At 74.7% G+C, this 56,814-nt stretch carries 55 protein-coding genes and 1 pseudogene (1 of these 56 only partly in view); 9 read left to right on the top strand and 47 right to left on the bottom strand.

What is annotated here, in order from left to right; all coding sequences use genetic code 11:
• Window positions 1-635, top strand: the 3' portion of a protein-coding gene (locus V6U77_RS17705; protein ID WP_334607451.1) for a GNAT family N-acetyltransferase. Its footprint begins 202 nt before the window's first position; the window shows 635 of its 837 coding nt (coding positions 203-837); its start codon lies off the left edge, out of view; its stop codon occupies window positions 633-635.
• Between the two features lie 218 nt (window positions 636-853).
• Here V6U77_RS17705 and V6U77_RS17700 read toward each other — a convergent pair whose 3' ends face one another.
• From V6U77_RS17700 to trpC, 5 genes are all read right to left on the bottom strand, one after another.
• A complete protein-coding gene (locus tag V6U77_RS17700; RefSeq protein WP_334607438.1) occupies window positions 854-2,041 on the bottom strand; it encodes an FAD-dependent oxidoreductase in 1,188 nt (395 codons plus the stop codon).
• A 13-nt stretch (window positions 2,042-2,054) separates the two neighbouring features.
• On the bottom strand, window positions 2,055-3,236 hold the full coding sequence (lgt, locus tag V6U77_RS17695) for a prolipoprotein diacylglyceryl transferase (protein ID WP_334607437.1): 1,182 nt from the start codon (window positions 3,234-3,236) through the stop codon (window positions 2,055-2,057).
• A gap of 76 nt (window positions 3,237-3,312) precedes the next feature.
• Window positions 3,313-4,116: a tryptophan synthase subunit alpha gene (gene trpA, locus V6U77_RS17690; protein WP_334607436.1), complete on the bottom strand. Its 804-nt coding sequence runs from the start codon at window positions 4,114-4,116 to the stop codon at window positions 3,313-3,315.
• Between the two features lie 4 nt (window positions 4,117-4,120).
• A complete protein-coding gene (gene trpB / locus V6U77_RS17685; protein ID WP_334607435.1) occupies window positions 4,121-5,359 on the bottom strand; it encodes a tryptophan synthase subunit beta in 1,239 nt (412 codons plus the stop codon).
• A gap of 141 nt (window positions 5,360-5,500) precedes the next feature.
• Complete coding sequence (gene trpC, locus V6U77_RS17680; protein ID WP_334607450.1) at window positions 5,501-6,304, bottom strand: indole-3-glycerol phosphate synthase TrpC; 804 nt, start codon at window positions 6,302-6,304, stop codon at window positions 5,501-5,503.
• A 491-nt stretch (window positions 6,305-6,795) separates the two neighbouring features.
• On the opposite strand from trpC, the gene V6U77_RS17675 reads away from it, so the two are divergent.
• Window positions 6,796-7,053, top strand: coding sequence for a hypothetical protein (locus V6U77_RS17675; protein ID WP_334607434.1), 258 nt, complete (start codon window positions 6,796-6,798; stop codon window positions 7,051-7,053).
• On the opposite strand, the gene V6U77_RS17670 is transcribed toward V6U77_RS17675, so the two are convergent.
• From V6U77_RS17670 to V6U77_RS17650, 5 genes and pseudogenes are all read right to left on the bottom strand, one after another.
• Window positions 7,046-7,675: a Trp biosynthesis-associated membrane protein gene (locus V6U77_RS17670; protein ID WP_442934454.1), complete on the bottom strand. Its 630-nt coding sequence runs from the start codon at window positions 7,673-7,675 to the stop codon at window positions 7,046-7,048. The two genes, V6U77_RS17675 and V6U77_RS17670, sit on opposite strands and share 8 nt — an antisense overlap.
• Window positions 7,672-9,258 (bottom strand): anthranilate synthase component I, encoded by a 1,587-nt coding sequence (locus V6U77_RS17665; RefSeq protein WP_334607433.1) that lies wholly within the window; start codon window positions 9,256-9,258, stop codon window positions 7,672-7,674. The genes V6U77_RS17670 and V6U77_RS17665 overlap by 4 nt, the downstream gene beginning before the upstream one ends.
• Window positions 9,255-9,692, bottom strand: a complete 438-nt coding sequence (gene hisI / locus V6U77_RS17660) for a phosphoribosyl-AMP cyclohydrolase (RefSeq protein WP_334607448.1) — start codon at window positions 9,690-9,692, stop codon at window positions 9,255-9,257. Before hisI ends, V6U77_RS17665 begins: the two co-directional genes overlap by 4 nt.
• Before the next feature lie 180 nt (window positions 9,693-9,872).
• A pseudogene (locus V6U77_RS17655) lies at window positions 9,873-10,469 on the bottom strand (phosphoribosyl-AMP cyclohydrolase); the annotation flags it as partial.
• Between the two features lie 314 nt (window positions 10,470-10,783).
• The gene (locus V6U77_RS17650) at window positions 10,784-11,542 is read right to left on the bottom strand and encodes a DUF2470 domain-containing protein (RefSeq protein WP_334607432.1); all 759 of its coding nucleotides are present in this window, start codon (window positions 11,540-11,542) and stop codon (window positions 10,784-10,786) included.
• Window positions 11,543-11,610: 68 nt separating this feature from the next.
• On the opposite strand from V6U77_RS17650, the gene rpsD reads away from it, so the two are divergent.
• On the top strand, window positions 11,611-12,222 hold the full coding sequence (gene rpsD, locus V6U77_RS17645; RefSeq protein WP_334607431.1) for a 30S ribosomal protein S4: 612 nt from the start codon (window positions 11,611-11,613) through the stop codon (window positions 12,220-12,222).
• Between the two features lie 64 nt (window positions 12,223-12,286).
• On the opposite strand, the gene V6U77_RS17640 is transcribed toward rpsD, so the two are convergent.
• Window positions 12,287-14,098: an ABC transporter ATP-binding protein gene (locus tag V6U77_RS17640; protein WP_442934453.1), complete on the bottom strand. Its 1,812-nt coding sequence runs from the start codon at window positions 14,096-14,098 to the stop codon at window positions 12,287-12,289.
• 116 nt (window positions 14,099-14,214) lie between these two features.
• A complete protein-coding gene (locus V6U77_RS17635; protein ID WP_334607446.1) occupies window positions 14,215-16,095 on the bottom strand; it encodes an ABC transporter ATP-binding protein in 1,881 nt (626 codons plus the stop codon).
• A gap of 146 nt (window positions 16,096-16,241) precedes the next feature.
• Here V6U77_RS17635 and V6U77_RS17630 point away from each other — a divergent pair, with 146 nt between their 5' ends.
• From V6U77_RS17630 to V6U77_RS17620, 3 genes are all read left to right on the top strand, one after another.
• The gene (locus tag V6U77_RS17630) at window positions 16,242-16,871 is read left to right on the top strand and encodes a TIGR03085 family metal-binding protein (RefSeq protein ID WP_334607430.1); all 630 of its coding nucleotides are present in this window, start codon (window positions 16,242-16,244) and stop codon (window positions 16,869-16,871) included.
• 196 nt (window positions 16,872-17,067) lie between these two features.
• The gene (locus V6U77_RS17625; protein WP_334607429.1) at window positions 17,068-17,949 is read left to right on the top strand and encodes a terpene synthase family protein; all 882 of its coding nucleotides are present in this window, start codon (window positions 17,068-17,070) and stop codon (window positions 17,947-17,949) included.
• 139 nt (window positions 17,950-18,088) lie between these two features.
• Window positions 18,089-19,915 carry an AMP-dependent synthetase/ligase gene (locus V6U77_RS17620; protein WP_334607428.1) on the top strand — a complete coding sequence of 609 codons (1,827 nt, stop codon included), beginning with the start codon at window positions 18,089-18,091 and terminating at the stop codon, window positions 19,913-19,915.
• 117 nt (window positions 19,916-20,032) lie between these two features.
• On the opposite strand, the gene V6U77_RS17615 is transcribed toward V6U77_RS17620, so the two are convergent.
• Together V6U77_RS17615 and yczR are read right to left on the bottom strand one after the other, a co-directional pair.
• A complete protein-coding gene (locus V6U77_RS17615) occupies window positions 20,033-21,346 on the bottom strand; it encodes a low temperature requirement protein A (protein WP_334607427.1) in 1,314 nt (437 codons plus the stop codon).
• Window positions 21,347-21,437: 91 nt separating this feature from the next.
• Entirely contained in the window at window positions 21,438-22,895 is a 1,458-nt protein-coding gene (yczR, locus tag V6U77_RS17610; protein WP_334607425.1) for a MocR-like transcription factor YczR, read from the bottom strand.
• Window positions 22,896-22,953: 58 nt separating this feature from the next.
• Between yczR and yczE the strand changes: the two genes are divergently transcribed.
• Both yczE and V6U77_RS17600 read left to right on the top strand, forming a co-directional pair.
• Complete coding sequence (gene yczE, locus V6U77_RS17605; RefSeq protein ID WP_334607423.1) at window positions 22,954-23,607, top strand: membrane protein YczE; 654 nt, start codon at window positions 22,954-22,956, stop codon at window positions 23,605-23,607.
• Between the two features lie 271 nt (window positions 23,608-23,878).
• A complete protein-coding gene (locus tag V6U77_RS17600) occupies window positions 23,879-24,340 on the top strand; it encodes a hypothetical protein (RefSeq protein WP_334607421.1) in 462 nt (153 codons plus the stop codon).
• 36 nt (window positions 24,341-24,376) lie between these two features.
• On the opposite strand, the gene hisF is transcribed toward V6U77_RS17600, so the two are convergent.
• The 12 genes from hisF to hisD form a co-directional block, all read right to left on the bottom strand.
• Window positions 24,377-25,144, bottom strand: a complete 768-nt coding sequence (gene hisF / locus V6U77_RS17595) for an imidazole glycerol phosphate synthase subunit HisF (RefSeq protein WP_334607420.1) — start codon at window positions 25,142-25,144, stop codon at window positions 24,377-24,379.
• 92 nt (window positions 25,145-25,236) lie between these two features.
• The gene (locus tag V6U77_RS17590; protein WP_334607419.1) at window positions 25,237-26,238 is read right to left on the bottom strand and encodes an NADP-dependent oxidoreductase; all 1,002 of its coding nucleotides are present in this window, start codon (window positions 26,236-26,238) and stop codon (window positions 25,237-25,239) included.
• Entirely contained in the window at window positions 26,235-26,660 is a 426-nt protein-coding gene (locus V6U77_RS17585; protein WP_334607445.1) for an organic hydroperoxide resistance protein, read from the bottom strand. The genes V6U77_RS17590 and V6U77_RS17585 overlap by 4 nt, the downstream gene beginning before the upstream one ends.
• Before the next feature lie 5 nt (window positions 26,661-26,665).
• A complete protein-coding gene (locus V6U77_RS17580) occupies window positions 26,666-27,109 on the bottom strand; it encodes a MarR family winged helix-turn-helix transcriptional regulator (RefSeq protein WP_334607418.1) in 444 nt (147 codons plus the stop codon).
• A gap of 103 nt (window positions 27,110-27,212) precedes the next feature.
• Window positions 27,213-27,602 carry a RidA family protein gene (locus tag V6U77_RS17575; RefSeq protein WP_334607417.1) on the bottom strand — a complete coding sequence of 130 codons (390 nt, stop codon included), beginning with the start codon at window positions 27,600-27,602 and terminating at the stop codon, window positions 27,213-27,215.
• Window positions 27,599-28,324 carry a bifunctional 1-(5-phosphoribosyl)-5-((5-phosphoribosylamino)methylideneamino)imidazole-4-carboxamide isomerase/phosphoribosylanthranilate isomerase PriA gene (priA, locus tag V6U77_RS17570; protein ID WP_334607416.1) on the bottom strand — a complete coding sequence of 242 codons (726 nt, stop codon included), beginning with the start codon at window positions 28,322-28,324 and terminating at the stop codon, window positions 27,599-27,601. Before priA ends, V6U77_RS17575 begins: the two co-directional genes overlap by 4 nt.
• A 17-nt stretch (window positions 28,325-28,341) precedes the next feature.
• A complete protein-coding gene (locus V6U77_RS17565) occupies window positions 28,342-28,665 on the bottom strand; it encodes a hypothetical protein (RefSeq protein ID WP_334607414.1) in 324 nt (107 codons plus the stop codon).
• Window positions 28,666-28,725: 60 nt separating this feature from the next.
• Entirely contained in the window at window positions 28,726-29,358 is a 633-nt protein-coding gene (gene hisH, locus V6U77_RS17560) for an imidazole glycerol phosphate synthase subunit HisH (RefSeq protein WP_334607413.1), read from the bottom strand.
• Window positions 29,359-29,413: 55 nt separating this feature from the next.
• Entirely contained in the window at window positions 29,414-29,587 is a 174-nt protein-coding gene (locus V6U77_RS17555) for a hypothetical protein (protein WP_334607412.1), read from the bottom strand.
• 112 nt (window positions 29,588-29,699) lie between these two features.
• The gene (gene hisB / locus V6U77_RS17550) at window positions 29,700-30,311 is read right to left on the bottom strand and encodes an imidazoleglycerol-phosphate dehydratase HisB (RefSeq protein ID WP_088999256.1); all 612 of its coding nucleotides are present in this window, start codon (window positions 30,309-30,311) and stop codon (window positions 29,700-29,702) included.
• 37 nt (window positions 30,312-30,348) lie between these two features.
• Entirely contained in the window at window positions 30,349-31,434 is a 1,086-nt protein-coding gene (locus V6U77_RS17545; protein ID WP_334607411.1) for a histidinol-phosphate transaminase, read from the bottom strand.
• A 55-nt stretch (window positions 31,435-31,489) separates the two neighbouring features.
• Window positions 31,490-32,812, bottom strand: coding sequence for a histidinol dehydrogenase (gene hisD / locus V6U77_RS17540; RefSeq protein ID WP_334607410.1), 1,323 nt, complete (start codon window positions 32,810-32,812; stop codon window positions 31,490-31,492).
• 106 nt (window positions 32,813-32,918) lie between these two features.
• Between hisD and V6U77_RS17535 the strand changes: the two genes are divergently transcribed.
• The gene (locus V6U77_RS17535; protein ID WP_334607409.1) at window positions 32,919-33,620 is read left to right on the top strand and encodes an LON peptidase substrate-binding domain-containing protein; all 702 of its coding nucleotides are present in this window, start codon (window positions 32,919-32,921) and stop codon (window positions 33,618-33,620) included.
• On the opposite strand, the gene V6U77_RS17530 is transcribed toward V6U77_RS17535, so the two are convergent.
• The 21 genes from V6U77_RS17530 to V6U77_RS17430 form a co-directional block, all read right to left on the bottom strand.
• A complete protein-coding gene (locus V6U77_RS17530) occupies window positions 33,535-34,482 on the bottom strand; it encodes a DUF2567 domain-containing protein (protein WP_334607408.1) in 948 nt (315 codons plus the stop codon). The two genes, V6U77_RS17535 and V6U77_RS17530, sit on opposite strands and share 86 nt — an antisense overlap.
• Window positions 34,483-34,538: 56 nt before the next feature.
• Complete coding sequence (locus V6U77_RS17525; RefSeq protein WP_334607407.1) at window positions 34,539-36,275, bottom strand: MinD/ParA family ATP-binding protein; 1,737 nt, start codon at window positions 36,273-36,275, stop codon at window positions 34,539-34,541.
• A 284-nt stretch (window positions 36,276-36,559) separates the two neighbouring features.
• Complete coding sequence (locus V6U77_RS17520) at window positions 36,560-37,504, bottom strand: RluA family pseudouridine synthase (RefSeq protein ID WP_334607406.1); 945 nt, start codon at window positions 37,502-37,504, stop codon at window positions 36,560-36,562.
• On the bottom strand, window positions 37,501-38,133 hold the full coding sequence (gene lspA, locus V6U77_RS17515) for a signal peptidase II (protein ID WP_334607405.1): 633 nt from the start codon (window positions 38,131-38,133) through the stop codon (window positions 37,501-37,503). Before lspA ends, V6U77_RS17520 begins: the two co-directional genes overlap by 4 nt.
• Window positions 38,134-38,199: 66 nt before the next feature.
• Window positions 38,200-38,619, bottom strand: a complete 420-nt coding sequence (locus V6U77_RS17510) for a TraR/DksA family transcriptional regulator (RefSeq protein ID WP_121400566.1) — start codon at window positions 38,617-38,619, stop codon at window positions 38,200-38,202.
• Window positions 38,620-38,841: 222 nt separating this feature from the next.
• Window positions 38,842-40,341, bottom strand: a complete 1,500-nt coding sequence (locus V6U77_RS17505) for a potassium/proton antiporter (protein ID WP_334607403.1) — start codon at window positions 40,339-40,341, stop codon at window positions 38,842-38,844.
• A 22-nt stretch (window positions 40,342-40,363) separates the two neighbouring features.
• The gene (locus V6U77_RS17500) at window positions 40,364-40,663 is read right to left on the bottom strand and encodes a DUF167 domain-containing protein (protein WP_334607402.1); all 300 of its coding nucleotides are present in this window, start codon (window positions 40,661-40,663) and stop codon (window positions 40,364-40,366) included.
• A gap of 18 nt (window positions 40,664-40,681) precedes the next feature.
• The gene (locus tag V6U77_RS17495) at window positions 40,682-41,287 is read right to left on the bottom strand and encodes a hypothetical protein (RefSeq protein ID WP_334607400.1); all 606 of its coding nucleotides are present in this window, start codon (window positions 41,285-41,287) and stop codon (window positions 40,682-40,684) included.
• Between the two features lie 76 nt (window positions 41,288-41,363).
• Complete coding sequence (locus V6U77_RS17490) at window positions 41,364-42,167, bottom strand: DivIVA domain-containing protein (RefSeq protein ID WP_334607399.1); 804 nt, start codon at window positions 42,165-42,167, stop codon at window positions 41,364-41,366.
• Window positions 42,168-42,211: 44 nt separating this feature from the next.
• Complete coding sequence (locus V6U77_RS17485) at window positions 42,212-42,517, bottom strand: YggT family protein (RefSeq protein ID WP_088999245.1); 306 nt, start codon at window positions 42,515-42,517, stop codon at window positions 42,212-42,214.
• Window positions 42,518-42,545: 28 nt separating this feature from the next.
• Window positions 42,546-43,241: a cell division protein SepF gene (locus V6U77_RS17480; RefSeq protein ID WP_334607398.1), complete on the bottom strand. Its 696-nt coding sequence runs from the start codon at window positions 43,239-43,241 to the stop codon at window positions 42,546-42,548.
• Between the two features lie 192 nt (window positions 43,242-43,433).
• On the bottom strand, window positions 43,434-44,180 hold the full coding sequence (locus V6U77_RS17475; RefSeq protein WP_334607397.1) for a YggS family pyridoxal phosphate-dependent enzyme: 747 nt from the start codon (window positions 44,178-44,180) through the stop codon (window positions 43,434-43,436).
• Between the two features lie 9 nt (window positions 44,181-44,189).
• The gene (ftsZ, locus tag V6U77_RS17470; protein ID WP_088999242.1) at window positions 44,190-45,305 is read right to left on the bottom strand and encodes a cell division protein FtsZ; all 1,116 of its coding nucleotides are present in this window, start codon (window positions 45,303-45,305) and stop codon (window positions 44,190-44,192) included.
• Between the two features lie 247 nt (window positions 45,306-45,552).
• Complete coding sequence (locus V6U77_RS17465; protein ID WP_334607396.1) at window positions 45,553-46,368, bottom strand: cell division protein FtsQ/DivIB; 816 nt, start codon at window positions 46,366-46,368, stop codon at window positions 45,553-45,555.
• Window positions 46,365-47,918, bottom strand: a complete 1,554-nt coding sequence (gene murC, locus V6U77_RS17460) for a UDP-N-acetylmuramate--L-alanine ligase (RefSeq protein WP_334607395.1) — start codon at window positions 47,916-47,918, stop codon at window positions 46,365-46,367. The genes V6U77_RS17465 and murC overlap by 4 nt, the downstream gene beginning before the upstream one ends.
• 85 nt (window positions 47,919-48,003) lie before the next feature.
• Window positions 48,004-49,110, bottom strand: coding sequence for an undecaprenyldiphospho-muramoylpentapeptide beta-N-acetylglucosaminyltransferase (gene murG, locus V6U77_RS17455; RefSeq protein WP_334607394.1), 1,107 nt, complete (start codon window positions 49,108-49,110; stop codon window positions 48,004-48,006).
• A complete protein-coding gene (locus V6U77_RS17450) occupies window positions 49,110-50,522 on the bottom strand; it encodes an FtsW/RodA/SpoVE family cell cycle protein (RefSeq protein ID WP_334607444.1) in 1,413 nt (470 codons plus the stop codon). Before V6U77_RS17450 ends, murG begins: the two co-directional genes overlap by 1 nt.
• A 309-nt stretch (window positions 50,523-50,831) precedes the next feature.
• Window positions 50,832-51,959: a phospho-N-acetylmuramoyl-pentapeptide-transferase gene (mraY, locus tag V6U77_RS17445; RefSeq protein WP_334607393.1), complete on the bottom strand. Its 1,128-nt coding sequence runs from the start codon at window positions 51,957-51,959 to the stop codon at window positions 50,832-50,834.
• Complete coding sequence (locus tag V6U77_RS17440) at window positions 51,956-53,380, bottom strand: UDP-N-acetylmuramoyl-tripeptide--D-alanyl-D-alanine ligase (protein WP_334607392.1); 1,425 nt, start codon at window positions 53,378-53,380, stop codon at window positions 51,956-51,958. Before V6U77_RS17440 ends, mraY begins: the two co-directional genes overlap by 4 nt.
• Window positions 53,377-54,939 carry a UDP-N-acetylmuramoyl-L-alanyl-D-glutamate--2,6-diaminopimelate ligase gene (locus V6U77_RS17435; protein WP_334607391.1) on the bottom strand — a complete coding sequence of 521 codons (1,563 nt, stop codon included), beginning with the start codon at window positions 54,937-54,939 and terminating at the stop codon, window positions 53,377-53,379. The genes V6U77_RS17440 and V6U77_RS17435 overlap by 4 nt, the downstream gene beginning before the upstream one ends.
• A gap of 52 nt (window positions 54,940-54,991) precedes the next feature.
• Window positions 54,992-56,814: peptidoglycan D,D-transpeptidase FtsI family protein (locus V6U77_RS17430; RefSeq protein WP_334607390.1), on the bottom strand; the 1,823-nt coding region annotated here is incomplete at its 5' end.

The following is a 56,814-nucleotide window of genomic DNA, read 5'->3' as shown; positions in this document are numbered from 1 at the left end:
TCGGCCTGCCCGAGGCTCTCGAGTGGGTGCACGAGACCACCCCCGACCTGCTGGCCGTGGCCCGCTCGGCGGGGCTGTCGGTGCTTCAGGCGCCGCTGATGGTGCTCGACCCGGCCGCCCTGCCCGACCCGGGCACCCTCACGGACGTACCGCTGCGGGTGCTCGACGCGGCGGCACCCGGCTTCGCGGCGGACGTGGCGGCGCGGGGGGCGGTCGCCGACGTCGGGTTCTCCGCGCCCGGCACCGAACCCGGCGAGGCCGGCACCGCACAGCGCGACGCCGCGGTGGCCGAACCGGACGGGGCGGCGCTGGACGAGGAGCGCACCTGCGCCGCCGACGGCCGGCGGCTGTCCGTGCTGGCGGAGACGCCCAGCGAGGGCGCGCTGGCCAGCGGGATAGCGATGCGGGTCGGCGACGTGGCCGAGATCGCCGGGGTGGCGACCCTGCCCGCGGCCCGCCGCCGCGGCCTGGGCGCGGCGGTCACCGCCACGCTGGCCCGCGAGCTGCTGGCCGCCGGCACCGGCCTGGTCTTCCTCTCTGCGGGCAGCGACGACATCGCCCGGGTCTACCTTCGGGTCGGCTTCCGCCGCGTCGGCACCGCCTGCATAGCCGAACCCGCCCCGGTAACCCCCTGACCCACCCACCTCCTGCAAGATCCGCGAGGACTGCGGTGTTCCACGAACCGTGACCGGCCGCGCCGGACCTCGACGACGGCGGTGTGGTCCGCGCACCGATACCCCACAGGCATCTTCATGCCCTGGAGGTATCAGCGTTCCGGCAGGCAGTGGTGCATAGGCTCCACGGGCCGCCGTCCGTCAGACCCACCATTGTTGGGACACGCCGTAGGGGCGGGTCAGGTTGGGGGGCGCCATTGGGCGGCCGTGGCGGCCGCCGTGGAGAGCAGGCGGGGGCTCAGGGTGCCCAGCGCCGCGTCGCGGGCGCGCAGCGCCAGTGGGCCCCGGGCCTTGAGCACCGCTGACATCCGGCGGGTCTGCCGGACCACCGTCGCCGCCCGGGGCCGGCGCACCCGGTCGTACGCCACCACCGCGTCGGGCAGCCGGGACTCGCGCAGCAGCGAGGCGAGGGTGGCGGCGTCCTCGAAGGCGAGGCAGGCGCCCTGCCCCAGGTGTGGCGGCATGGCGTGCGCGGCGTCGCCGAGCAGCACCACCCCGCCCGGGCCGGCCGGGAAGCCGTACGACCTCGGCAGCGGGCGCAGCTCACGGATCTCCTGCTGCACCAGGTCCGTCGGGTCCGTGGCGTCGAGCAGTTCGGCGATCGGGGCGGGCCAGCCCGCGTACCAGCGGCGGAGCAGGGCGAGCTGGGTCTCCGGCGGTTCCGGGCGGGGCGCGCCCACGGCGGTGGCCACCCAGTAGATGCCGCCCCGGCTGGACGCGCCGGAGGAGCCGCGCTCGCCCAGCGAGGCGGACACGAAGCGGTAGCCGGCACCGAGCACCTCGCCGCCGACGGGGCGGTCGGCGGGCAGCTTCGGGGCCCGGTACCAGGGGATCACCGCCCGCCAGGCGGCGCAGCCCGAGCTGACCACCCCGGACTCCGGGGCGAGCTGCCGGCGGATCTCGCTGTCGGTGCCGTCGGCGGCGACGATCAGGTCCGCCTCGATGGTGTGCCGGCCGTCGCCGACGCAGGGGCGCTCCCCGGAGGCGGCGCGCACCGTGCGCACCCGCACCCCGGTACGCAGCTCGACCTCGTCGCCCAGGCCGGCGATGAGCGCGTCGTGCAGGTCCTCCCGGTGCACCACCACCGGCATCCGGTCGGCCGGGGTGGGGCGGGGCTGCACCAGCCAGTGCCCGTCCGGGCGGCGCACCCCGCCGTCGGCCAGCGGCGTGGCGATCGCCTCCAGGCCGGCGCCGAGGCCCAGGGCGCGCAGCGCGCGTACGCCGTTGGGCCAGAGCGCCACGGCGGTCGGCTCGGGGCGGACCCGGTCGGCCCGCTCCAGCAGGGTCACCCGCCAGCCGGAGCGGGCCAGCGCGCCGGCGACCGCGAGGCCGCCGACCCCGGCGCCGACCACGACCGCGCTACGCATGGGGTGCTCCTTCTCAGCTGTCGCGGTCGGCGGGCCGGGTGCCCGTGGCGCCGGCCCGGTCCTGCGGGGTCTCCCCGGCGGCCTCCGGCCCGGCGGAGCGGGGGGCGGCGTCCGCGCCGGCCGTCGGGTCCGACGGCGCGTCGAGCGGCCCGGAGGACGCCTCCCCGTCCGGCCCGGCCGGCGTCTCGCCGGTCTCCCGCCAGCGCCGGTACTGCTCCTCGCTGACCACCCGGTAGCCCTCCGGGGCCGCCGACGCGGAGCCGGCCTCCCGCGCGGACAGGTCGACCTGGGAGACGTCGGAGTCGACCGGCGGCTCCGGCGTCGCGGCGGCGCCGACCGGGACGAGGTACTCCCGGGGGCCACGCACCCGCACGAAGTAGGCCAGGGCGCCGAGGAAGACCAGGCCGGCGGTCCAGACGTTCAGGCGTACGCCGAGGATGGTGTTCGCCTCGTCGGTGCGCATCAGCTCGATCCAGAACCGTCCGGCCGTGTAGCCCATCACGTAGAGCGCGAAGGCCCGCCCACGGCCGAGGCGGAGCTTGCGGTCGAGGACGAGGACCAGCGCGGCCACGCCGAGGTTCCACAGCAGCTCGTAGGCGAACGTCGGGTGGTAGAGGCCCGGTTCGAGGATGGGCTGGCCGGCGTCGTCGCGCAGCGCGTGGCCCGGGTTGTCCGGGTCCATCCGGTGGATCTCCAGCCCCCAGGGCAGGCTGGTCCGGCCGCCGTAGAGCTCGTTGTTGAACCAGTTGCCGAGCCGGCCGACCGCCTGCGCCAGTGGCAGGCCGGGGGCCAGCGCGTCGGCGACCACCGCGAACGGGATGCCGAGCTGCCGGGCCGCGAGCCAGGCGCCGACGGCGCCGCCGGCCACCGCGCCCCAGATGCCGAGACCGCCCTCCCAGATGGCGAACGCCTTCATCGGGTCGCCGCCGGTGCCGAAGTACTTCTCCGGAGAGGTGATCACGTGGTAGATGCGGGCCCCGACGATGCCCGCCGGCACCGCCCAGACCGCGATGTCGAGGACCGCGCCGGGGGCGACGCCGCGCTGGCGCAGCCGCCGCTCGGTGACCCAGCAGGCCACCACGATGCCGAGGATGATGCACAGCGCGTACGCCCGGATCGGCACCGGTCCGAGCTGCCAGACCGCGGTGCTGGGGCTGGGCAGGGCCGCCTGGGGGGTCAGCGAGACGAGAGTCACGGATGCACACGCTACCGCCGCGGACCCCCGCGGTGGCACCCCGGTCCACCGTCCGCCGCTTCGCGGCGACCCGCGGTCAGCGCGTCGGGGTGCGTACGCCCTCGGCGAGTTCCGCGCTCAGGGTGCGCAGTGCGGCCAGTCCGGAGGCCTCGTCCGGCGCGTCGAGCAGGCAACGGATCAGGGCACTGCCGACGATGACGCCGTCCGCGTACCCGGCGACGGTGCCGGCCTGCGCGCCCGTGCCGACGCCCAGCCCGACGCCGACCGGCAGGTCGGTCACCTCCCGCACCCGCGACACCAGGACCGGCGCCGCGTCGGAGGTCTGCGCCCGGGCGCCCGTGACACCCATGATCGCGGTGGCGTAGACGAAGCCCCGGCAGTGCGCGGCGGTCATCGCCAGCCGCGCGTCGGTCGAGGACGGCGACACGAGGAAGGTGCGGTCCAGCCCGTACGCGTCGGAGGCGGCGAGCCACTCGCCGGCCTCCTCCGGGATCAGGTCGGGGGTGACCAGCCCGGTGCCGCCGGCCGCGGCGAGGTCCCGGGCGAAGGCGTCGACGCCGTAGCGCTCCACCGGATTCCAGTAGGTCATCGTGACCACGCACGCCCCGGTGGCCGCGACCGCCTCGATGACGCGCAGCGTGTCGCGGGTGCGTACGCCGCCGGCGAGGGCGATGTCGCTGGCCTTCTGGATCACCGGGCCGTCCATCACCGGATCGGAGTACGGGATCTCCACCTCGATGACGTCGACGCCGGCGTCGACCATCGCGGTCATCGCGGCGATGCTGCCCTCGACGGTCGGGAAGCCCGCCGGCATGCAGCCGACCAGCACGGCCCGCCCGTCGGCGCGGGCCTTGTCGAAGGCCACCCCGATCCGGCTCACGTTCTCACTGCTCCTTGTCGAGGATGCCGAAGTAGTCGCCGGCGGTGTGCACGTCCTTGTCGCCCCGGCCGGAGAGGTTGACCACGATCGTCGGCTCCCGGCCCAGTTCCGCGGCGAGCCGCGGGGCGAGCTTGAGGGTGCCGGCGAGCGCGTGCGCGCTCTCGATGGCCGGGATGATGCCCTCGGTGCGGCAGAGCAGTTCGAAGGCGGCCATCGCCTCGTCGTCGGTGACCGGCAGGTACGTCGCGCGGCCGCTGTCGTGCAGCCAGGCGTGCTCCGGCCCGACGCCCGGATAGTCCAGGCCGGCGGAGATCGAGTGCGACTCGCACGTCTGACCGTCCTCGTCCTGGAGCACGTACGTCCGGGTGCCGTGCAGGACCCCGGCGGAGCCGCCGGTGATGCTGGCCGCGTGCCGGCCGGTGTCCACGCCCTCGCCGCCGGCCTCGAAGCCGTAGAGCCGCACGTCGGGATCGCCGACGAACGCGTGGAAGATGCCCAGCGCGTTGGAGCCGCCGCCGACGCAGGCGGTGACGGCGTCCGGCAGCGCGCCGGTCAGGTCGAGGCACTGCTGGCGCGCCTCGTCGCCGATGCCCCGGACGAAGTCGCGCACCAGCGCCGGGAAGGGGTGCGGTCCCGCGGCGGTGCCGATCAGGTAGTGGGTGTCGTCGACGTTGGCCACCCAGTCGCGCATCGCCTCGTTCATCGCGTCCTTGAGGGTGCGCGAGCCGTTGGTGACGGGGACGACGGTGGCGCCGAGCATCCGCATCCGGGCGACGTTGAGCGCCTGCCGCTCGGTGTCGACCTGGCCCATGTAGACCACGCAGTCGAGGTCGAACAGGGCGGCGGCGGTGGCGGTGGCGACGCCGTGCTGGCCGGCGCCGGTCTCCGCGATGACCCGGCGCTTGCCCATCCGCCGGGTCAGCAGGGCCTGGCCGAGCACGTTGCGCACCTTGTGCGCCCCGGTGTGGTTGAGGTCCTCCCGCTTGAGCAGCACCCGCGCGCCCACCTTGGCGGAGAACCGCTCGGCCGTGTAGAGCAGCGAGGGGGTGCCGGCGTAGTCACGCAGCAGGGCGGCGAACTCGGCCCGGAACGACTCGTCGGCCATGGCGGCGCGGTGCGCGGCCTCCAGCTCGTCCAGCGCCGCGACCAGCGCCTCCGGCACGAACCGGCCGCCGAACCGGCCGAAGTGACCGGCGGGGTCGGGCAGCGCACCGGCGGGGGCGGCCAACGCGTCGGCGCTCATGCCGGCACTCCGCTTCGCTGCGTTCCGCCATGAGGCACCACGGCGCTGGACACGATGATTCCCTCGCTACGCTCGCTCATGCCGGCACTCCGCTTCGCGTCATGGGGATCGTCCTCTCGGTGCTGAGGAACCGGCGCGGGGTCAGCGCGCCGGGCGGGGCGTGGCCGGGTGGTTGCCGGCGTTGACCAGCTCGGCCACCGCCTCGCGGGGGCTCTTCTGGGTGACCAGGCCCTCGCCCACCAGGACCGCGTCGGCGCCCGCCGAGGCGTACCGGATGAGGTCGTGCGGGCCGCGCACCCCCGACTCAGCGATCTTGACGACGCTGCTGGGCAGGCCGGGCGCGATCCGCTCGAACACCGAGCGGTCGACCTCCAGCGTACGCAGGTTGCGGGCGTTGACCCCGATCACCTGGGCACCGGCCTCGAGCGCGCGGTCGGCCTCCTCCTCGTCGTGGACCTCGACCAGCGCGGTCATGCCCAGCGACTCGATGCGCTCCAGCAGGCCGACGAGGGCGTTCTGCTCCAGGGCGGCGACGATCAGCAGCACCAGGTCGGCGCCGTGCGCGCGCGCCTCGTGCACCTGGTAGCTGGAGACGACGAAGTCCTTGCGCAGCACCGGGATGCCGACGGCGGCACGCACCGCGGCCAGGTCGTCGAGCGAGCCCCCGAACCAGCGCCCCTCGGTGAGCACGCTGATCGCCCGCGCGCCGCCGGCGGCGTAGTCACCGGCCAGGTCGGCGGGGTCGGCGATGTCGGCCAGCCGCCCCTTGGACGGCGAGGACCGCTTCACCTCGGCGATCACCGCGACGCCCGGCTTGCGTAGGGCCGCGTACGCGTCCAACGGCGGCGGCGCGGCGGCGGCCAGTTCGCGGATCCGCTCCAGCGGAACCTGCTCCTGCCGCCGGGCGACGTCCTCACGCACGCCGGCCAGGATCTCGTCGAGCACGCCTACGGACGCCGCCGGACCGGCCTCGTCCCCCTCCGCGTGCGCATGCTCAGCAGTCACCAACGGACTCCCCTCTCCGGGTGTCATGGGCCGATGCTAGGGGGCGCCACCTGGCGACAAGCGCCGGGGGTATGGCGTGCCTCACGAGATGGGCTCGGGCATAATGGCCGACCTCCGGTGAACGGGATGTCACGCTGAGCGACCACACCCCTCGACGTGCGCCACCCGACCAACCCGCCTCCGCCCCCCACAGGTCATCGACGTGATCCTATCCGCTGGCGCGTCGGGCCGCCGGACACGCCGCCCGCGCCGACGCGGGACGCGCGTGTGACCTACCTCAAGGCCGAACGGCCCTTTGCCTGGTCACGGCCCCGGACGCAAAGTTGACGTGTCGGTCACCACGGCGAAACGTGAACCAGCCAGCATCGTCCTCGGGCAGACTCGATGAGGCGCCTGCCCACCCGTCACCAACGATCCTCAGCGGGGTGATCATGAGCACTGTCGAGCCGCACCAGAGCATCGGACTGACGACCGTCTCGCGTACCGTCGCGTCGCTCGCCGTCGGCGTCGTCCACACGCTGGAGCGCGCCGTGGTGGGCGAGTCCCGGATGCGCACCGCGCGGGGCAACGCCTGGGAGGCGGTCTGCGCCGACCGGGCCCGGGCGGAGCAGCGCGCCGAACTGGACCGCCTGGTGGCGGAACTGGCGGCGGCCCGCGCCGCCGCCCGCGAGCGCCAGCCGGTCAGCTGACCGTCGGGTCCTCGCCCCGGTCCAGTGCGTCCCACGCCTCGGTGGTCTGCCGGCCGGTGACCCGCCCGTCCCCGCTCCGGGCGACCGGGGCGACACCGCCCGCCGGGCGCCGCTCGTAGCGGGCGCCCATCGCCGGCCACCGTGCCGACCGCAGCGCCGTCAGCAGCCCACCCGCCGTGGCGAGCACCCCGCCGAGCAGGCAGAGCGCCGGCCACTGCCGGGCGACCTCGCCGTCGAACGCCGCGAGAAGGCCGTAGCCGCCGCCGGCCGCCACGGCCGCGCCGAGGCCGCACAGCAGCCCGCCCAGCAGCCGCCGCACCCGGCCCCGGGTGGCGAGCACGGCACCGCCGCCGGCCAGCCCGACCAGCGCCAGCGCCGGCAACCAGGGCAGCAGGCCGGCGCCGGTGCGGGCGTCGCGTACCGGCGGCAGCGGGGTGGGCCGGGCGGTCAACTCGACCGCCCAGACGCGGGTCGACGCCCACAGCGCCAGGCCCGCGCCGGCCACGCAGAGCAGCACGGCGTACGTCAGCTCACGCCGGCCCACGCCGGGCCGCGCGCCCCGGCCCGCCTCGGCCTGCGCAGTCGTCCCCGGTTGCCGGCCGTGCGACTCGGCGGCCGTCACCGGGCGGGCCGCAGGGTCTCGGCGGCGGCGATCGCGGCGAGCACGGCGGCGGCCTTGTTCCGGGTCTCCTGGTCCTCGGCGGCCGGATCGGAGTCGGCCACCACCCCTGCCCCGGCCTGCACGTACGCCCTGCCGTCGCGCATCAGCGCGGTGCGGATGGCGATCGCCATGTCCAGGTCGCCGCCGAAGCCGAAGTAACCCACGGTGCCGCCGTAGAGGCCCCGCCGCACCGGTTCCAGCTCCTCGATGATCTCCATGGCCCGCACCTTCGGCGCGCCGGAGAGGGTGCCGGCCGGGAAGGTGGCCGCCAGCGCGTCGAAGGCCGTACGGTCCTCGCGCAGCGTGCCGACGACGGTCGAGACGATGTGCATGACGTGGCTGTAGCGCTCGATGGTGGCGAACTCCGGCACCTCCACCGAGCCCGGGCGGCAGACCCGGCCCAGGTCGTTGCGGCCCAGGTCGACCAGCATCACGTGCTCGGCGCGCTCCTTGGGGTCGGCGAGCAGCTCCGCGGCGAGGCTCGCGTCGGCCTCGGGCGTGCCGCCGCGCGGCCGGGTGCCGGCGATCGGGTGCAGCAGCGCCCGCCGCCGCCCCTCGGCGTCGCTGGTCACCTTCAGGTGCGCCTCCGGGGAGGACCCGACGATGTCGAAGCCGTCGAAGCGCAGCAGGTACATGTACGGGCTGGGGTTCGTCGTGCGCAGCACGCGGTAGACGTCGAGCGGGTCGGCGTGGGTGTCCCGCTCGAACCGCTGGGCCAGCACGATCTGGAAGCACTCGCCGGCCCGGATCGCCTCCTTGGCCGCCTCGACGGCCTTCGGGTAGCCACCCTCGGGCGTGCGGCTGCGCACCTCGCCCGCCGGGGGCCGCCCGACGGTCGACACCATCGGCGGGATCGGCCGCGACAGCGCGGTGGTCATCGCGTCGAGCCGCCCGACCGCGTGGTGGTAGGCCGCCGCGACCTCGGCGTCGCGGTCCGGCTCGTCCAGCGGCGGCAGGATCGCGTTGGCCACGAGGATCGCCGAACCGTCGTAGTGGTCCAGCACCACCAGGTCGGTGGCGAGCATCATGCCCAGCTCGGGCACGCCCAGGTCGTCCTCGGTCAGCTCGGGCAGCCGCTCGAAGCGCCGGACCAGGTCGTAGCCCAGGTAGCCGACCATGCCCCCGGTCAGCGGCGGCATCCCGCCGGTGGCGTCGAACGCCGGGCCGGCGAGCGCCTCGACGGTCTCGCGCAGCACCCGGACCGGGTCGCCGGAGGCGGGCAGGCCCGCCGGGGGCCGCCCCGTCCACTCCGCGACGCCGTCGCGCTCGGTGAGCGTGGCGCTGCTGCGTACGCCGATGAACGAGTAGCGCGACCAGGCCAGGCCGGCCGAACCGACCCCCTGCTCGGCGGACTCCAGCAGGAACGTCCCCGGGCCGCCGGCGAGCTTGCGGTAGACGCCGACCGGGGTCTCCGCGTCGGCGAGCAGCCGGCGGGTGACCGGGACGACCCGCCAGCCGGCGGCCAGCCCCGTGAAGGTGGCCAGGTCCGGGCTGACCGCGCCGTCGGTGCGGGCGCCGCCGGGCGTCGCGCCCCGCGCGCTCACCGGGCCCCCGCCCCGTCCCCGCCGACCGGCAGCGGGGTGAAGAAGCAGGTGCGGTGTCCCGTGTGGCAGGCCGCGCCGACCTGGTCGACGTCGACCAGCAGCGCGTCGCCGTCGCAGTCCAGCGCCACCGCGCGGACGTACTGGTGGTGCCCGGAGGTGGCGCCCTTGACCCAGTACTCGCGGCGGCTGCGCGACCAGTAGGTGGCCCGGCCGGTGGTGAGGGTGCGGTGCAACGCCTCGTCGTCCATCCAGGCGACCATCAGCACCTCGCCGGAGTCGTGCTGGCGGACCACGGCGGCCACCAGACCGTCGGGGGTGCGGCGCAGCCGGGCGGCGATGGCCGGGTCGAGCCGGGACGCACGGACCGCGCCGTCGGCCGCGGGCTCCTGCGGACTGTGGTGGGCGCCGGTCAGGGGCGCGTCAGGTACGGGCACAGTGACCCATTGTCCCGCACGCGGGGCGGGCACGGGTGACGGCTCCCGCCGGGGCCTCGGCGGCCGGTGGGCGGGCCGGGCCAACTGGTCGACGTAGCGGTCCAGCCGGCCGTCGGTCAGGGCGTCGGCGAGGTCTGCGCCGGCCACCCCCGCGACCTCGGCGGCGTACGGGCGCACCAACGGCAGGACGCCGGCGACCAGGCGGAGCGCGGCGGCGCAGAGCTGGCCCACGGAGCCGGGCCGCAGCCCGAGGCAGAGCAGCAGGTCCGCCCGGTAGTTCGGGGGCGCCACCGGCAGGTCGAGGGCGGCGGCGAAGGCCGCCCGGCGCGACGCCACCCGCACCGTGGGGTTGGCCAGCCGCAGCACGGACGGGCAGAGCCGGGCCAGGTCGGCGGCGGCCAGCCGGACGCCGAGGTGGTCGTCGGCGTCCCGCGCGCCGGCCACCTTACCGAGCGTCGCGATCAGCTCCTCCAGTCGCGGCTCGCCGGCGGGCTGGCAGAGCACCGGCAGGTCGATCCGGGGCCGCCAGTGCGGATCGGCCCACAGCAGCCGGACCGGTGCCGCCACCGGCAGGCCGAACGCCCAGTCGGGGGGCTCGCCGAGGCGGGTCAGCCAGGACCGTACGTCGCGGGCGGCCACCGAGACGTGGGTCAGCCGCCCCCCGTGCTCGGTGAGGAAGGCCCGGCGGGCGGCGTACGGCGCCCCGGCCACCAGCACGTCGACGTCGACGTCGCTGTGCGCGGTGGCGGCCCGTCGGGCCTGGCTGCCGCGCAGCATGATGCCGACGACGGGCTGGTCGGCACCGGCCCGCAACCGGGCCGTCCATTCGCCGAGGAACCTCTCGTCCGGTGACGCAGCGTGACCCACCGCGTCATCGTGCCGTACGTCCGATCAGGGCGCAATGCCCGCTGCCGCGCCTGATGCCCGTTGGCGGACCCGCTGTCCGGTCCGAAGGCTAATGCCCGACCGGTCTCCCCGTCGCCCCGGGGTGCCGCGCGCGGCGATCGGCTCCACCGCGCAGCGCCACCCCGGCGGGCGATCTCGCGGAGGTGTCCACCGCCGGAGCGGGCGGCCGGGGCGGGACCGGCCGGTCACGCGTGGTCGGCGTGCCGGGGCGTGGCGTGGCGGCAGACCAGCGGGTGCAGGAGCCGGGTCAGCTCCGCCTGGCAGTCCAGGGGACGCGGGAACGCCAGCCGGACACGCCGGCGGGCGCCGGGCCGACCGTGGCTGACCAGCAGGCCGTACCGGTCGATCCGGACCACCCGGGGCGCCGTGTCGGCAGCGCCGTCGGCGAGGCCGAGCTGGCGGCGCAGGTAGCTGACGACCTCGGGGCCGTGGTGGTCGGCGAGGTCGGCCAACAGCTCGGCCTCGACCGCGTGCAGCGGGTCGGGCTCCGCCTCGGCGTACGCCTCCGGGTCGATGCGGCGGACGGTGTCGCCGCGCTCCCAGCGGGCCTCGACCACCTCGAAGCGGTGCAGCCGGAACCGGGTGCCGACGTCGAGCAGGTCGCCGGCCGGCTCGACAGCCGCGAAGTCCAGCGCGGCGCGGCGCTCCTCGTCGCCGTCGAGCCGGGCCGCCCAGCCGGAGACCCAGGCCCGGCCGAGGCTCGGCGCGCCGGCGGCGGGCGGCAGGTCCAGCACGTCCAGCACCAGCGCCACCTCGGAATCGCCGTCGACGGGGCGCAGCGCGGCGGCGAGATCGCTGACCACCGGCACCAGCAGCAGCACCCGACCGTCGGGGTCGGTGACGTGCCGGACCTGGTGCGGGCCGGGCCGGTGCGCGACGTGGGCGATGCCGGGCAGCCGGCCGGCGACGAGGGTGCGGACGATCTCCGCCGGGCTGGGCCGCATGGACGACTCCTTCGTAGGTTAGCCTTACCTAACTCGGAGACTAGAGCACCGGATCGGAGACGTCCAGCGTGAACCAACCCAGGCCCAAGGCCCGCCTCTCCCGCGCCCTCGGCATCCCGCTGACCCGCAAGTGCGTGCGGTACTTCGAGCGGCGCCCCTTCCCGCCGGGAGTGCACGGCCGGCAACGCCGCAAGACCTCGGACTACCAGGTGCGGCTGCTGGAGAAACAGCGCCTGCGCCACCAGTACAACGTCAGCGAGACCCAGCTCCGGCGCGCCTTCGACGAGGCCGTGCGGGGCGGGGGCAAGACCGGCGAGAGCCTGGTCGCGCTCCTGGAGCGTCGACTCGACGCGGTGGTGCACCGGGCCGGCCTGGCCCGCAGCATCTACCAGGCCCGTCAGCTGGTCGCACACGGCCACTTCACCGTCGACGGGCGCAAGGTCGACCGGCCGTCGTACCGGCTGCGGCCGGGGCAGGTGGTGACCGTCCGCGAACGCAGCCGTACGTCGGTGCCGTTCCAGCTCGCCGCCGCGGGCGCCAACGCCGCCGAGGGGCCCGCCCGGCCGTACCTCTCGGTGGAGCTGGCCGAGCTGCGCACCACGTTGCTGCGCGAGCCCGCCCGGCACGAGGTGCCGGTCATCTGCGACGAGCAGCTGGTGGTGGAGTTCTACTCCCGCTGACGACCACGCGCGGCCCGGCACGACGCCGGGCCGCGCGCCGCCGCGTCAGGGTCAGCGGGTCAGCTCAGCGGGTCTGCTCCAGCCAGGAGGCGTAGAGCAGGCCGTAGACCGACTCCGGGTCGCGGACCAGCTCGTCGTGCGGACCACGCTGCACGATCCGGCCCCGGTCCACCACGATCACCTCGTCGGCGGCCTGCGCCGTGGAGAGCCGGTGCGCGATCGCCAGGGTCGTGCGCCCCCGGGTCACCGCGTCCAGGGTGCGCTGCAGCCGCACCTCCGTGGCCGGGTCGACGGCGCTGGTGGCCTCGTCCAGCACCAGCAGGTCCGGGTCGGCCACGTACGCGCGGGCCAGCGCGACGAGCTGGCGCTCCCCCACGCTCAGCGCCTCGCCGCGCTCCCCCACCGGGGTGTGCAGGCCCGACGGCAACCCGTCCAGCCAGTCCGCCAGCCCCAGCTCGGTGAAGGCGGCGCCGAGCTGCTCGTCGGTCAGCTCGGGGCGGGCGAAGCGGACGTTCTCCGCCACCGTGGCGTCGAAGAGGAAACCGTCCTGCGGCACCATCACCACCCGCGAGCGCAGCGAGGCGAACCGGACCTGCTCCAGCGGCACGCCGGAGAGCAGCACCTGGCCGGCGGTCGGATCCATCAGGCGGGTGAGCAGCTTGGCGAAGGTGGTCTTGCCGCTGCCGGTCTCCCCCACCACCGCCACCCGGCTCTTCGCCGGGATCTCCAGGCTGACGTCGTGCAGCACGGGCGGGCCCCCCGGATACGCGAAGCGCACCCCCGCGAAGCGGATGTCCAACGGGCCGGGCGGCAGGTCGCGCCCCTGCTCGCCCGGGTCGGCGACGTCGGGCTCGACGTCCAGCACGTCCAGCACCCGGCGCCAGCCCGCGATGGCGTTCTGCGCCTCGTTGAGCACCTCGGTGGCGATCTGCACCGGCTGGATGAAGAGCGTGACCAGGAAGAGGAAGGCGGTCACCTCGCCGACGCTCAGCGTGCCGTCGGCGCCGAGGGTCACCCCGAGCACCACCACGCCGGCCAGCGCCAGGCCGGCCGCCAGCTCCCCGACGGAGCTGCCCATGACGCTGATCCGGATCGCCCGCTGCTGGGCCCGGCGCTGACCGTCGATCGCCTCGTCGAGCCGGCCGGCCGTCCGACCGGCGATCCCGTAGGCCCGGATCACCGGCGCGCCGACGACGCTCTCCCCGATCGCGCCGAGCAGCGTGCCGGTGCGCTGCCGGACCACCCCGTACGCCCCCGCGAGGCGGCGCTGGAGCAGCCGGATCACGAACACGGCGGGCAGGAAGGCGGCGAAGACCACCAGGGTCAGCTGCCAGGAGTACGCGAACATGACCAGCGTGGTGACCGCCAACTGGCCGAGGTTGATCACCAGGATCACGCCGCCCCACTGGAGGAACTGGGTGATCTGGTCGACGTCGCTGGTGACCCGGGAGACCAGGGAACCGCGCCGCTCCGACTGCTGGTGCAGCATCGACAGGTCGTGCACGTGCCGGAACGCCCGGATCCGCACGTTGGCCAGCGCGGTCTCGCTGACCGTGAAGAGCCGGCGCATCATCAGGTAGCCGCAGAGCGTGGTCACCACCAGCACCGAGGCCGTGGCGGCGACCACCGTCCAGACCACGCCCAGGTCCAGGCCGCCGACGATGCCGTTGTCGATGCCCTGCTGCACCGCCACCGGGACGGCCGCCCGGCCGACCATGTAGACCAGGGCCAGCCCGAGCGTGCCGGCGAGGCCGACCCGCAGCTCCGGGGAGAGCGTCAGGCCTCGGCGCAGCGTCTGCCAGTTCGTCTCGGTCGGCTCAGGTACGTCGGCGGTCCCGGTCCTGCGCGCCGTGTCCGTGGTGGTGGCAGTGGTCACCGGATCCCCCTTGCGTTCGCGACCGCGGGGCTCCGCTGCGCTGCTGCACTCCTCGCGCTCACCGGGCCCGCCTTCGTCCGCGACTGCGGGGCTCCGCTGCGCTGCGCTCCTCGTGCTCACCGGTCCACCTCGATCTCCAGGCCCGACGTCAGCGGGGCCACCTCGTCGTACGTCTCGGCCTTGGCGTGGTCGACCTCGGCCTGTTCGTAGGCCGTGACCAGGTCGGCGTAGCCCGGCACCGTGGCCAGCAGCTCGGCGTGCGGGCCACGGGCGAGCACCCGGCCCTGCTCCACGTAGACCACCTCGTCGGCGAGCGCGATGGTGGCCCGCCGGTAGGCGACCACCAGGATCGACGCGGCCGGCGCCGCGGCCTGTCCCGCCGAGGAGCGCAGCCCGGCCAGGATGGCCGCCTCCACCCGGGGGTCCACGGCGCTGGTCGCGTCGTCGAGGACCAGCAGGCGCGGGCGGCCGGCGAGCGCACGCGCCAGGGTGAGCCGCTGCCGCTGGCCGCCGGAGAGCGAGGTGCCCCGCTCCCCGACCATCGTGTCGAGCCCCTCGGGCAGGGCGGCGACGAAGCCGTCCGCCTCGGCGAGCCGCAGCGCCGCCCAGACGTCGTCGTCACCGATGCCCGGCCGGTCCAGGGAGACGTTGGCCCGCACGGTGTCGTCGAACACGAACGGCACCTGGGCCACCAGCGCGGCGGTGCCCGCCAGCGAGGCGGCGGTGAGCCGGCGGACGTCCACCCCGTCCAGGCACACCGTGCCGGCCAGGGGGTCGATCAGCCGCACGGCCAGCGCGGCGATGGTCGACTTGCCGGAGCCGGTCGACCCGACCAGGGCGACGATCTTCCCGGCGGGCACGGTGAACGAGACGTCGCCGAGGACCTCCGTGCCGGGCAGGTGCGCCTCGGCCGGCTCGTAGCCGAAACGCACGCCGGCGAACGTCAGGGTGGCGGGGCGGGGCTGCGCCACGTCGAGCGTCACGTCGCCGTACGGCATCTCACCGGTGGCGTCGAGCACCCGGCGCACCCGGTCCCAGCCGGCGACGCTGCGCGGCAGCTCGGCCAGCACCCAGCCGATCGCCCGTACGGGGAACGCCAGCACCGTGAAGAGGAAGGCGACGCTGATCAGCTCGGCGACGGTGATCGCGCCCTGCTGCAGCCGGACGGCGCCGACCACCAGCACGGCGAGGGTGCCCAGGCTGGGCAGGGCCTCCAGCAACGGGTCGAAGACGCCACGCAGCCGCCCGACCGCCACCAGCGAGTCGCGCAGCTCGCCCGCGCGGACGGCGAACCGGTCGGTCTCCTGCGCCTCCCGGCCCATCGTCTTGACGACCAGGGCGCCGTCGAAGCTCTCGTGCGCGATGCCGCTGACCTCGGCACGCAGCCGCTGGGCCCGGGCCTGGCGGGGGGCCATCCGGCGGGAGTAGGCGACGTTGAGCGCGAAGAGCGCCGGGAAGACCGCGAGGCCGACCAGCGCCAGCGCCCAGTCGGTGACGAAGAGCGACGCCACCGCGCCCACCAGCATCACCAGGGTGCCGACCGCGAACGGCAGGGGGGCGATCGGGTACCAGGCGGCCTCGACGTCGGAGTTGGCGTTGGACAGCAGCGTGCCGGTGGCGTTGCGGTGGTGCCAGGACAGCGGCAGCTCCAGGTAGCGGCGGGTGACCCGGCGCCGGTAGGCGGCCTGGAGGCGGTACTGCATGTAGCCGGCGCCGAGCCGGCGACCGAAGATGCCGGCCACCCGCAACACGCTGATGCCGAACAACGCGACGGCCGCCAGGGCCAGCCCGGCCACGCCGACCGCGCCGCGCTCCATCGCGGGCACCACCACGTCGCCGACGACGGCACCCACCACGTAGGCGCTGGCCACCGTCATGGCGCCGAAGACCACGCTGCCGGTCACCGCGACCGCGAAGATGCGCGGCTGCTCCCGGATCGCCCGCCCGAGGACGACCAGCCCCCGAACCAGCACGTCCCGACTCGTCCTGCTCGCCACGCTCTCCCCCGCCGTAAGCCGCAATTATCCTCCTCATCCTTACCGGTCGGGGCCAGCTCCGCCGCCCCGGCACGCTATGTCCGCCGTCACGGCCCGCCCGGCCGACTCGCCGCGCCGAGTCGGCCGTACGCGCCTACGATCGGTGCATGCCGCGGTACGCCCGATCGGAGCGCGAGGCGCTCGTCGACCTGATGCAGACGCTCGGACCGGACGCGCCGACGGTCAACGAGGGGTGGACCACCCGCGACCTCGCCGCCCACCTGGTGCTGCGAGAACGCCGGCCCGACGCCGCCGGTGGCATCCTGCTCCCGCCGCTGCGCGGCTACGCCGAGCGGGTGCGCCTGCGCCTCGCCGCGCGCCCCTGGCCGCGCCTTCTCGACCAGGTGCGCCGGCCGCCGGTGTGGAGCCCGGTCAGCAACCCGGTCACCGACGAGCTGGCCAACACGATGGAGTTCTTCATCCACCACGAGGACGTACGCCGCGCCCGCCCCGACTGGCTCCCGCGCGACCTGGCGGCGGGGCTGAACGCGGCGCTCTGGAAGCGGTGCGCCGGGCTGGCCCGGCTGGCGCTGCGCCGGTTCCCGGCCGACGTCTTCGTCCAGGCGCCCGGCTACGGCGAGCTCTCCGCCGGCCGGGGCGGCGAACCCGTACGGGTGGTGGGGGCGCCGGGCGAGCTGGCCCTGTTCCTCAGCGGCCGGCAGCGGGTGTCCCGGGTGCAGATCGACGGGCCGGCGGCCCTGGCCGAACGGCTCCGGTCTGCCGAACTGGGCATGTGACGATCTGCACGTAATCGGTCACAGGCAGTCCGCGGCCCGGGACTAACCCAGTGATGGTCGCCGATTCCTGCTCCCGTACGCTCTTCCGCACCGTCCCGTGGGGGACGGTGCGACAGGGGGCACCATGCGGACCTTTGCGGTCTCGGCGCTACGGGAACCCCCCTTTCCCGCGCGCCAGCACGCTGCCACCGACCGGGTGACACGCGAGAGCACCGAGTGGGCACTCGATCAAGGGCTGATCGGTAACGGGCACCGGCTGCACCGGCTGCGCCGGGCCGACGCCGCCGGGCTGGCCGGGCGGGCCTGCCCGGAGGGTCCGGTCGAGGGGCTGCGGCTGCTCGCCGACCTGATCTCCTGGCTGTTCGTCATGGACGACGCCTGCGACGAGGACGGCCTCGGCGACTCCCCCACCCGCCTGGCACCGACCGTCGCCGCCCTGCTGGACGTGCTGGACGGCCAGGGGGAGCGAGCCGACGGGCCGGACGGCGCGGCCGGGCCCCTCGGCGCGGCACTGGGCGACCTGTGCCGGCGGGCCCGCGCGGCCGGCGGGCCCGCGACGCTGCTGCGCTTCGTCGGCGAGGTACGCGAGTACCTGCTGGCGCTGCTCTGGGAGGCGGCGAACCGGGAGCGCGGGCGCGTGCCGGGGCTGCCCGAGTACGCCCAGATGCGCCGGCACACCGGCGCGGTCCACCCCAGCTTCACCCTCACCGAACTGGCCGCCGGGACACCGCCGGGCGCGGCGCAGCGCACCGAACCGTCGCTGGTCGCCCTCGACCTGCTCGCCGCCGACCTGGTCTGCTGGTGCAACGACCTCTTCTCGTACGGCAAGGAGCACCTCGCCCAGCCCGACGTGCACAACCTCGTGGCGGTGATCGCCGCGCGGCGCGCCGACGGCGACGAGCCGGCGGCCCTGCGGGCGGCGGCCGACCGGTTCAACGGAACACTCGGGGCCTACCTGGGGGTGGAGGCGGCACTGCTCGCCGACGGCGACGACGGCGTGCGGTCGGCCCTCGCCGCGCGGCGCAACTGGGTCCGGGCCACCTACGACTGGTCGCTGCGGGCGGCCCGGTACGCCTGAACCGGGCGTATCATCTTCCGAGACGTGGCCCAGCCGTGATCCACAGGGCTAGCCGATGTCCGGGCGCAGGCAATACCCTTCGGTAACGAACGCCGACGTGACTGTGGTCACGTCTCCACCCCCGAAGGCGGCTACAGCGATGGCTCTCGATGTACCGTACCGTTCCATCCCCGACATGTTCCTCAAGCGCGTGGCGGCGTCCCCCGACCGCGACGCCTTCGCCCACCCGGCGCCCGACGACTCCGGGCCGGTCTGGCTGAACTGGGAGCAGATGGCCCGTCGCGCCAAGGCGGTCGCCGCCGGGCTGCACGGCCTCGGTGTCGGCCTGGAGGACCCGGTCGCGATCCTGGCGAACACCCGGCTCGAATGGGTGATCGCCGACCTCGGCATCATGTGCGCCGGCGGCGCGACCACCACCGTCTACCCGACCACGGAGCCCGACGACGCGACCTACATCGTCGCCGACTCCGGGTCCCGCGTGCTGTTCGCCGAGAACCCGGCGCAGGCCGCCAAGATCGCCGGTGCGGAGCTGCCGGCGCTGACCCACGTCGTGCTCTTCGACGGCGCCGCCGATCCGGCCGCCGCCGTCCCCCAGCTCACCCTCGCCGAGTTGGAGGAGCAGGGCGCCCGCGCGCTGGCCGCCGAACCGGACCTGATCGACAGGCTGGTCGCGGGGATCGGCCCCAACCACCTGGCCACGCTGATCTACACCTCCGGCACCACCGGGCGTCCGAAGGGCGTCGAGCTGCTGCACGGCGGCTGGTGCTGGGAGGGCGTGGCGCAGGCCGAGCTGGGGCTGCTGCGCGAGAACGACCTGCAATACCTCTGGCTGCCGCTGTCGCACTCGTTCGGCAAGACCCTGCTCTGCGGGGCGATCCACGTGGGGCTGCCGACGTACGTCGACGGTCGGGTCGACAAGCTGGTCGAGCTGCTCTCGGTGATCCGCCCGACGCTGATGTGCGGCGCGCCCCGGGTGTTCGAGAAGGTCTACAACAAGGCGGTGACCACCGCGCAGGACGCCGGGGGCGCGAAGGCGAAGATCTTCGCCTGGGGCGTGCGGGTCGGCAAGGAGAAGGTCGCCCTGGAGCAGGCCGGCAGGCCGCTCCCGACGGGGCTGAAGCTGAAGTACACGGTGGCCGAGAAGCTGGTTTTCAGCAAGCTGCAGGCCCGCCTCGGCGGCCGGATCCGGGTGCTCGTGTCCGGCGCCGCCCCGCTCAGCCCGGAGATCGCCACCTTCTTCGCCGCGGCGAACCTGCCGATCTCCGAGGGCTACGGCCTCACCGAGACCAGCGCCGGCAACTTCGTCAACCCGCCCGACGGGCTGCGCATCGGCACCGTCGGCAAGGCGATGGGCGACCTGGAGTGCCGGATCGACACCGACGGCGAGATCCTGGTGCGCGGCCGGCCGGTGATGCGCGGCTACCACAACCTGCCCGAGGAGACCGCCGCCTCGTTCACCGAGGACGGCTTCTTCCGCACCGGTGACATCGGCACCCTGGACTCCGACGGCTACCTGAAGATCACCGACCGGAAGAAGGACCTGGTCAAGACCTCGGGCGGCAAGTACATCGCACCCTCGCACATCGAGGGGATGTTCAAGGCCACCTGCCCGTACACCTCGCAGGCGGTCGTGATCGGCCAGGCCCGCAACTACTGCACGATGCTGGTGACGCTGGACCCGGACGCCATCAAGGGCTGGGCCGCCGGCACGCCGCTGGAGGGCCGCGACTACGCCGACATCGTCGCCTCGCCGGAGGCGAAGGCCATGGTCGAGGGCTACGTGGCCGAGCTCAACGCCAAGCTCAACCGCTGGGAGACGATCAAGAAGGTCGCCATCCTGCCGCGCGATCTGACCATCGAGGACGGCGAGATCACCCCGTCGCTCAAGATCAAGCGTCGCGGCGTGGAGAGCAACTTCGCCGGCGAGATCGAGAAGATGTACGCGGGCTCGCTGGCCGAGCTCTGAGCACGCGACGTCGGCGGCCCGCGCTGCGGTGCGGGACCGCCGGCGTCGGGCCGGGGCCCGTGCCCCGCCCGGGCCGACGCAGGCCGCAGGCGGGCGTGCCCGCGGCGGGGCCTGGTGTCAGAGGTGATCGCCCCGCCAGCGGGTCTGCTCGGCCTCGGAGGCGAGCTGCTCATCCAGCGCCACCTGCCGCACGCGCCGCCGCCGTGGCGCGTCGACGACCGTCTGCGCCGCGACCGTCAGCATGGCGGCCACCGCCAGCATGGCCAGGGCCACCAGTTCCGGCAGCCGCGTGGCCACCGGGGTCAGCGCGACGAGCAGCGCCACCCCGCCGATCGACGGCCAGCGCGCCGCGCCCAGCATCCGGCTGCCGAGCAGGACCAGCGTGAGCAGGTAGAGCGCGACCCCGCCGAAGAGGGCCAGCATGTCGAAGCCGGGCAGCCGCACCCCCCAGTACGGGGTCGTCGGGTCGGCACCCTCGTGGATCAGCCCCTTGAGGCCCAGGGCGAAGAGGATCACGCCCGTGATCAGCGGCAGGTGCAGATACGTGTACACGTCCCGGGCCAGCCCCGCGCGGGCACGCCGCTCCCGGGTGCGGTGCAGCACCTGCTCCATGGCCAGGGCCAGGGTGTCGAAGTACGCCCACCACAGCGCCGCGACCACCGCGATGCCGAGGAGCGCCGCGATGATCACGGGCCAGGTCAGCGGCAGGGTGTCGCCGGAGCTCGGCCCGAGCCCCAGCGCGATGATCGACTCGCCGAGCGCCACCATGATGATCAGCGCGTGCCGTTCCGCCCAGTGCCCCGCCGAGAGCACCGTCCACCCGGCGCGGTGCTGGGTCAGGCCGGCGCCGTACTCGACGGCGAGCGCACCGGCCCACAACGCCAGCCGGAGCGCGATCTCGGCTGTGCCGTCGAGGAGTCGCTGCGGCACCATCGCGGCGGTCAGGATGAGCCCCGTGGCGATCAGGAACGGCAGGACCAGCACGGGCATCCGCCGGCGCACCTCCCGGTCGGTGCGTACGGCCCAGAGGAAGACCGTCACCTGGGTCGCGCGGACCAGGAAGTAGCAGACGGCGAAGACCACCGGGCCGGGCAGTCCGCCGGGGCGGTCGACGAACGCCTTCGGCAGGCTCAGCGCGAGCACGAAGACGGCGGCGGAGACGGCGAAGCCGACCAGCGGCGCGAGCCCCTGGTCGGCGCGGACCACGTTGCCCAGCGCGGCGAAGCCGCTCCAGCACCACCAGAGCAGGGCGAGCACCACCAGGAACCGGATCAGCCCGCGCACGTCCGGGGTGCCAGCCGTCACCGTGGTGACGTTGAGGAAGGCGAAGACGAAGACGAGGTCGTAGAAGAGTTCGAGCCGGGTGGTGCGGGAGCCCGGTGCGTTCGGCAGGATCCCGCGCGGCCACCGGATCCCCCGCGCGTCCCCCACCTGCGCAGTCTCGCAGCCGCGGGGCGGGGCACAGGCGCGATTGACCGACCCGGCGGCCCGTTCCGGCCGGCACGCCGGCCCGGCCCGGCCCTCAGGCGATGACCGCCGGTTCCCGCCACTGCGACCGGCCGCCCCGGTCCAGGTCGTAGCGGACGGCGGCGATCCGGCCGACCGCCTCGACCAGGTCGGCGGCCGGCAGGGTGAAGGGCAGCCGCAGGAAGCGCTCCAGCGTGCCGTCCAGGCCGAAGCGAGGACCGGGCGCCAGCCGTACGCCGACCTCCTCGGCGGCCCGGGCGAGCGCGCTGGAGATCGGCCCGTCGAGTTCGGCCCAGAGGGTCACCCCGCCGTGCGGGACGGTGACCCGCCACTCGGGCAGACGCTGCGCGAGCGCCGCCAGCAGCGCGTCGCGCTGGGCGGTGAGCTGGGCCCGGCGGGCGGCGACGATGGCCGGTGCGTCGGCGAGCAGGTGGACCGCGACAAGCTGGTCCAGGACCGGGCTGGCCATGTCGACGCCGACCCGGGCGGCGGCGAGCCGCTGCACCTGGGGGGCGGAGGCGCGGACCCAGCCGATGCGCAGCCCACCCCAGAACGGCTTGCTCATCCCACCGATGGTGATCACCCGGGAGTGCCGGTCGAAGCTGGCGGTGGGCGGGGGCAGCACCGTCCCGTCCAGCGGCAGGTCGACGAAGGACTCGTCGACGACCAGGTCGGTGCCGACGGCGTGCGCCGTGGCGACCACCCGCTCCCGCAGCGCCGCCGGCATCAGGTGGCCGGTCGGGTTCTGGAAGTCCGGGATCAGGTACGCCAGCTTGGGTCGAGCCTGCCGGAGCCCGCCGAGCAGCAGGTCGGCGTCCCAGCCGGGCTCCTCGACGGCCAGGCCGTGGGTGGTGATCCGGGCCCGGCGCGCGGCGAGCGCGGCCAACGCGTTCGGGTAGCTGGGCGCCTCGACCAGCACGTGGCCGCCGGGGGCGAGGGCCAGCCGGAGCACCAGGTCGAGGGCGTGCTGGGTGCCGTTGGTGACCATGATCTGGTCCGGCGAGGTGGGCAGGCCCCGGTCGGTGTAGGCGTGGGCCACCGCCTCGCGCAGCTCGATGATCCCGGTCGGGTGGTAGCCGGCGCCGCCCAGGTAGCGGGGCAGGTCCTCGGCCGCCGCGCGGGCGGCGGGCAGCAGTTCGGGCGGTGCGGCGAGCGCGGCGACCCCGAGATCGATCATGTCGCGGTCGTCCAGCGGGGTCCAGAGCCCGGTGCTGGCCACCCGGTGGGTGCCCGGGAGCATCGTCCAGCTGCCGGCCCCCCGCCGGCTCGCCAGGTGGCCGCTCTCCCGCAACTCCCGGTACGCGGCCGTGACGGTGGTCCGGCTGATCTTCAGCGCCTCGGCCAGCTCCCGTTCGGCGGGCAGTCGCACGCCCAGGGGAAGCCGGCCGTCGGCGAGCAGGCCGCGCACGGCGCCGGCCAGGGCGGCGTAGTCCGGACTGCGACGGCGGCCGGGAAGCGCATGCCACTGACCGAGGAGCCGGGCCAATTGGACACCCCGAACCTGACTCGTCATGGCCACTCCTCCCGGATTGGCTCTTACGCTGCGCCAATTGGCCTTTAGCGTGGCATGGGTGACACCGATTGGCAATCTCCGACATCGCCCCGTGCGGCGGCTCAGCCAGCTCCACGCGGGCCTCGTCCTCTACGGCGTGAGCATGGCCCTGATGATCGAATCGGGGCTGGGGCTCGACCCGTGGGACGTGTTCCACCAGGGCCTGTCCCAACTGACCGGCCTCTCCTTCGGCACCGTCACCATCGCGGTGGGCGCCCTGGTACTGCTGCTCTGGATCCCCCTGCGCCAGCGTCCCGGCCTCGGCACGATCAGCAACGTGCTGGTGATCGGGCTGGTGGTGGACGCGACGCTCGCGCTGCTGCCGGCCGGCGGGTCCCTGGGCGTACGGGCCGCGATGCTCCTCGCCGGCATCGTGGCCAACGGGGCGGCGACGGGCCTCTACCTCGGCGCCCGCCTGGGGCCCGGTCCCCGCGACGGGCTGATGACCGGCTACGTCGCCCGCCGGCCCGGCCGCTCCCTCCGGCTCGTCCGCACCGTCATCGAGGTCACGGTGCTGGGGCTGGGCTGGCTGCTCGGCGGGACGGTGGGCGTCGGCACGGTCGTCTACGCGCTGGCCATCGGCCCGCTGACCCAGGTCTTCCTTCCCCTGTTCACCGTCCCCGGGCCGCAGAACCTCGCCCCGGGCCCGGTCGCGCCGATCCCGCCCGGCTGATCCGCCCGCCCAAAGGGCCCGGTCGCGCCGCTCCCGGCCGGCTGATCCGCCCGCGCCGATCCCGGCCCGCGTGGCCGGTCGGTGCCGCTCCCCCGGCCGGCTGGTCCGGTCCGCCCGCGCCGCTGCCCCGGCCCGCGTGGTCCGGTCGCGTCGGGCCGGCCCGGCGCACGGCCCCGCACCACCCGGAGCCGCGTGCGCGGCTACCCCTGTCCCTGGGCGCGAGCCGGACACCGGTGTTCCCTTCGGACGCCACGCCCGGCAGAATCCTGGCATGGGGGAGAACGGATGGCGCTGGAGCGATGCCTGGATCTTCGTCTCGGTGGTGATCGCCAACGGCGCGGGACGGCACCGTCGCGCGGCGTCCAGCCGCCGCCCCGAGGGCGTCACCCTCGCCGACGTGCTCTCCACCGCCGACCATCTCAACCAGGCGATTCCGCAACGGCACGAGGTCGAGGCCGCGGTCCGTCGCCTCGTCGGGGCCGGGCTGGTCAGCGTCACCGACGGCTGGTTCCGGATCACCGCCGACGGTGAACGCCTCTGGCGCACCCGGCCGAACGCCGGGCTGGCCACGACGGTGGACACCGTGCAGGGCGTGCTGGTCCGGCGGCACACCCCGGTCTGCGCGGAGTGGCACCTGGACGAGGCCGACCACGCCGCCGCCGTGCAGGAGTACGTGGTGCGGTCGATTCCGGCGCCGCGGCGTTCACCGGAGAACCGGTCCCGCCGGGACTGAGCGGGCCTCGGCGGGCCGCAGGGGCCATGCGGGCGGTCAGCGCACCGGGTGCCCGGCGCCGCGCAGCGCGTCCTTGACCTCGCCGACGGTCAGCTCGCCGAAGTGGAAGACGCTGGCGGCGAGCACCGCGTCGGCGCCGGCACCGATCGCCGGCGCGAAGTGCGCCACCTCGCCCGCGCCGCCGCTGGCCACCACCGGCACGTCGACCACCCTGCGCACCGCGCCGATGAGTTCGAGGTCGAAGCCGGCCTTGGTGCCGTCGGCGTCCATGGAGTTCAGCAGGATCTCCCCCGCGCCCAGCTCGGCGCCGCGGCGGGCCCACTCGACCGCGTCCAGCCCGGTGCCGCGCCGACCGCCGTGGGTGGTCACCTCGAAACCGCTGGGCGTGGCGCCCGCGGGGGCGCGCCGCACGTCGAGCGAGAGCACCAGCACCTGCCGGCCGAAACGGTCGGCGATCTCGGCGATCAGCTCGGGGCGGGCGATGGCGGCGGTGTTCACCCCTACCTTGTCCGCGCCGGCGCGCAGCAGGGTGTCGACGTCGGCGACCTGCCGGACGCCACCGCCGACGGTCAGCGGGATGAAGACCGACTCGGCCGTGCGGCGGACCACGTCGAGCATCGTGCCCCGGTCGCTGGAGGAGGCGGTGACGTCGAGGAAGGTCAGCTCGTCCGCGCCGGCCCGGTCGTACGCCGCCGCCAGCTCCACCGGGTCGCCGGCGTCGCGCAGGTCGACGAAGTTGACCCCCTTGACCACGCGACCGGCGTCCACGTCGAGACACGGGATCACCCGCACCGCCACCGTCATGCCGCGAGCCTATCCTTCCCGGCGCCGGCGGGGACCGGCCGGTGAGGCCGGCCACCGTCGGGGTTCCGTGGCGCCGGGAGCGGCGCCCTCGCTCACACCCGCACGAGCATCTTGCCCAGGTTCTCGCCGCGCAGCAGGCCGAGGAACGCCTCCGGGGCGTTCTCGATGCCGTCGACGACCGTCTCGTCGTACGAGACCTTCCCGTCCCGCAGCCAGCCGGCCATCTCGCGCACGAACTCGCCGCGCAGGTGGCCGTGGTCGCCGACCAGGAAACCGCGCAGGGTGAGCCGCTTGCCGATGACCAGCGCCAGGTTGCGCGGCGCGGCCGGGGGCTCGGTGTCGTTGTACTGCGCGATCATGCCGCAGATCGCGGCCCGGCCGTGCAGCCTCATCGCGGAGATCGCCGCCTCCAGGTGGTCCCCGCCGACGTTGTCGAAGTAGACGTCGACGCCGTCCGGGGCGGCGGCCTTCAGCGAGTCGCGTACCGGCCCGTCGTGGTAGTCGAACGCGGCGTCGAAGCCGAGCGCGCGCAGCCGGGCGACCTTCGCCGCCGACCCGGCGCTGCCGACCACGTGCGCCGCGCCCCTGAGCTTGGCGATCTGGCCGACCAGGCTGCCCACCGCGCCGGCGGCGGCGGAGACGAAGACGGTCTCCCCCGCCTTCATCGCGGCGACCTCCAGCAGCCCGGCGTACGCGGTCAGGCCCGTCATGCCGAGCACGCTCAGGTAGGCGGAGACCGGGGCGAGGTCGGGGTCGACCTTCCGGGCGGCCTTCGCGTCGAGCAGCGCGTACTCGCGCCAGCCGAGACCGTGCAGCACGGTGTCGCCGGGCCGGACGCCCTCGGCCTCGCTGGCGACGACCTCGCCGACCGCCCCGCCGTCGAGCGGCGCGTCCAGCGCGAACGGCGGCACGTACGACTTGACGTCGTTCATCCGCCCGCGCATGTACGGGTCGACCGACATGTACCGGTTGCGGACCACGATCTGGCCCGGGCCGGGAGTGGGCACCTCGGTCTCGACGAGGCGGAAGGTGTCGGCCGTCGGCCAGCCCTGGGGGCGGGAGGCGAGGTGGATCTCCCGGTTGCGGGTGCTCACAGCGCCTCGCGCACGGTGAGGGCGACCTCGACGTTGCCACGGGTCGCGTTCGAGTAGGGGCAGACCTGGTGGGCCTGCTCGACGACCTGCTCCGCGGCGGCCCGCTCGACGGCCGGGAGGTCGACCACGAGGGTGACGGCCAGCCCGAAGCCGCCGCTGCCGTTGGCGCCGATGCCCACCTCGGCCTCGACGACCGAGCCGGAGACGTCGACCTTCGCCTTGCGGGCGACCAGGCGCAGTGCCGAGTGGAAGCAGGCGGCGTAGCCGGCCGCGAAGAGCTGCTCGGGGTTGGCGGCGCCGCCGGCGCCACCCATCTCCTTCGGCACGGCGAGGTCCAGGTCGACGGTGCCGTCGGAGGTGCGGACGTGGCCGTCCCGACCGTCCCCGGTGGCGCGGGCGGACGCGGTGTAGAGCACCTGCATGGTGGTCACTGCTCCTTCTGTCGGTGGATCGTCTCGGTGACCCGGGTGAGGGTGTCGCGCAGTTCGACCAGTTCCGCCTCGGTGAGGCCCGTGGCGCGGGCGACCCGCAGCGGCACCTCCTCCATCCGCTGCCGCAGGGCCCGCCCGTCGCCGGTCAGGCCCACCTCCACCCGTCGCTCGTCGCGCGCCGATCGCGTCCGGACGACCAGCCCCGCCCCCTCCAGCCGCTTGAGCAGCGGGGAGAGCGTGCCGGAGTCCAGCCGCAGCGCGGCGCCGAGCTCGGAGACCGTGGGGGCGTCGTCGCGCTCCCAGAGCACCAGCAGCACCAGGTACTGCGGGTAGGTCAGGCCGAACTCGTCGAGGACGGGCCGGTAGACGTCGGTGAGGGCGCGCGACGCAGCGTAGAGCGCGAAGCACACCTGCCGGCGCAGCACCAGATGGTCGGTCACCGGTAAAACGTAGCGCGCGATTAGATTGCGCACAACCGATCAGGGCGGGCGGTGACCGTCGCCACCGGGACGGGACGGGACCACCACCGCCGCGGCGACCGGCTCAGCGGTCGCCGAGATACGCCTCCAGCTCCACCTCGACCAGGTGCTCCGGGTCGAGCAGGCCGGCCACCACCACCAGCGTGGCCACCGGGCGGACCGCGCCGAAGACCGCGTTGTGCGCCCGGCCCACCTCGTCGGCGTACGTCCGGTCGGTGACGTACATCCGCGTCCGCACCACGTCGCCGGGCTCCGCGCCCACCTCGGCCAGCGCGTCCAGCCCGATCCGCAGCGCCTGGGCGGTCTGCGCCGCCGCGTCGCCGACGTGGGTGACCACGCCGTCCACCGTGGAGGTGCAGCCGGCCGTCAAGGCCAGGTCGCCGGCCCGGACCACCCGGCAGTAGCCGTACACCGGCTCCCACGGGCCGCCCGAGCCGAGCCGCGTGACGGTCACGCCGCGGCCAGGGTTTCCAGCGCCTGCGCCACCGTGAAGGCGCCCGCGTACAGGGCCTTGCCGGCGATCACGCCCTCGACCCCGATCGGCTCCAGCGTGGCCAGCGCGCGCAGGTCGTCCAGGGTGGAGACCCCGCCGGAGGCGATCACCGGGGCGTCGGTGCGGGCGCAGACCTCGCGCAGCAGGTCCAGGTTCGGCCCGCGCATGGTGCCGTCCTTGGTGATGTCGGTGACGACGTAGCGCGTCGCACCCGCCTTGTCGAGCCGCTCCAGCACCTCGAACAGGTCACCGCCGTCGCGGGTCCAGCCCCGGGCGGAGAGGGTACGGCCCCGCACGTCCAGCCCGATCGCCACCCGGTCGCCGTACTCCCCGCACACCCGGTCGCACCAGAGGGGATCCTCCAGGGCCGCGGTGCCGATGTTCACCCGGGCGGCGCCCGTGCCCAGCGCGGCGTGCAACGACTCGTCGTCGCGGATGCCGCCGGACAGCTCCACCTTCACGTCGAGCTGACGCACCACCTCGGCCAGCAGGTGCGCGTTGGAGCCCCGGCCGAACGCGGCGTCGAGGTCGACCAGGTGGATCCACTCGGCGCCGTCCCGCTGCCAGGCCAGCGCGGCCTCCAGCGGGTCGCCGTACGTCGTCTCGCTGCCGGCGGCGCCCTGCACGAGTCGGACGGCCTGGCCGTCGGCGACGTCCACGGCGGGCAACAGGGTGAGGCTCACGGTTTATCTCCTCGAGTTCAGGTGCGACGGTCCAGGGCGATCACGACGATCGCCGGCAGTACGAGCAGCAACAGCACGACCAGCGCGATCCGCAGCGCCAGATCGTCGACGAACGTCCAGATCAGCGCCATCGCCGCCAGGGTCAGCAGCACGATGGCGGCGCGTTCGCCGCGGCTGTGCCGGGGCAGCCGGCCCGTGCGCCCCCGGCGCAGCGACGGCGTCAACCGGCGTACCAACGCCCGACGTCGCGACCGCCGGGCCGCCCGGCGCTCACGCACGACCCGTTCCCGCGCGGCCTGCGCCTCCCGGGCCGCCCGGCGCCGGGCCCGCTCCTTGCTCACGACGTGCCCCGCCGACGGGCGGGAGCGGGCCGCGGCGGGGTCGCCGCGCAGGCCGGGCGCTCAGTCACCGGTGGGGAGCGTGGCGAGCCAGTTGCGCAGCAGCGCGGCACCGGTGTCGGCGGACTTCTCCGGGTGGAACTGCGCGGCGCGGAGCGGACCCCGCTCCACGGCCGCCACGAAGTCCGTGTCGTGGTGGGCGGTGGTGACCGTGGCGCCGGACTCCGCCAGCGCCCCCGGGTCGGCGACCCCGTACGAGTGCACGAAGTAGAACCGGCTGTCGGCCGGCAGGCCGGCGAAGAGCACCGAATCCGCCGGCGCCGTGACCGTGTTCCAGCCCATGTGCGGCAGCCGGGCGGCGGCCAGCCTGGTCACCCCGCCCGGGAGCAGCCCGAGGCCCTTGGTCACCACCCCGTGCTCGTCGCCGTGCTCGAAGAGCACCTGCATGCCCACGCAGATGCCCAGCACGGGGCGGCCGGCGGCGACACGCTCGGCGATCACCGGGCCGGCCCCGAGCGCCTCGATCCCGGCCATGCAGGCGGCGAACGCGCCGACACCCGGCACCACCAGGCCGTCCGCCTCGGCGGCGGCCGTCAGGTCGTCGGTCACCGTCACGTCCGCGCCGGCGCGAGCCAGTGCCCGCTCCGCCGAACGCAGGTTGCCCGACCCGTAGTCGAGCACCACGACGCGGCTCATGCCGTCACCACCCCCCGGTCGGTGGCGGCGCGACGCCGTCGCGCCGTCCGCCCGCTCACGAGCCCTCTCCCGGCAGCATCCAGAGCACGCCGGCGACCGTGGCCATGACGGCGAGCAACGCGGTGACGACCACCGCGCCGCGCGGGGCGCCCTGCCGGTGCAACGACCACGCCCCGCCGACCAGCACCCCAGCCAGGATCAGCAGCAACGACGGCAGCACCCCACCCATCAGGCCCGCCCTCCGCTCGCGACTGCGGGACTCCGCTGCGCTGCGTTCCTCACGCTCACCGAGACCTGCTCGTTCGCGACTGCGGGACTCCGCTGCGCTGCGTTCCTCACGCTCACAGGGCCCCCTTCGTGCTGGGGATGGCGCCCGCCGCGCGCGGGTCGATCGCCGTGGCCTCGCGCAGCGCGCGGGAGACCGCCTTGAACTGGGCCTCCACCACGTGGTGGGCGTCCGGGTGACCGCCGGGGCGCGCCGCCCGCAGCACGTCCACGTGCAGGGTGATCCGGGCCGCCTGGCCGAAGGACTCCCAGATGTGGCGGGTCATGCTGGTCGGGTAGACCGGCCCGATGTACGGCGCCAGCGCCGGCTCGTCGTGCACCACGTACGGGCGGCCGGAGAGGTCGACGGCGGCCCGGACGAGGACCTCGTCCATCGGGACGGTGGCCGAGCCGTACCGTCGGATGCCGGCCTTGTCCCCCAGCGCCTGGTCGAACGCGGCGCCCAGGGCGAGCGCGGTGTCCTCCATCGTGTGGTGGGCGTCGATCTCCAGGTCGCCGACGGTACGCACGGTCAGGTCGAAGCCGCCGTGCCGGGCGATCTGGTGCAGCATGTGGTCGTAGAAACCCACCCCGGTGCCGATCTCGGCCCGGCCGGTGCCGTCCAGGTCGATCTCGACGAGGACCTTCGTCTCCTTGGTGATCCGCTCCACGCGGGCGGTCCGGCTCATTGCCTGCCTTTCGGTCGCGACTGCGGGGCTCGCGGGGTCACTCGTGCTCCCGTCGGAGCTTCTCCATGGCGGTCAGGAACGCGTCGGTCTCGGCGGGGGTGCCGGCGGTGACCCGCAGCCAGCCGGGCAGGCCGACGTCGCGCACCAGCACGCCGGCGTCGAGCAGGGTGCGCCAGGCGGCGGCCTGGTCGCCCCCGACCTCGAACAGCACGAAGTTGGCGTCGCTGTCGGCCACCCGCAGCCCCCGGTCGCGCAGCCGGGCCACGATCCGGTCCCGCTGCTCGCTGATCGCGGTCACCGTGGCGAGCAGGACGTCGCGGTGCGCCAGCGCCGCGCGGGCCGCGGCCTGGGTGAGCGCCGAGAGGTGGTACGGCAGCCGGACGAGCTGCACCGCCGCCACCACCGCCGCGTCGGCGGCCAGGTAGCCCAGCCGGCCGCCGGCGAACCCGAACGCCTTGCTCATCGTCCGGGTCACCACCAGCCGCGGATGCCCGGCAAGCACCGCCAGGGCGCTGACCGTGCCGGGGCGGGCGAACTCGGCGTACGCCTCGTCGACGACCACCATGCCGGGCGCGGCGTCCAGCACCGCGGCGACGACCGACGGGTCGAGGGCGGTGCCGGTCGGGTTGTTCGGCGAGCAGAGGAAGACCACGTCCGGGGCGTGCTCGCGGACCTGGGCGACCGCGTCGGCGGCGGTCAGCCCGTAGTCGACGCCCCGCCGGGCGGGCACCCACCGGGTGCCGGTGCCGAGCGCCAGCAGCGGGTGCATCGAGTATGCCGGGGTGAAGCCGAGCGCGCTGCGCCCCGGCCCGCCGAACGCCTGCAGCAGCTGCTGCTGGATCTCGTTGGAGCCGTTGGCCGCCCACACCTGGTCGACGGTGAGCCCGTGACCGAGGTAGCCGGCCAGGTCGGCGCGCAGCGCCACGGCGTCGCGGTCCGGGTAGCGGTTGAGGTCGCGCAGCTCCGCCGCGAGGGCCTTGCCGATGGCGTCCACCACCGGCTCGGGCACGGGGTAGGAGTTCTCGTTGGTGTTCAGCCGCACCGGCACGTCGAGCTGCGGCGCCCCGTACGGCGACAGCCCGCGCAGGTCGTCGCGGATCGGCAGATCGTCGAGGGTGGTCACGCCGGCACCCCGCCGCGCCCGGTGACGGCCCCGGACCGTCGAGGGTGGTGTCCGCTCATCCCAGCTCCCCCGGGAAGCGCACCTGGACCGCCCGGCCGTGCGCCGGCAGGTCCTCGACGCCGGCCAGGGTGACCACGTGCGGGGCCACCTCCCGCAGCGCCTGCTCGGAGTAGTCGACCAGGTGGATGCCGCGCAGGAAGGACTGCACCGACAGCCCGGAGGAGTGCCGGGCGCAGCCGCCGGTGGGCAGCACGTGGTTGGAGCCGGCGCAGTAGTCACCGAGCGACACCGGCGACCAGGCGCCGACGAAGATCGCCCCGGCGTTGCGCACCCGCAGCGCCCACTCGCGGGCGTCGCGGGTCTGGATCTCCAGGTGCTCGGCCGCGTACGCGTCGACCACCCGCAGCCCGGCGTCGAGGTCGTCCACCAGGACGACGCCGCTCTGCTCGCCGGTGAGCGCGGTGGTGACCCGCTCGGCGTGCTTGGTGGCCGGCACCTGCCGGGCCAGCTCCCGCTCGACGGCCTCGACCAGCTCGACCGAGCAGGTCACCAGCACGCTGGCCGCGAGGGGGTCGTGCTCGGCCTGGCTGACCAGGTCGGCGGCGACGTGCGCCGGGTCGGCCGTGTCGTCGGCCAGGATGGCGATCTCGGTCGGGCCGGCCTCGGCGTCGATGCCGACGACGCCGCGCAGCAGCCGCTTGGCGGCGGTGACCCAGATGTTGCCCGGCCCGGTGATCATGTCGACGGGGTCGCAGTGCGCGCCGCCCTCTGCGTCGACCGCCGCCCCGTACGCGAGCATCGCCACGGCCTGGGCGCCACCGACGGCGTAGACCTCGTCGACGCCGAGCAGGGCGCAGGCGGCGAGCACCCGGGCGTCGGGCAGGCCGCCGTTGTCCTTCTGCGGCGGGCTCGTCACGACCAGCGAGCGCACCCCGGCCGCCTGGGCCGGCACCACGTTCATCACCACGGTCGAGGGGTACATCGCCAGGCCGCCGGGCACGTAGAGGCCGACCCGGTCGACCGGCACCCAGCGCTCGGTCACCGTGCCGCCCGGCACCACCTGGGTGGTGTGGTCGGTGCGGCGCTGGTCGGCGTGCACCTTGCGGGCCCGCGTGATCGACTCGAGCAGCGCGGCGCGCACCTCGGGGGCGAGGGTGCCCTCGGCCTCGGCGATCGCCTCTGCGGGCACCCGCAGCACCTCGGGCGAGACCCCGTCGAAGCGCTCACTGGCCTCCCGGATCGCCGGGTAACCATGCTCCCGGACCGCCTCCACGAGGGGGCGGATCCGCTCGACGGCCACGGAGACGTCGAGTTGGGCACGGGGCAGCAGACGGCGCGGGTCGCGGACGCCGCCGCGCAGGTCGATCCGGTTCAACACCCTTGCGAGTCTAGGCGGCCGGTCCCGACGGCGACCGGCGCCGCCCGTACGCCGGGACGGTGAGCCGGGACACGCCGTCGCGGCGGGATCGGGCTACGCTCGACGCGTGACTGCGCGGCTGCCGGTGTTCCCACTCGGGATGGTCCTCTTTCCCGGCCTGGTGCTGCCGTTGCACATATTCGAGGAGCGCTACCGCGCCCTGGTCCGGCACCTGGTCGCGCTGCCCGAGGAGGCCCCGCGCGAGTTCGGCGTGGTGGCCATCCGGGCCGGCTGGGAGGTCGCCCCGACCGGGCCGGACGGCCGGCCGCTGCCGGGCGGTGACGTCACCCTGCACGACGTGGGCTGCACCGCCGAGCTGCGGCAGGTCACCGAGCGCCCCGACGGCGGCTTCGACATCGTCACGGTCGGCAAGCGCAGGTTCCGCATCGCCGACGTCGACCGCGACGCCGAGCCCTACCTCACCGCCGACGTGGAGTGGCTGCCCGAGCCGGGCGGGCCCGACGAGGTCGCCGACCTGCTCGCCGCCCGGGTGATCTCGGTCTTCCGGCAGTACCTGGGCCTGATCCGCGCCGACGACGAGGGGCTCTCCGAGCAGCTGCCGGAGGACCCGACGGTGCTGTCGCACCTGGTGGCCGCGACGGCCGTGCTGACCGTGGCCGACCGGCAGCGGCTGCTCGCCATCGACGACACCGCCGCCCGGCTGCGCGCCGAGCTGCGACTGCTCAACCGTGAGGCGGCGCTGCTGCGCCAGGTGCGGGCGGTTCCGGTGCCGCTGGCGGAGCTGGCGTCCCCGCCGACCCCCAACTGAGCCCGGGCGCCTCGGGCTCCCGCTCCGGGCGCAGCGACGGCCAGCGGGACCAGCCGGCCAGCAGGGTGTACGCCACCGCCGCGCCGAACGCGGGCAGCAGCAGGTTGCCGTGCGGCACCGGCAGCACGCCGAGCACCAGGTCGATCCCGCCGGCCCGCAGGTCCGCCGGCTTCTCGAAGGCCCTCCCGACGGGCGCGCCCTCCAGCAGCCGCTCGTAGCCGGCCAGCCCCGACCGCCGGCCGACCTGCCAGGCGACCAGCGCCGCGCCGAAGGCGCCGAACGCGGCGGCGAACAGGCCGACCGGCCCCCGCACCCGGCGCAGCAGGAGCCACAGCGCGAGCGCGACGAGCACCCCGAAACCCAGCCCCAGCAGGCTGAACCAGCCGTCGGCGGCGATCGGCTGCTCCGGCTGCGGCTCGGCGTAGATCGCCCCGTCGGCGACCTTGACCACCGGCGTGTCCGGCGCGAGCGCGGCCCAGAGCAGCCCGAGCGGCACCCCCAGCACGGTCACCGCGAGAACCGTCAGCAGGACCAGCCGCAGCGCCCGACCCCGTGGCAGGTCCGGCTCCGCCGGCGGCGCGAGCGGATAGCCGGTGGCGTGATCGAGGCCGGTTCCGTCGGGCAGGTACCGCACCGCCGCGCCGTGCGGTCCGACGTCGGTGGAGGCGTACGGCGGGCCGAAGGCCGTGTCGTACGGAGGGGCGGGTTCCCGGGCGGCGTACGGGTCGGCGGGATCGACGCGGGCCGGTAGGTCGGGCTCGGCCCGGGCGGCAGGCGGGTGGGGCTCGGCCCGGGCGGCAGGCGCCCCCGGTTCGTCGGGCCGGCGGTCGGGCCGGTCGGGTTCGGGGGTGTCCGCGCTCACCCGGTGATCCTCTCAGGCCCGTCGGCCGCGTGGGTCGTCGGTGGCGGCAGACCCGCTCACCGGGCGAAGGGCTCCAGCATCACCGCGGCGGCCTTCAGCCACGCCTGCCGGGTCTCCTGTTGCAGCTGGTGGTACTCGATCGAGGAGCCGGTCTCCAGCGCCGGGTCGTACGGCACCACGGCGACGGCCCGCGTGCGGGTGGCGAAGTGCCGCTCCAGGTCGTCCTGCAAGGGCGAGCGCCCCGGCGTGGGGCAGGAGATCAGGGTGACCGCGTTGTCGGCCAGCTCCCCCATCCCCACCTCGTGCAGCAGGTCCAGCATCCAGTCGGCGCTGAACGCGGCGTCCTCGCGCGGCACGGTGGTCACCACGAGCTGGTCGGCGGCCTGCATGACGGTGCGCCAGTTGGCGCTCTCCACGTTGTTGCCCGTGTCGACGCAGACCACGTCGTGGGTGCGCCGCAGCAGCTCCAGCACCCGCCGGACGGTGAACTGGTCGAGCCGCTGGGCGAACCGCGGGCTCTCCTCGCCGGCCAGCACGTCGTACGAGCCGTCGGAGGCGTGCCGCAGGTAGTCGTCCAGGTGCTCGAGCAGCTCGGGGCCTTCCTTGATCTCGACGTGCGCGAGGTCGCTGACCAGGTGCCGGATGGTCCGGGCGTGCCGGGCGCTGCCGGCGCGCAGCCCGAGTGTGCCGCGCAGTTCGTTGTCGTCCCAGGCCAGCACGCCCCGCCCGCGTACGCTGCCGACGGTCGCCGCGGCCAGCACGGTGGCGGTGGTCTTGTGCACGCCGCCCTTCGGGTTGGCGAACGCGAGCACCCGTGGGGTGCCCAGCTCCCGGCGGAGCACCCCGGCGGCACGCTCCGGCTCGCTCTCCGAGCCACGGGGGCGCCACTCGACGCGGGCCGGATAGCTCGGCGCGGCGGCCACCGGCGCGACGGGCGGCGGCGCGACAGGCGGGGGCACGGCGGCGGGCGGGGGCGCCTGGTGCACGGGCGGGGGCGGCGCGGCGGGCGCCTGGTGGGCTCGGGTGCGGTAGCCGTTGTCGAGCACCGCGTAGCGGGACCGGACCGGGGGCGGCTCGTGCCGGTAGCCGTTGTCCAGCAGCGCGTAGCGCGACTCGACCGACCCCGGGCCGGGGCGTGGCTCGGACTCGGCACGGGGCGGCGGGGCCTGGGCGGGGACCCGGTACGCCGGCTCGACCGGGTATTCCGGATCGGCGCGGTAGCTCGGCTCGACCGGATCCGACCGGTACGTCGGCTCGATGGGATCCGACCGGTACGTCGGCTCGACCGGATCCGACCGGTACGTCGGCTCGATGGGATCCGACCGGTACGTCGGCTCGATGGGATCCGACCGGTACGTCGGCTCGATGGGATCCGACCGGTACGTCGGCTCGACCGGATCCGACCGGTACGTCGGCTCGGGCGGGTACTCCGGCTCCACCCGGTGCGTGGGCTCGGGCGGGTCCACCCGGTAGGCCGGCTCCACCCGGTAGGTGGCCTCGGCCCGGTAACCCGCGTCGACCGGGCGGCCGTACTGCGCGCCGTACGGCGGCGGCCCGGGCTCCGGCACGTACGGCGGCTCCGGGGCCCGTCCGATGGCCGGCACCCGCGCGGCGTAGCCGTTGCCCGACGAGCGGCGGGGCAGCGGCTCCGACGGCAGGGGCGGCGGATCGGCGTGCCGGTCGGCCTCGGCCTGCTCGGCCGTGCGACCGCCGTGCCGGGCCCGGTCGAGCAGCGCCCGCCACCGCGGTGCTGGTTCGGCCGGCCGCCCCCAGCCGGTCTCGCTGCCCTCCACGGCTCGCCCTCCCAGCGCCATCGATGCCCGTCTGACAGGCTACGAACGAAACCCTATTCGGACCACACCTGTCTACGCACCTCCGGTCGTCACCCCCGGCACGGCGCGGGAGCCGGGGTGCCACCGCCACCGGTGTCCGCCGAGGTCGACAGGGTCACCGGGGTCGTCACCCGGGGTGTCGACCCGGTGGACCTCCGTGAGGAGCGCGTCACGCCGGGTGCGGGTTCCGACGTTTCGCCCACCGGCGGGGTCTCCTGGTCGGATCGTCACGGGTGCGTCGGCGCTCAGTCGCGGAGGATGTCGAGCGCGCGGTCCAGGTCGTCAGGGTAGTCGCTGACGAAGTGCACCTCGTCCCGGGTGCGGGGGTGCAGGAAGCTCAACGACCGGGCGTGCAGCCACTGCCGGGCCAAACCGAGCCGGGCGGAGAGGGTCGGGTCCGCGCCGTACGTCAGGTCGCCCACGCACGGGTGCCGCAGCGTGGAGAAGTGCACCCGGATCTGGTGCGTACGACCGGTCTCCAGCCGGACGTCGACCAGGCTGGCCGCCGGGAACGCCTCCACGGTGTCGTAGTGGGTGATGCTCGGCTTGCCGCCGGAGACCACCGCCCAGCGGTAGTCGTGGGTGGGGTGCCGGTCGATCGGGGCGTCGATGGTGCCGCGCAGCGGGTCGAGGTGCCCCTGCACCACCGCGTGGTAGCGCTTCTCCACCTCGCGGTACTTGAAGGCCCGCTTCAACGCGGTGTACGCCTGCTCGCTCTTGGCCACCACCATGATGCCCGTGGTGCCCACGTCGAGCCGGTGCACCACGCCCTGCCGCTCGGCGGCGCCGCTGGTGGAGATGCGGTGCCCGACGGCGGCCAGCGCGCCGATCACCGTCGGGCCGGTCCAGCCGGGGCTCGGGTGGGCCGCGACGCCGACCGGCTTGTCCACCACCACGATGTCGTCGTCGGCGTACACCACCCGCAGGCCGGGCACCGCCTGCGGCACCACGGTGGGCGCAGTGACCGGCGCGGGCAGGGTCACCTCCAGCCACGACCCGGCCTTCACGCGGTGGGAGTTGGGCCGGGCGACCCCGTCGACCAGCGCGTCGCCGGCGTCGACCAGGGCGGCTGCTGCGGTGCGGGACAACCCGAACAGCCGCGACACGGCCTGGTCGAGCCGCGTGCCGTCGAGGCCGTCGGGAACGGGCAGGGAACGGTGGTCGCCGCCGGCGGCGAAGGCGGCCGTCATGCCCGCTCCCGCTGACCGGCGTCGACCTGCGCCGCCTCGTCGGTGGACCCGCCGTGGCCGATCCGGCTGCCGTCGCGCTGCCGGCCGGTCAGCTCGAGCAGGAGGGCGAGCAGCACGCCGCAGACCAGGGCGCTGTCGGCCAGGTTGAACACCGGGAACACCCGGCCGTACGGGGCGAAGACGCTGACCATGTCCACCACGTGCCCGACGAACCAACCCGGGGCACGGAAGACCCGGTCGGCGAAGTTGCCCAACGCGCCGCCCAGCACCAGGCCCAGCGAGATCGCCCAGGGCAACGAGCGCAGGCGCAGCGCCATCCAGACGATCCAACCGACCACCCCGAGGGTGATCAGCGGGAAGATCCAGGTGTGATCGGCACCGATGCTCCACGCCGCGCCGCTGTTGCGGGTGAGGCTGAGGTAGACCGCACCGCCGAGCAGCCGGACGGGCTCCCGGTCCTCCAGGGCCGCCAGGGCGAGGTGCTTGGTGGCGGCGTCGGCGGCGAGCAGGGTCAGCGCGAGGCCGAACAGGATGGCGACGGGCCGTCGGTGGTGCGTGCCGGCCCTCGGCTCGGCGCTGCCGGCACCCGGCTCAGCGCTGCCGGGCCCGGCGGGCGGTGCTTCGGACATCTGCTCCCCATCGACGCTCGCGGCGACGCTCACGCGCCGCCTCCCATGGCCGCCGGGGAGCGGGGCTCAGCGCCGCTCCTCCAGCTGCTTGCACGTCACGCAGAGGGTGGCCGAGGGGAAGGCGGCGAGCCGCTCCACCGGGATGGGGTTGCCGCACCGCTCGCACCAGCCGTAGCCACCCTCGTCGAGTCGCTCCAACGCGCGCTCGACCTGCGTGATCCGTTCCAGGATGCTGTTGGCGAGTGAGATCTCCTGCTCACGCTCGAACGTCTTGGTTCCGGTGTCGGCCTGGTCGTCCCCGGCCGAGTCGGTCAGCCGGTCGCGCTGCAGCTCGGTGATCTCGCTCAGCGTCCGATCGTACTCGGCGCGCAATTCGTCACGCCGCGCCGCCAGGGCCGCCCGGATCTTCTCGGTCTCCGCAGCGCTGCGGGTGGCCTTCGCCACCGGCTTCCGGCCGGCGGTCCTGGTGTCGGCTGGCTTCGCCATCGTCGCTCCCTCGGCCGCGGAACCGCGGCGGTCCGCGGCACCTGGACGGGGGCAGCCGGCATCGGCGCCCCCAGGTACGAAAGGGGCGCGCGGCGACGGGGCCGCGCACTCCGGAGGATCGCAAGAATACGGAACGTACAGGCGCGCGACAACGTGCCGCTCCGACGCACCGCCGTTCGGCCCCTAGTCATCCCTAACGGGGGCAAAAGGAACGCTAGCAGATCACGTGTCGGGTCCCCGGCCGTACTCGCCAAACCAGCGGGCCAGCCGGCCCCGCCGGCTGACCGCCCGCAGCCGGCGCTCCGTCTCGTCGCGCACGCCGGCGGTGGCCACGATCAGCATGCTGTCGCCGGTCGTCAGCCGGAAGTCCGGTCCCGGCACGACGCCCGTCCCGTCGCGCAGCACCAGCGTCACGGAGGCGCCCGGTGGCAGCCGCAACTCGTCGACGTGCACCCCGGCCAGCCGGGAACCCGGCGGCACCTCCAACTGGAGCAGGTCCGCGCCCATCCGCTCCAGCGGCGCCGTCTCCACCCGGATCTCGGTCGCCTCCGCCGGAGCGGTCACCCGCAGCCGGCGGGCCACGGGGCCCAGCGTCCCGGTCTGCAGCAACGTGAAGATCACCACCAGCACGAAGACCGCGTCGAAGAGCCGGTCGGCGCCGGGCACCCGCTGCGACAGCGGAATGGTGGTGAGCACGATCGGCACCGCCCCGCGCAGCCCCGCCCAGGACAGGAACGCCTGCTCGCGCAGGTCGAACCGGAACGGCAGCGCGGACGCCGCCACCGACAACGGCCGGGCCAGCAGCACCAGCGCCAGCCCGGCGACCACGGCCGGCAGCACCGCCGAGCCCAACCGGCCCGGCGAGACGAGCAGCCCGAGCAGCACGAAGAGCCCGATCTGGGCCAGCCAGGCGAGGCCGTCGGCGAAGCCGAGGATCGCCTGCCGGTGCGGCAGCCGGGCGTTGCCGAGGACCACCCCCGCCACGTAGACGGCGAGGAAGCCCGAGGCGTGCAGCGCGGCAGCGGCGGCGTAGGCGAACACGGTCAGCCCGACCGCCGCGATCGGGTAGAGCCCCGCTGACGGCAGCGCCGCCCGGCGCAGCGCCCACCGCCCGCCGAGGCCGGCCGCGAAGCCGACCCCCGCGCCCACGCCCAGCTCGTAGCTCACCAGGGAGATCTCGTACCACCACGGGTGGGCGACCCCTTCCCGGGACAGCAGCACCACCAGCAGCACCACCGGGGCGTCGTTCATCCCCGACTCCGCCTCCAACGTGGCGACCAGTCGGGGCGGCAGCCGCAACCGCCGCAGCGTGGCGAAGATCGCCGCCGCGTCGGTGGAGGAGAGCACCGCGCCGTAGAGCAGGGCCAGCCGCCAGTCCAGTCCCAGCAGCAGGTGCAGAACGACACCGACGACACCGACGCTGACCGCCACACCGACCGTGGAGAGCAGGGCGGCCAGCCCCAGCACCGGACGCAGGGTGCTCCACCGGGCGGTCAGCCCGCCCTCGGCGATGATCACGATGAGCGCGCAGAAGCCCAGGGTCCGGGTCAGCTCGACGTCGTCGAAGCCGATGCCCAGCCCCGCCTCGCCGATCGCCACCCCGAGGGCCAGGTAGAACAGCAGGCTCGGCACCCCGAGCCGGGTGGAGACACGGACCGCGCCGACCGCTACCAGCAGGACACCGGCGCCGAGCAGGAGCGCGAGATCCAGTCCGGGCGTCACCGCCGTCCGGCTCCGGCGTCCGTCACCCGGCGCCCCCGTCGCGCAGCCGGCGCAGTGCCTCCGCAAGCTCGGCGGCGGGGCCCTCGACCAGGAAGAGCTTGTCGCGGCTGGCCGCGCCGGTGCGCAACGACACCATGCCCGGCCGTACGCCGAGCGCGCCGGCCAGCGCCCGGCGGGCCGCCTCGGTGGCCCGCCCGTCCACGGCCGGGGCGTTCACCGCGATCACGAGGGCGGGCCCGTGCGGGCCGTCGAAGCGGCCTCCGACCCGGGCCCGGGCGGAGCCGGGCTTCACCCGGACCGCGACGGTCAACGTGGCGTCCACGGGGGAACCGTCGGCCACTCAGAGCCGGCCGGCGTCGGCGAGCAGGGCGGTGTCGGGCGCGCAACGGGCGCAGGGGGTGAAGCCGAGGTCGACGGCCTCGGCGACCGGGAGCGGCTCGTGGCGCCGCCCCGCGAGGTAGGCGCAGTCGGCCAGGTGGTAGCGGGGCCGCCCGTCGACCACCCGGACCTCGGCGTCGAGGCGGGCCACCCGGGCGGCCTCGGCCGGCGTCACGTCCTGCGCGGGCGGCTCGTCGTCGTAGGCCACGGCCGGGCCGGCCCCGGGGTCGTCGTCGGCCACCGGCGGCCCGGGCGGTTGCCGCCACCCGGTGCCGTCGGCCTCGACCGTGGGAGGAACGCGCGGGACGGGGATCTCCGGCTCCGCCGACGAGCTGCGGGCGGAGCCGGGGTCGGCCGGGCGGGCTGCCCGGCGTGGCCGCCACCCCGGCCGGCCCGGATCCGCCGTCGCCCGGTCCGCGGCCGCCTGGCGGGCGCCCGCGACCAACGCGACGGCGGCCAGCAGGCTGGCCGTGATGGAGATGGTCAGAAAGACGCTGGAGCCACCGGCCAGGCCGAGCACCAGCAGCACCACCGCGACGAGGATGAGCAGGAGACTGGCGACTATCACGGCTCACCCCCGCCGCGTCGTGCTGATGAGGCGAGGTCGGCGACCGCCATGGTGGTGACGGTCGCCGACCGATGGTTCAGCGACCGGCTTCGAGAGCCCCGGAGCGACCGCCGCCGTAGGAACCGGCGAGACCGGCGGTGGCCAGCCCGTTGCCGCTGCCGGCGGCCCGGGTGCCCTCACGGGTCATCTCGACCTCCAAGCCCTGGCCGCGACCGTCGAGGTCACGCAGCTGGCTCTCCAGGTAGGCCTTGAGCCGGGTGCGGTACTCACGCTCGAACTGCTTGAGCTCCTCGATGTGCTTCTGCAGCGCGGTGCGCTTGGCGTCCAGGCCGCCCATGGCCTCCTGGTGCCGCTGGCGGGCGTCGCGCTCCAGCGCGTCGGCCTTGGCGCGGGCCTCGCGGGTGACCTCCTCGGCCTTGGAACGGGCCTCGGAGAGCAGCTGGTCGGCCTCGCGACGGGCGTCGGAGACATGGTCGTCGGCCGTGCGCTGGGCCATCATCAGCACCCGCAGCGCCTGCTGCTCGCCGTCGGCGCCACCGACGGCCGGGCCGCCGGCGGAGCGGACCTGCTCCAGCTCGGCCTGCATCGCGCGGGCGGCCTGCTCGGCCGCCGCCTTGTCGCGCTGCACCCGGTCGAGCTGGGCCTTGACGTCGTTGAGCTCCGCCGCGAGACGGGCGTCGCCGCCGGGGCCGGCGGGGGCGCCACCACGGCCACCGCGCTCCACCTGGGCGCGCAGCTCGTTGTTCTCCTCGATGAGACGGGCAAGCTCACGCTCGACCTCGTCGAGGAAAGCGTCGACCTCCTCCTCGTCGTAGCCCCGCTTGCCGATCGGCGGCTTTTTGAAGGCGACGTTGTGGACGTCGGCCGGGGTCAGCGGCATCGAAACTCCTCGGGTCAGTTGCGGCCGCGAAAGCGCGTCGGTCATCAGACGGTGCCGATGATCGACCGCCTCAACACGAACTCCATCAGCACGAACAGGATAACCAGGAGCACAAGTGAGGCCAGGTCGATGCTCACGGTACCAATTCGCAACGGAGGGATCACACGCCTCAACGCGTTGAGAGGGGGATCAGTGACGCTCCACACGATTTCCAGCCCCACCGATGCCCCACGCCCCGGCTGCCAGCGGCGACCGTACTGCAGGACGGCGCTCAGGACGAACCGGGCCAGCAGGACGAGCAGGAAGAAGTAGAGCACCAGATACAGCACTTGCAGCACGATCGACAACACGGCGCGACGTCCCTCGGGTCGGGCGGGGCTAGCTCAGGCTGAAGAAGCCGCCCTCGGCGATCTTGGCCTTGTCCTCCGCGGTGACCTGGACATTGGCCGGTGAGAGCAGGAACACCCGATTGGTCACGCGCTCGATCGTACCCCGCAGCCCGAACGCGAGACCGGCGGCGAAGTCGACAAGCCGACGCGCGTCCGCCTCGTCCATCTCGGTGAGGTTGATGATCACCGGGACCCCGTCGCGGAAGTGCTCACCGATGGTGCGCGCCTCGCGGTAGGTGGTGGGGTGCAGCGTCGTGATCTGGTAGCGCTGCTCCTCCTCGGCGACCACCGCGCGCTCCCGGGGCTGCGCCTGCGGCGCCAGGGCCAGGTTGTCGCGGGTGTGGTAGGTCAGCGCACCCGAGGTGTCACCGGCCGACGGCCGGGTGATGGAACGGACGCTGGACCGCTCGGACCGCTCCGGCCGGTCGGTGTCGCCCCGCTCGACGTCGGCCGCCCGGCCGGCGGCGCGCTCGGAGAGCCGGCCACGGTCACCGAGCCGGGACCGGGGCGCCGGCGGCTCCTCGGAGTCGTCCTCCTCGTCGTCGGCGAACTCCTCCGAGTACCGGCTCTGCCGGTAGCGCGAATCGCGGTAACCACCCTTGTCGTAGCCACCGTCGTCGTAGGCCCGCTCGTCGTCCTCTTCAACCAGACCGAGCCAGACCCCCGCCTTGCGCAGTGCACCCATCCCGCGCCCTTCCCGTCCGCCGTGCGGCACGCGCCCCCGTACCCGTGTCGCTTGTCGCGAGTGGACCACTTCTGCCCACTGGAGCGGACCGGCAATCCCCTGGCGCGCGATTCGCGTCGCACGCCACGACCCCCGATCACGGGACGCCGATCCCTCAAACAACACAGATGTAATTTGCTTCCCGCGGTCAGGCTACCGCAGCGTGGGACGCATTCCGAGCAACGCGCTGCCGACGCGGACATGTGTCGCGCCGTACCGGATCGCGATTTCCAGGTCCCCGCTCATCCCGGCCGACAGCGCGGTGGCTCCCGGATGGACCGCCCGGAACGCGGCGGCCACCTCGGCCAACCGGGCGAACGCCCGCTCCGGCTCCCAGCCCAGCGGCGCCACCGCCATCAGGCCGGTCAGCCGCAGCGCCTGCGCGCCTGCCACCACCTCGGCCACCGCGCCGAGCCCGGCACCCGGGTCGGCCGAGTCCGGCAGTGCACCGCCCCGCGCGACGTCACCGTCGATGCTCACCTGGACCAGCACGTCCAGCGGGCGGTCCCGCGCCGTCGCCGATGCCGCGTCCAGCGCCCGCGCCAACCGGACACTGTCGACCGAGTGCACGACATCGGCGTAGCGGACCACCGAACGGGCCTTGTTGCGCTGCAACTGCCCGATGAAGTGCCACCGGGGGGTGACCCCGGCCGCGGCCACCTCGACCGCCTTGCCGGACGCCTCCTGGTCGCGGTTCTCCCCCACGTCGGCGACGCCGAGCCCGGCCAGGGCCACCACGTCCCCGGCCGGGTAGGTCTTGGTCACCGCGATCATCGTGACCTCGGCGGTGTCGCGGCCCGCGGCGGCACAGGCGCCCGCGATCCGGGACCGTACGCGGTCCAGGCCGGCCGCGATCTCGGCGCGCCGGTCCGGACGCACCGTGGCTGGGCTGTCGGTCATCGGCGGTACTCAGGAACCGTTCTTGAGGAAGTCGGGCACGTCGACGTCGTCGAAGAGCACCCGGCGGGGCGACTGTTGCGGGGCCGGCATGGTGGCCGGCGGCGCGACCGGGGTGCTCGGCTGGGCCGGCTGGTTCTGGTTGCTCTTGCGGGGCGGCTCGGCCGCCTTGTACGCCGGTGCGCCCCCGTCGAAGCCCGCCGCGATGACGGTGACCCGCACCTCGTCGCCGAGGGCGTCGTCGATGACGGCGCCGAAGATGATGTTGGCGTCCGGGTGGGCCGCGTCCGTGACGAGCTGGGCCGCGTCGTTGATCTCGAACAGGCCCAGGTCCGACCCGCCGGCGATGGAGAGCAGCACGCCGCGCGCGCCGTCCATGCTCTGCTCGAGCAGCGGGCTGGAGATGGCCGCCTCGGCCGCCTCCACGGCGCGGTTCTCGCCGCGGGCGCTGCCGATGCCCATGAGGGCGCTGCCCGCGCCGCTCATCACGCTCTTGACGTCGGCGAAGTCGAGGTTGATCAGACCCGGCGTGGTGATCAGGTCGGTGATGCCCTGGACGCCGGAGAGCAGCACCTGGTCGGCGGTGCGGAACGCGTCCATCATGCTGATGTTGCGGTCGCCGAGGGCCAGCAGCCGGTCGTTGGGGATGACGATCAGCGTGTCGCACTGGTTGCGCAGCTCGTCTATTCCGGACTCCGCCTGCACCTGGCGGCGCTTGCCCTCGAACGAGAACGGCCGGGTGACCACACCGATGGTCAGCGCGCCGAGCTTGCGGGCGATGTTCGCCACCACGGGCGCCCCGCCGGTGCCGGTGCCGCCGCCCTCGCCGCAGGTCACGAAGACCATGTCGGCGCCCTTGAGCACCTCCTCGATCTCGTCGCGGTGGTCCTCGGCGGCGTTCTTTCCGACGTCGGGGTTGGCGCCGGCGCCGAGCCCACGGGTCAGCTCACGGCCGACGTCGAGCTTCACGTCGGCGTCGCTCATGAGCAGCGCCTGCGCGTCGGTGTTGATCGCGATGAACTCGACGCCCTTGAGCCCAACCTCGATCATCCGGTTGACGGCGTTGACGCCGCCGCCACCGATGCCGACGACCTTGATGACCGCCAGGTAGTTGTGCGGAGGTGTCATCCTCGGTCCTTTCCCTTCGAGATTGGCTTGGGCCGACCGGGTAGGGCCTGGCCAGACCAGCGGTAGACGACAGCTGTCTCCAGCGAGGACCAGGGTCAAACCCTAACCCTCTACTAGAGGCTTACTGTTATGTCAACCACTGATCCCCTTCGGGGCAACGTAAGCGCCCTCACGCGATGAGCCAAGGACCCGCTCGGCGTGTCGTCACGGGAGCGGGCCGGGTCACGTCGCGCAGCGGGGCGGCCCGTCACCGCAGCGTCACCACGTCCGGCGCGCTGACGTCGATGGTGTCGGCCTTGCGGTCGAGCAGCGCGGTGGCCACCCGGGCCTTGTCCGCGCCCCGGGTCGCGTCCCCCCAGACCACCGCCCGGCCGCCGCGCAGCCGCAGCGTGATCCGGGCCAGTCCCTCGACGGTCACGTCCACCAGCTCGGCGCGCAGTTGCGGGGTGAGCGCGCCGAGCACCTCCAGCGCCGCCCGGGTCGACCCGTCGCCCGGTCCCGGGTCGGCGAGCCGGACCACCGGCAGGCCGTCCGGTGGCCGCGGCACGCTCCGGAAGACCACCCCCGCGCGGTCGACCACCACGAACTGCTCACCGCGCGGCACCGCCGCCACGCCGGTGCGCTCGGTCACCCGCACCACCAGCGTGTCCGGCCAGTCCCGGGTGACCACCGCCCGCTCGACCGCCGGCAGCCCGCCGACCCGCCGCGCGGTGGCGGCCAGGTCGACCCGGGCCAGCGGGGCGTCGTCGGGCACCGCGGCCGCGTCGCGGACCTGCACCGTGGTGACCAGCTCGGCGCCCTCGACACGGACCTCGCGCACCCCGAACAGGCCGGTGCCGAGCAGGGTCCAGGCGACCAGCCCGGCCACCCCGAGCACGCCCGCGGCGACCGCCCACGGCAGCGCGGCGCGCATCCGGCGCTGCCGGGCCCGGGCCATGAACCGACGGGTCGAGGCGGGCACGGCGTCGCTGCCGGCGCGCACCAGCTGCCAGCGGCGCTCGGGCCCACGCCGGCCGCCGCCGTCCGCGCCGGTGGTGCGCCCCCGCGCCGGGCCGGGACTCATCCGGCCGCGGGCGCCGCGCCGTCCGGAACCGCGCCGCCGGCACCCCCGGCACCGGGGACGGTGCCGCCGATGGTCGTCGCTCCGCCCGCCTCACCGCCGGGCGTCGTGCCCGTCGGGGCCGCGGGATCGGCGGTACGCGCCGACAGGGCTGCCAGCAGCTGGTCGCCCATCAGGGAGATCGGCGGGGCGCCCATCGTCACCACGACGTCGCCGGGGCGGGCCCGCCGGGCCACCTCCACCGGCGCGTCCTCCCACGAGTCCACGAAGACCTTCCGCTCCGCCGGCAGCGCCACCGCCTCGATCAGCGCCGCCGACCCCTCCCCCGGCTCGCGCAGCTCGCCCGGACCGAAGACCTCCAGCAGCACCAGCTCGTCGGCGATGGCCAACGACTCGGCGATCTCCGCCTGCAGCTCACGGGTGCGGTAGAGCCGGTAGGGCTGGAAGACCACGATCACCCGGCCGTCCCCGGCCACCTCGCGCAGCGTCTGCAACGCCAGCGTCATCGAGGTCGGGTGGTAGGCGTACTCGTCGTAGACCAGCACGTCGTCCGCCACGCCCTTGCGCTCGAAGCGCCGCCGCACGCCGGGGAACGCCGCGAGCGCGCCCTCCGCTGCCTCCAGCGGCAGTCCCAGCAGGTACGCGGTCAGCACGGCCGAGGCGCTGTTGAGCCCCATGTGCCGCCCCGGAACCGGCAGCCGGAACTCGCCCAGCGACCGTCCGTCGACGCCGGCGATGTAGCGCACCCCCCGGGCCGAGGAGGCGACGTCGGTCAGCCGCAGGTCGGCGTCGGCCGCCTCGCCGTACGTGTGCACCCGGCGACCCTCCGCCCGCAGCGTCTCGGCCAGCCGCCGCCCGCCCGGGTCGTCGGCGCAGGTGATGATGAACCCGTCCGGGTCGGTGAGCCGGGCGAACTCGGCGAACGCCGCCTCCAGCGTGGCGAGGTCGCCGTAGGTGTTCAGGTGGTCGGCCTCGACGTTGGTGATGATCGACACGTACGGGCGGTAGATCAGGAAGGAGCGGTCGCTCTCGTCCGCCTCGACCACGAAGTACTCGCCCGTGCCGTGGTGGGCGCCCGAGCCGACCTCGGAGATCTCCCCACCGATCACGAAGGACGGGTCCTGCCCGGCCTGCTGCAGCACCATCGTCACCATGGAGGTGGTGGTGGTCTTGCCGTGGGTGCCCGCGACCGCCACCGTGCGGCGGCCCGTCATCGCCGCGGCCAGCGCCTCCGAGCGGTGCAGCACGCGCAGGCCGCGCCGGCGCGCCTCCACCATCTCCAGGTGGTCCTGCGGAATCGCCGAGGAGTAGACGACCGTGTCGACGCCGTCGAGGTTGGACGTCTCGTGGCTCATGTGGACGGTGCCGCCGAGGGCGCGCATGCCGGCCAGCGAGGGCCACTCCCGCAGCTCGCTGCCGGAGACCCGGATGCCCCGGGTGAGGAACAGCCGGGCCAGCCCGCTCATGCCGACCCCGCCGACCCCGATCAGGTGGATCGTGCCGAGGTCCTCGGCGGTGAGCGTGCCGGCCGGGGTGAACTGTGCGGTGTTCATGCCGAGTACCTTCCCGTCGCGGTGCGCCCGGTCAAGGGGGCACCGTCGTTCACGACTGCGGGGCTCGCAAGCTCACTCCTCGCGCTCACGGTGCCACCGCCTCGTAGACGAAGTTGAGCAGCGCCTCGTCGCCGTCGCGGCGACCGTACGCGGCGGCGGCGGCGCCCATCGCGTGCAACCGGTGCGGGTCGCGGATCAGCGGGATCACCGTCCGCTCGACCCAGTCCGGCGTCAGCTCCGCGTCGTCGACGAGCAGCCCGCCGCCGGCCTCCACCACGGGCAGCGCGTTGCGCTTCTGCTCCTGGTTGCTGTGCGGGTACGGCACGTAGATGGTGGGCAGCCCGATCGCGGCCACCTCGGCGCAGGTCATCGCCCCACCGCGGCCGAGCATCAGGTCCGCCGCCGCGTAGCCGGCCTCCATCTCGGACAGGTACGGCAGCGTCACGTACGGCACCGGCAGGTCGGTGGGGACCGGCACCGGCTCGTTGCGGGCGCCGATCACGTGCAGCACCTGCACCCCGTTGCGGGCGAGTTCCTTGGCCGCGCCGGCGACGGCGAGGTTGATCGAGCGGGCGCCCTGCGAGCCGCCGGCGACGAAGAGCACCGGCAGGTCGGGACGGAGCCCGAAGTGGGCCCTGGCCGCGTTGCGCATGGCGAACCGGTCCAGCCCGGCGATGCCCCGGCGCAGCGGCACACCGACCACCCGGGCGTCGCGCAGGGCCTCGGCCTGGGCGGGCTGGTGGGGGAAGCCGACGGCCACATGGTTGGTGAACCGCATCCCCAGCCGGTTGGCCACCCCCGGCGGCACGTTGACCTCGTGGATGACGATCGGCAGCTCCCGCCGCCAGGCGGCGAGATAGGCCGGCACGGAGACGTACCCGCCGAAGCCGACCACCACGTCGGCGCGCACCTCGTCGATGACCTTGCCCGCGGCGCGCGCCGCGGTCCACATCCGACCCGGGGTCTTGACCAGGTTCAGATTCACCGAGCGGGGCAGCTGGTAGGCCGGGATCTGCCGCAGGTCGTAGCCCTGCGGCGGGATCAGCTCGTTCTCCAGGCCCCGCGGTGTGCCGAGGCAGGTGATCCGGACGCCGGGGTCGTGTCGGCGCAGGCAGTCGGCGAAGGCGAGCAGCGGGTAGATGTGCCCCCCGGTGCCACCTCCCGCGAGCACCACCGAACGCAGCGGACCCATCAACGTCTCCTCTCGTCCGCCGACCCGCGGCGGGTCCGGGCCAGCCGGACACCGCGCGGTGCGGCCTGGTCGTCTTCTCGCCGCTCCCGCGACCGGGGCACGGACCCTCGGGCAGCCGGGGACGCCGCCGCACGGCGGCGCCGCCCGGGAAGCGGCGGCAACGGGGCCCAGAGTAGTCGGACCCATCGGGCCGGCGGACGGGCATGCAGCGCTCGGGCGGCATCGGGTTCGGCGCGGGCGAAGGAGGCGAGCATCCCGATCGCGGCGAGCGTCACGACCAGGGCGCTGCCGCCGTCGGAGATGAACGGCAGCGGCACGCCGGTCAGCGGCAGCAGACCGACCACCCCACCGATGTTGATCACCGCCTGGCCGACCAGCCAGGCCGTCGCCGCCGCGGCGGCGAGCCGACGGAACGGGTCCTCGACCCGGCGGGCGATCCGCAGGCCGGTGTACGCGAGCACGGCGAAGAGCGCCACCACCACGACGCACCCGACGACGCCCAGCTCCTCGGCGACCACGGCGAAGATGAAGTCGTTCTCCGCCGCCGGCAGCCACTGCCACTTGAGGCTGCTCTTGCCGAGGCCGACGCCGAACCAGCCGCCGTTCTCGATCGCGTAGCGCGCCTGGGCGATCTGGTAGCAGTCCTCCAGCTTGCACTGGTCCGGCGGCGGTGGGTCGATGAAGGCGGTCAGCCGGGCCAGTCGGTAGTTCTCCTCGCCCTTCTCGCCGGAGCCGGCGCCGAGCGATGCCACCGCGACCAGCAGGCCGATGCCGAGCAGGCCCACCGCGGAGAGCGCGGCGAAGACGCGCTTGCGCACCCCGGCCGCCCAGAGCAGCCCCACCACCAGGGCCAGCAGGCAGAGCATCGTGCCCAGGTCGTTGTAGCCGACGAGGACGAAGAGCAGTCCCACCACCGGGAAGAGCGGCGTGGCCAGCTCGCGCCACCAGCCCAGGGCGACACCCTTGCGGGCGATCACGTGGGCGCCCCAGAGCACCAGGGCGAACTTCGCGAACTCGGACGGCTGCACCTGGATGCCGCCGACGAAGAGCCAGAGCAGCCGGGCCTCGACCGGCCCGATGCGGGCCGAATCCTGGTTCGTCAGCCGGGCGTACGCGAGCAGCAGGTTGAGCACCAGCAGCAGGCCGATGGCGGTGAACAGCAGTGGCCGGCCCAGGGACCGGTAGGTCGTCGCCGGCAGCCGCTGGCACGCCCAGAACGCGACGATGCCGATCACCGCGAAGATCGCCTGCTTGACCAGGGACGTCGAGGCGTTGCCGTTCTCCGCGTAGTCGCGCACGCTGGTGGCGGAGAAGACCATGGTCAGGCCGATCAGCAGCAGCAGGCCGGCGCTGGACAGCAGCAGGTAGTAGGAGGCCAGCGGCCGGTCCAGCAGGCCGCGCAGCGCGGCCAGCCCGCCCGCCGGATCCAGCCCGCGCGGCGCCTGGACCCCGGCGTCGTCCGGTCCGCGCGTAGCGGCGGGCGCGTCGCGCGTACGCCTGCCCCCCGCCGACCGCCCGGGCGTCCCCTCTGTCGTGACCTCCATGCCTCGTCCCTCCCCCACCCGACCATCATGGCGGTTTCCCCGGGCCGCCACCGGCGCAACCGGCCGGTCGGCGTGTCGGGCTTACGCAGGGGCGCGCGGGCCGTGCGGCGGTCCGGACACGCCGCGGGGCCCGGGCGAACCGCGCCCGGGCCCCGCGGCGGGGTTCCGCCGGCCGACTCAGGTCATGTTGGCGAGGAACTCGCTGTAGAACAGGCCCAGCGCGATGGCCACGCCGATGCCGGCGATGATCCAGAACCGGACCACGATGTTGACCTCGCTCCACCCGGCGAGCTCGAAGTGGTGCTGCAGCGGCGACATGCGGAACACCCGCTTGCCGGTGGTGCGGAACGAGATGATCTGGATCACCACGGACATGGTGATGATCACGAAGAGGCCACCGATGATCGGCAGCAGCAGGATCGTGCGGGTGGACATCGCCATGCCGGCGATCAGGCCGCCGAGACCCAGCGCGCCGGTGTCGCCCATGAAGATCCGCGCCGGCGAGGTGTTCCACCACAGGAAGCCGACGCAGGCCCCGGCCGCCGCGCCGGCGATCAGCGCGATCTCCAGCGGGTCGCGGACCGCGTAGCAGTAGTCCTGGGTGTAGTCCGGGTCCGCGCACCAGTGCCGGTACTGCCAGAAGGCGATCAGCGCGTACGCCGCGAGGACCATCACCGAGGCGCCGGTGGCCAGGCCGTCGAGGCCGTCGGTGAGGTTGACGCCGTTGGTCGCGGCCATCACCACGAAGATGAAGATGACCACCGCGCCGATCTTGGTGACGTCCAGCGCCGGGATGTCCCGGATGAAGCTGAGCGTCGTGCTGCCCACGGTCTCGGTGTTGGTCTCGGCCCCCGAGGCGTCGGTCATGGTGCTCGGGAAGTAGAGGGCCACGACGCCGAAGACCGCGCCGACCAGGATCTGGCCGAGCAGCTTGCCGCGCTTGTTGAGCCCGCCGCTGTGCCGCTTGCGCACCTTGAGGAAGTCGTCGATGAAGCCGACGGCGCCGGAGAAGACCATCAGCCCCAGCAGCACCAGCGCGGTGATGGTCGGCTCGACCTGGGCGATCTGCGCGTCCGGCAGGGTGGTCAGGGCCAGGTGACCGGCCACGTACGCGATGACCGTGGCCAGGATGAAGACCACGCCGCCCATCGTCGGCGTGCCCTTCTTGCCCTCGTTGCTGGCGAGCCCGAGGTTTGATCGGATCGGCTGGCCGGCCTTCAGCCGGGCGAACACCTTGATCGCGATCGGGGTGCAGAACAGCGAGACCAGGAAGGCCACCCCGATGGCGACGATGACCGCCCTCATGCGGCGCCGCCCCCCGTCGCCGTCGGATTGGCACCGTTGCCGGCGGCGTCCGCGCGCAGCGCGTCGGCCACCTCCCAGGTGCGGTACCGGGAGCCCTTCACCAGGACGACGTCGCCCGGCCGTAGTTCTCTCCGCAGCACCTCGACGGCCGCCGCCTGATCGGTGAGCAGCACCGACTCTCCTCCCCAGTCACCTACCGATGTCGCGCCTTCGTGGATCGGCGCGGCCGGCTCACCCACCACGAGCAGCCGGTCGACGCCCAGTTCGGCCGCGAGCCGGCCGACCTCGGCGTGCCCGTCGCGTTCGAACGGGCCCAGCTCGGCCATGTAGCCGAGCACCGCGACGGTGCGCCGCTCCCGTCCGATGCCGGTCAGCGCGCGCAGCGCGACCGCCATCGAGGCGGGATTGGCGTTGTACGAGTCGTCGATCACGGTCACCCCGTCGACGCGTTCGAAGACGTCCATCCGACGGGTGGAGACCAGCCCCAGCGCGCCCAGCGCGGTGGCCAGCTCGGCCAGCGGCATGCCCAGCTCGCGGGCCACCGCGGCGGCGGCGAGGGAGTTGGACACCTGGTGCCGGCCGGTCAACCCGAGCCGCACCGGCGCGGTCCCCTCCGGGGTGACCAGGGTGTACGCGGGCCGCCCCCGGTCGTCCAGCGTCACGTCCTCGGCCCGCACGTCGGCGTGCGCCGCCTCGCCGTAGCGGACCACCCGGGCGACCGTACGCGCGGCCATCGCGTCGACCCGCGGGTCGTCGGCGTTCAGCACGGCCAGCCCGTCGGCGGGCAACGCCTCGACCAGCTCGCCCTTGGCCAGCGCGATCGTCTCCACCGAGCCGAACTCGCCGATGTGCGCCACCCCGACGTTGAGCACCACGGAGATCCGGGGCGGCACCACGTCGCAGAGGTAGCGCACGTGCCCCACGCCACGGGCGCCCTTCTCCATCACCAGGTAGCGCGTCTCGGGCCCGGCCTGCAACGCCGTGTACGGGTGCCCCAGCTCGTTGTTGAACGACCCGGGCGGGGCGACGGTCGGACCGAGCCGCGCGGTGAGCTGGGCGATCAGGTCCTTGGTGGTGGTCTTGCCCGACGAGCCGGTCAGCCCGACGACGACGAGCCCGGGCAGCCGGTCGACCACCGCGCGGGCCAACCGGCCCATCGCGACCAGCGCGTCGTCGACCAGCACCATCGGCACGCCGGGCACCTCCCGGGTGCCGAGCACGGCCACCGCGCCGGCAGCCACCGCGCCGGCGGCGTAGTCGTGCCCGTCCACCTGCTCGCCCGGGAAGGCGACGAAGAGCGCGCCGGGGCACGCCTTGCGCGAGTCGAACTCGACCGGACCGGTGACCCGGGCCTGCGGGTCGGCGCCGACCAGCCGCCCGTCGACCGCCGAGGCGACCTCGGCCAGGCTGAGCGGGATCACCGCTGACCCGCCGGGTCGGCGAAGCGCGCGCGCAGGGCGTCGGCCAGCTCGACACGGTCGTCGAACGGGAGCACCTCGCCACCGATCTCCTGCCCGCGCTCGTGGCCCTTGCCGAGCACCGCGACCACGTCGCCCGGATCGGCCAGCCGGACCGCCGCGTCGATCGCCGTCCGCCGGTCGGCCACCTCCTCGACCCGGGCCGTCGTGCCGGCCCCCCGGGCGCCCGCGAGCACCTCGGCGCGGATCGCCGCCGGGTCCTCCGTGCGCGGGTTGTCGTCGGTCACCAGCACCACGTCGGCTCCCTCCGCCGCGGCGGCGCCCATCACCGGCCGCTTGCCCCGGTCCCGGTCCCCGCCGGCGCCGATCACACAGATCAACCGGCCGGCGCCGTACTCCCGCAGCGCCGCCAGCGCGGCGACGATCGCGTCCGCCTTGTGCGCGTAGTCCACAACGCCCCAGACCGGGCCGGGGGCGCTCACCAGCTCCAGCCGGCCGGGAACCCCACCGCACGCGGCGACCCCGTCGGCGGCGGTGCGCGGGTCCACGCCGGCGGCGACCAGCGCGGCGATGGCCAGCAGGGCGTTGGCCACGTTGTGCCGGCCCGGCAGCGCCACGCCGGCCGGCAGGACCAGCCCGTCCGGGCCGTGCGCCGTGAACCGCTGCGCGTACCCCTCGCCGCCGACCTCGTCGGCCCACCACGTGGCGGTCGGGTCGCCGGCCGCCGAGTAGGTGACCGTCGCCGGCCTGTACAGCGCCTTCAGCGCCGGGTCGTCGTGGTTGAGCACCTCCACCGCGCAGCGCCCGTCGAACAGCTGCGCCTTCGCGGCGAAGTAGTCCGCCGAGTCGGCGTGGAAGTCCAGGTGGTCGGAGCCGAAGTTGGTGTAGCCGCCGACCGTGAAGCGGACCCCGCCGACCCGACCCATCGCCAGGGCGTGGCTGGAGACCTCCATGACCACGGCGGTGACACCCCGCTCCCGGGCGGCGGCCAGCATGGCGTGCAGGTCGGTGGCCTCGGGCGTGGTGCGCACGCTGTCGATCGCCAGGTCGCCGAGGCGGGTCTCGACGGTGCCGATCAGGCCGGTGGTGTGCCCCGCGGCGCGCAGGCCGGACTCGACCAGGTAGGCCGTCGAGGTCTTGCCGGCCGTGCCGGTCACCCCGATCACCGTCAGGTGCTCGGTCGGGTCGCCGTAGACGGCCGCGGCGAGGGCGCCCAGCACCGCGCGCGGGTCGGACACCACCAGCGCCGGCAGGCCCGCCTCGGCCACCGCCGGGGCGCCCGCCGGGTCGGTCAGCACCGCCACCGCGCCGGCGGCCGCCGCGCCGGCGGCGAACTCCGCCCCGTGTCGGCGGGCACCCGGCAGGGCCGCGTACAGGTCGCCGGGGCGGACCTCCTGGCTGGCGTGGGTCGCTCCGGTCACCACCAGCTCGGCGGCGCCGGCCGGGGGCTCGACGGCGAGCCGGGCGGCGAGGTCGCCGAGCCGGACACCGATCACGGTACGGGGACGAGGATTGCCGGGCACGGCGTCAGACCCTACCCGGTCGTCCGGTTCCGGCCGCACAGCCGCCCCGGTGGTTCGTCGGCACTCACCGATGATGTCGCGGCGTGGCCGCTCAACGGGGATAGACCGTGAACTTCGGGGCCTTCTCCCCACTGGGCGGCACGCCGTTCTGACGCAGCGTGAACTGCATCATGTCCCGGAACGCGGGTGCCGCGATGTCCCCGCCCCCACCGGAGGGGGTGTGCGCGAAGACCGCGATCACGTAGCGCGGCTTCTCCGCCGGGGCCATCCCGATGAACGAGGCCACCTCGCCGGGCTGCTTGCGTCCGTCGACCAGCCGCCAGCCGGTGCCGGTCTTGCCGGCGACCCGCCACTCGGGGATCGCCGCGGCCCTGCCGGTGGCGTCCTCGACGGTGGTGACCGCCTCCAGGATGGTCCGCAGCGCGGCGGCGTTCTCCGGGCTGAGCACCGAGCGGGTGACCGGGGGGTCGGTCGGCGTACGCTTCCCGTCCGGCCCGATCACCTCCCGGACCAGGCGCGGCTGCACGTACGTGCCGTTGTTGGCGATCGTCGCGTAGACGGCGGCCATCTGCAGCGGCGTGGCGTCCACGCTGTGCCCGATCGGCACCGACCCGGCCGACGACCCGCTCCACTCGTCGGCCGGCAGCAGCCGCCCGCTGGCCTCGCCGGGCATGCCGACCCGCGTCGGCTCCCCGAGGCCGAAGCGCTTCTGGTAGTCGATGAGCCGCTCCGGGCCGAGCTTGTCGGCGATCTGGATGGTGCCGACGTTCGACGAGTACGCCATCATGCCGGGCAGGCTCATCCGCTGCCCGTGCGCCTTGTGCGTGTCGGTGAACCAGGTGTCGCCCTTCTTGATGCTGTTGGCGATCGGCAGCGTGGTGTCGGGGGTGATCACGCGTTCCTGGAGCGCGGCGCCGAAGGTGATCGCCTTGTGCACCGAGCCGGGGTCGACCACGAAGCTGGTGGCCGCGTCCTCCCGGTCCGCCGGGTCGCTCGGCACGGGCTTCGCCGCGTTGTAGGTGGGGTGGCTGGCCTGGGCCAGCACCTCACCGGAGGGGACCTCGATCACCACGGCGGCGCCGGTGCTGCCCTTGCTCTGCGCCATGTGCCGGCTCAGGATCCGCTGCGTCATGAACTGCAGGTCGAGGTCGATGGTGAGCTGGAGCGAGCTGCCCGGCTTGGCCTTCGTCGTCTCGCTGTAGCCGCCGGGGATCGGGGCGGCCAGGTCGCCGAGGCCGACCTCGTAGACCCGCTTGCCGTCCTTGCCGCGCAGCACGTCGTCGTAGCGGGCCTCCAGCCCCTCCAGACCGACCATGTCCTGGCTGGTGAAACCGAGCAGGTTGGCCGCGAGGTCGCCGCCGGGCACCTCGCGCCGCTCGTCACGGTGGGTGTAGATGCCGTCCAACTCCAGCGCGGTGATCTTCCGGGCGCGGTCGATGTCCACCCCCCGGGCGAGGTACTCGAACTGCGAGTCGACGCCGTTGACCCGCTTGCGCGGCTTCATCTTCTCGGCCAGTTCCGAGGCCGGCATGCCGAGCAGCGGGGACAGCGCCCTGGCGGCGGCCTGCCGGTCCTTGATCTGGGTGGGGTCGGCGTAGACGTAGCGGGCCTCGACGCTGTGCGCCAGCGGGGCGCCCGAGCGGTCGTAGATGGCGCCGCGCGCGGCCGGCAGGGTGACGGTGCGCAGCCGGTCGGCGACGCCGCCGCCGGCGTACGCCGGGGTCTCCACGGTCTGCAGGACGACCAGCCGGATGCCGATGACGGCGAAGAGCGTCAGGGTGAGCACGGTGCCCAGCCGCAGGCGACGCCGGGGATCGGCCAGCCGGGGCGGCTTCGAGGGCTTGCGCGACGGCCGCCGGGCGGCGGGGCGCTCCGGCCGGCGCGCGGGGCGCGGGGCGGTGCGGCGGCGCGGCC

Origin of the sequence: Micromonospora sp. CPCC 205546 (assembly GCF_036902715.1) — a bacterium.
Classification (GTDB): domain Bacteria; phylum Actinomycetota; class Actinomycetes; order Mycobacteriales; family Micromonosporaceae; genus Micromonospora.
Note: the sequence above shows the minus strand (reverse complement) of the source record. Positions and strands in the feature narration are given on the sequence as shown.

Excerpts from the sequence above, each read along its gene's own strand:
- V6U77_RS17700 (WP_334607438.1), bottom strand. The coding sequence starts at position 2,041 with ATGCGTAGCGCGGTCGTGGTCGGCGCCGGGGTCGGCGGCCTCGCGGTC.
- trpB (WP_334607435.1), bottom strand. The coding sequence starts at position 5,359 with ATGAGCGCCGACGCGTTGGCCGCCCCCGCCGGTGCGCTGCCCGACCCC.
- V6U77_RS17675 (WP_334607434.1), top strand. The coding sequence starts at position 6,796 with ATGAGCACTGTCGAGCCGCACCAGAGCATCGGACTGACGACCGTCTCG.
- V6U77_RS17650 (WP_334607432.1), bottom strand. The coding sequence starts at position 11,542 with ATGCGGCCCAGCCCGGCGGAGATCGTCCGCACCCTCGTCGCCGGCCGG.
- V6U77_RS17630 (WP_334607430.1), top strand. The coding sequence starts at position 16,242 with ATGCCGCGGTACGCCCGATCGGAGCGCGAGGCGCTCGTCGACCTGATG.
- V6U77_RS17620 (WP_334607428.1), top strand. The coding sequence starts at position 18,089 with ATGGCTCTCGATGTACCGTACCGTTCCATCCCCGACATGTTCCTCAAG.
- yczR (WP_334607425.1), bottom strand. The coding sequence starts at position 22,895 with ATGACGAGTCAGGTTCGGGGTGTCCAATTGGCCCGGCTCCTCGGTCAG.
- V6U77_RS17600 (WP_334607421.1), top strand. The coding sequence starts at position 23,879 with ATGGGGGAGAACGGATGGCGCTGGAGCGATGCCTGGATCTTCGTCTCG.
- hisF (WP_334607420.1), bottom strand. The coding sequence starts at position 25,144 with ATGACGGTGGCGGTGCGGGTGATCCCGTGTCTCGACGTGGACGCCGGT.
- V6U77_RS17585 (WP_334607445.1), bottom strand. The coding sequence starts at position 26,660 with ATGCAGGTGCTCTACACCGCGTCCGCCCGCGCCACCGGGGACGGTCGG.
- hisH (WP_334607413.1), bottom strand. The coding sequence starts at position 29,358 with ATGAGCCGCGTCGTGGTGCTCGACTACGGGTCGGGCAACCTGCGTTCG.
- V6U77_RS17555 (WP_334607412.1), bottom strand. The coding sequence starts at position 29,587 with ATGGGTGGGGTGCTGCCGTCGTTGCTGCTGATCCTGGCTGGGGTGCTG.
- hisB (WP_088999256.1), bottom strand. The coding sequence starts at position 30,311 with ATGAGCCGGACCGCCCGCGTGGAGCGGATCACCAAGGAGACGAAGGTC.
- V6U77_RS17520 (WP_334607406.1), bottom strand. The coding sequence starts at position 37,504 with ATGACGGCCGCCTTCGCCGCCGGCGGCGACCACCGTTCCCTGCCCGTT.
- lspA (WP_334607405.1), bottom strand. The coding sequence starts at position 38,133 with ATGTCCGAAGCACCGCCCGCCGGGCCCGGCAGCGCTGAGCCGGGTGCC.
- V6U77_RS17510 (WP_121400566.1), bottom strand. The coding sequence starts at position 38,619 with ATGGCGAAGCCAGCCGACACCAGGACCGCCGGCCGGAAGCCGGTGGCG.
- V6U77_RS17490 (WP_334607399.1), bottom strand. The coding sequence starts at position 42,167 with ATGCCGCTGACCCCGGCCGACGTCCACAACGTCGCCTTCAAAAAGCCG.
- V6U77_RS17480 (WP_334607398.1), bottom strand. The coding sequence starts at position 43,241 with ATGGGTGCACTGCGCAAGGCGGGGGTCTGGCTCGGTCTGGTTGAAGAG.
- V6U77_RS17475 (WP_334607397.1), bottom strand. The coding sequence starts at position 44,180 with ATGACCGACAGCCCAGCCACGGTGCGTCCGGACCGGCGCGCCGAGATC.
- ftsZ (WP_088999242.1), bottom strand. The coding sequence starts at position 45,305 with ATGACACCTCCGCACAACTACCTGGCGGTCATCAAGGTCGTCGGCATC.
- V6U77_RS17465 (WP_334607396.1), bottom strand. The coding sequence starts at position 46,368 with ATGAGTCCCGGCCCGGCGCGGGGGCGCACCACCGGCGCGGACGGCGGC.
- murC (WP_334607395.1), bottom strand. The coding sequence starts at position 47,918 with ATGAACACCGCACAGTTCACCCCGGCCGGCACGCTCACCGCCGAGGAC.
- murG (WP_334607394.1), bottom strand. The coding sequence starts at position 49,110 with ATGGGTCCGCTGCGTTCGGTGGTGCTCGCGGGAGGTGGCACCGGGGGG.
- mraY (WP_334607393.1), bottom strand. The coding sequence starts at position 51,959 with ATGAGGGCGGTCATCGTCGCCATCGGGGTGGCCTTCCTGGTCTCGCTG.